Genomic DNA, 57,671 nt, shown 5'->3' on the forward strand with positions numbered 1-57,671 from the left:
CTATCGAATATACGAGTATTAAAACGCCGAGTAATGGCGTTGTTTTTTAGTAACACACTAAGGATATAGTTATGAGTCGCATTAAATTTACTATCGGTTTTATTTCGTTTTGTTGTTTATTTTTATTAGTCTCTGCTTTTAAAGTCAGTGCAGCAACGCATTTAGCTGTAGTTAGCAGTGTGGCTACACAACCTAATTTACAACAATCTATTACTCATGAATTGCGCACTAACCCAAATTTAAAGTTAGAAAAACTAAACGTACACGTTAATGACGGTGACGTTGAACTTAAAGGTGAAGCCAATAACGGTTTTGAACGCGCTCTCGCACAAAAGTTTTTAGAAAATATGGATGGGGTTAAAATCATTCATAACAAAATTAGTGTCATTTAATACAACTTTTTCTTAACTTATACACTTAACTTATCCCTCAGCGCTGCTTGTTTCTCCAACACAAGCGGCGCTTTTTTATGGTTTGCACAATATAATTCACTGCAGAGCATATTCCCAAGCCAGTTTAAATACTTAATTAAAAGCCTTTTAGTTTACGCACCAATCGCGACGCTCATTGCAGCTGCTTATACTTTTGAAACCTTTGTTTATAGACACTTATTATAAAGAGCTTACACCAAGCTTGGGCTCTAGTTCGGTTGATTAAATAATCTATTTTGAGATGAGAAACCTTATCGATATAGTTTTATAATTGAGATGCTTTTAAGGCAGTTAGCGCAAGGCTTTAATTACTTCAGATTATCAATTGGGTCTGTTGTTCTTTCAAGGTTGAATTTGCAGTAGTCTGTTTGGTATTTAGCCAAGGGTTCTGCCCAGGGACATTTACTCTTTGTTGGCTACATGGATGGTGGTAAGGAGCGCGAGCTGGACACGGAAGCTTTGCTCGGTTTTTACTTATTATTACATGGATGTAAGCCAGTAGAATAACGCAGGAGCAGTTATCGAGCCCACTAGGCAACAAACCTCGCGTCGCGATTAAATAGCTCTTAGTTTGAACTAATTTTAATCCGCAAAGGTCAACAGACCCTTATATTATTTATTATAAAAAGCGCGTTTTACTTTGTAAAAACGCGCTGATAGTCAGTAACTATTTCCCAATGCTTTTACCTTCGGGGTTTTAAATTATTTACTCACCTTGGCTTGCATCAGTATTATTGTCACCCTCTTTATTTGCTGACTGCTGACTTATTTTATCGCTTATCATGGCATCGAGTTTTTCACCGCCTTTAATACCAAAATCCAACGTACGAATAGGAAACGGAATACTAATATCAGCGGCATCAAGTGCTTGCTTTACAGCCACAACTCCTTTGTGACGCACCGTCATAAAATCAGGCTCACCAGGGTATTTGATCCAAAACCACACCAACAAGTTTATACTGCTATCACCAAAGCCTTCGGCATAAACAGCGGTTTCATTTTTGCGGATCACAAAGTCAAATTGGTTAATTTTGTCGACGATGACCTCACTGGCTTTTTCTATGTCGTCAGCGTAAGAAATACCCACCGGCACTTCTATTCGTCTTACCCCTAAGGTGCTGTAATTACGCAGTACATTTCTAAATAGTATTTTATTAGGTACCAGTATCAATTGCCCGTAAAAGCTCTCTATTAGTGTGTTGCGCAAGTTTATTGAATGTACCGAACCAAACACATTATCGGTTTCTATGACATCACCCGCTTTAAACGGTTTACGAATTCCCATGGCTATACCCGCTATCAGGTTTTCGGTCATATCTTGAAAAGCAAAACCAATGGCAAGACCAACAATACCTGCACCAGCAAGCAGAGAAGTGACGGTACTTTTTAAGCCCATAAAATCAAGGGCAATAAATACCCCCACACTCAGTACAATAACTTTAAATATTGAGGCCATTAAATCGGCAATTTGCGTAGAGTCGAGCGAGCGACGTAAAACATTTTTCATTCCTTTGCCTGCTAAACGGGCAATAAATGAAAATAGAATGGCAATAATTACTGCAACGATAAAGTTTGGGATATGACTTATAACTACATCAAACCAACCGCCGAGCTTTTCTTCTATCAACTTTTCGGCTTCTGTAATTGAGGGAATTGAGAGCATTTATTTTATACCTTAGTTAGGGTTAGTAATCTAAGGTTTGCAAAAATAACGCCAGTATAAAAAAGCCATGCAATGCATGGCTTATTAAATACTTTAAACGATGTGTTAGTTTTGCTCTTCGCGTAAAAATACCGGTTCAAGTTCTTTGGTGGTTGCCTCTGGGCTAAAGTAATAGCCGGCCACAGTAAACTCTTTGAGTTGGCTTAATTGAGTCACTTGATTTTCAATGATGTAGCGTGCCATCATGCCGCGCGCTTTTTTAGCGTAAAAGCTAATCACTTTATATTGGCCGTTTTTACAGTCTTTAAAGTGTGGTGTAATAATGTGTGCGTTAAGCGTTTTTTTATCTACTGCTTTAAAGTATTCGTTAGAGGCTAGATTTACTAAGTATTGTGCATCTTGTGCCGCTAATACGTCGTTAAGTTTATTAGCAATAACACTGCCCCAAAACTCATATAAGTTTTTACCTCGGCTATTTTCAAGTTTTGTACCCATTTCTAAGCGATAAGCCTGCATTAAATCAAGCGGCTTTAATACTCCGTATAATCCCGAAAGTATACGTAAATGGTCTTGAGCGTAATCAAGCTGCTTAGTAGTGAGGGTATTAGCATCTAACCCCCCGTATACATCGCCGTTAAAGGCAAGCACGGCCTGTTTAGCATTATCGGTAGTGAATGGTTGTGCCCACTCACTAAAACGCGCTGCGTTGAGGCCTGCGAGTTTATCGCTAATTTTCATTAAACTGCCAATTTGCGCAGGAGTTAGTTCACGGCATACTTTCATGAGCGCTTCGCTGTGCTCAAGTAATTCAGGTTGAGTGAACTTATCTGTTGCGGGTGGCGTGTCGTAATCAAGATTCTTTGCTGGTGAAATAACAGTGATCATAGTTAGCTATTGACTTGTAAATTATTTAATGTCAATTTCAACATTAAATGAAACGAAAAGCACGTTTTGTTTAAAATTATCCTACCTAAAACTCAACCGTTACCGTTTTTTTATTGATAAGGACATAAGACCTATCAAGCATTGTCACACTGTTGCAGTATAGCTATATTAAGGTAGTTTAGATTTTCTTTTAACTTGCTTGGAATGAGGAAAAGCAAATGACTAGCGCTCTACAAAGGCTTAAACAACATTCTTCTATCGTGGCCGACACGGGCGATATAGAAGCCATAAAAAAACATCAACCTGAAGATGCGACTACCAATCCATCGCTACTTTTAAAAGCGAGCGAGATTGAAGCTTACAAACCTTATCTAGATAAAGCATGGCAGTATGCAAAAGAAACAGAGCAGCAGCCTGCAAAACAGCTAGAGCTGGCTTGTGATTATTTTGCAGTATTACTTGGTAAAGAAATTAGTGAAATTGTACCGGGTTATATTTCTACCGAAGTTGATGCACGTTTATCATTTGATACCCAAGCAACAATTAATAAAGCACACACGCTATTGAGCCTTTACGAAAAAGAAGGCGTAAGCAAAGACAAAATTTTAATTAAAATAGCGTCAACGTGGGAAGGTATTAAAGCGGCTGAGCAATTAGAAAAAGAAGGCACTAAGTGTAACCTTACTTTATTATTCAGCGATGCCCAAGCGCGCGCTTGTGCTGATGCAAACGTATTTTTAATCTCTCCATTTGTTGGCCGTATTTTAGATTGGCACGTGGCAAACGGTATGGAAAAACCAACCGATCCGCTTCAAGATCCAGGTGTGCAATCTGTACGTAGCATTTTTGAGTTTTACAAACGTCACGACTACAAAACCGTAGTTATGGGCGCAAGCTTTCGTAATACCGGTGAAATTATTGCACTTACAGGATGCGATAAGCTAACAATTAGCCCTAATCTTTTAGAAGATTTGGGTAATTTAGAAGGTGCTGAAGAATACTTGCTAGCAAGTGATATTACTAAAGAGCCAAAACCTGAGCCTCTTAGCGAAACACAGTTCCGTTGGTTACATAACCAAGATGCCATGGCGACTGAAAAACTCGCTGAAGGTATTCGCTCATTTGCAGATGCACAGGAACAATTAGAAGCACGCTTTAAAGCGATGTAACTAACCGCTGTTTTAAGAGTTTAAAAACGTCGCTTATTGCGGCGTTTTTTATACCTGCAATTTTATTTTAAATACTCGCCTTGTCCCCATTTAAGTGCTGTTCTCATTGATCTTCATCAAAATACCACCCGTTAGTAACAGTTTCGTCACATTTATATTCTATTTTATTAATAGCTATGGTATAGATACTGCCGAGGTTCAAAAAGTGGTCAATAGGAGATAATCAATGGATAGCCTAAACGAAATAATAGAGATATTAGAAGGTTCTGATACATCGAAAAAAACCTCTCAAAAAAATAAAAAAAGAAAATGGCGCGAAATAGAAGCAATAAAAGATAAGCAACGTTTGCGTAAAGAACTACAGGAGCTTGACTATTTTGCAGATAGTGTTGCTATTGATGAGTTAGAGTTTTAACCAACATAAGCAACTAAAAAGGCTTTCATAAATGAAAGCCTTTTTTAATTACCCTATACCTGCCAATTAATGGGCTGCGCCCCTTGCGCTATTAACAGTTCATTGGTTTTGGAAAAGTGCTGGCAACCAAAAAAGCCGCGATGCGCTGAAAGCGGCGAAGGATGAGGCCCTGCCAATACATGATGGCGCTGGCGATCAATACTTTTACCTTTTTTTTGTGCATGTGCGCCCCATAAAATAAACACCACACCTTGGCAGTGTTCATTTATATGAGCAATCACATTATCGGTAAATTGCTCCCAACCTAAGTGTTTATGGGAATGGGCTTGCCCTTGCTCTACGGTTAATACAGTATTGAGTAAAAATACACCTTGCTCTGCCCAGCCTTGTAAATAGCCGTGTTCTGGCGTGGTAAAGCCATTAATATCAGTTACTAACTCTTTATAAATGTTTTTAAGCGAAGGCGGGAGCTTTTTAACCTCAGGCAATACTGAAAAACACAAACCATGCGCTTGCCCTTCTCCATGGTAAGGGTCTTGACCTAATATAACCACTTTAATGTCGCTAAGTGGAGTTGCATCAAATGCGCTAAACACCTGTGATTTTGGCGGATATACAGCAGTGCCTTCAGCTCGTTTACTCGCAATATATTCAAGGGTTTGCTGCATATATGTTTGGCTAAGTTCATGGTTTAAAAAAGATGACCAGTTGCTCATAATTGACTCTTAATAAATTCTCTAGATATATCTACTTTGTCACACATCTGCGCTAATCCATCCAACATTCTGGGGGTAAACCGATGTAATAAATCAGCATTGACGCTAATAAACTGCTCATACTTTACCGCAGGAATTTCAGGCCACTGCTGCCAATTAACTGTGGGTATTACCCTTTTTGATTTTTCATCAGGAATAATAATAACTTGTGGCTTAGTAACTATCACGTTTTCGATGCTAATTTGTGGGTAATCTGTGTCGCTGTTTGCAAATACATTGGTTACTTGGCAAGTTTCGATTAACTGATTGATCCATGTCTTTTTTGATACAGTCATCATAGGCTCAGGCCACAACTGATAAAACCCAGTAAGCGTGGTTTTATCTTTCTGTGTAACTTTAATTGCGTTGAGTTTGGCCGTAAATGTCTCGGCTACTTTTTTACTTTGCTCAATATGACCCGTTATTTGACCTAGTTTTAGTATTTCCGAGGCAACCCCTTCAATAGAACTTGGATCACTTAAATATAATTCAATTCCTAAACGCTTTATTTGTGCTAAATCTTCAGCCTGATTACCACTTTTCCACGCAATCACCATGTCAGGTTTTAGCATGAGTAACTTTTCAATAGAAATGCCATTGTAGCCACCAATACGCTCAATTTTAGTCGCCTCTTGCGGGTAATCTGCGTAATCCAGCGTGCCCACTATTAAATCACCCGCCCCAATAGCATATAAATTTTCAACTATGTGTGGTGCTAAAGCCACTATACGAAGCGGCTTGTCAGCTAGGGCTTGAGGTACATTAACAGCAAACAATAACAGCCCAAAAACAATACGCTTTAACATTAGTAATCAAAGCCTTTCAATGCTTTTACGCCCGACTCAAACGCATGTTTTACATTACGTACTTCACTTACCGTATCGGCAAGCTCTATTAAGGTGCGATGCGCAGCACGACCAGTAATAATTACTGATTGCATAGGCGGTCTATTATTTACAGCAACAACCACTTCCTCTAGGTCGATATAACCATAGGTCACCATATAGGTGAGTTCATCGAGTAATACCACATCGATACTGCTGTCGCTTAGCATCCGTTTTGACTCTTGCCATGTTGCTTGCGCTGCCGCGGTATCGGCCTCTTTATTTTGCGTATCCCACGTAAAACCGGTGTTCATAACAGCAAATTCAACCCCAGCACCTTGCAGTAAATTACGCTCACCACACTCCCATGTGCCTTTAATAAACTGACATACCGCAGCTTTTTTACCGTGCCCAACACAGCGTGCAACCACACCAAAACCAGAAGTCGATTTGCCTTTACCGTTACCAGTAATAACCTGAAAAATGCCTTTTTCTCGTTGCGCTGCGGCTACTCGCGCGTCAACCTGTTCTTTTACTTTTTGTTGACGCTGTTGGTGCTTGTCGTTAGTTGATTCAGTCATTGTTATGTCCTTGATAAATTTTAATAATTTGTTCAATATTTAAATGCGCTTTACACATATCAGCTAAGCGTTCTAACTGGCGTTCACGATGCTCATTTATACTAATCGCACTAATTGCACTTTCTGGTTTCACCCACTTTAACAGCTGTTCTGTGGCTGCAGGGCTATCAAACAAGCCATGTAAATAGGTACCAGCAATGGCATTATCGTCACTCACAAAACCATCGGTTTTAAAGTCATTGGGGTGTTTATTAAAGCGAATGAGTGGCTTGTAGAGCGCCTTTCCTTGACTAATACCTGCATGTATTTCGTAGCCATCACATGCAACCTGTTGCTTATTTAAATTAAGCACTGCGCTCACTCGGCTTAACACTTTTTGCTCACCCAATAGCGTATCAAAATCGCTAAGCGCTAAGCCCGTCACTTGCCCCAACGATGACTCCACCCCATTCGGATCACTGATAGTGTTACCCAGCATTTGCATACCACCGCAAATACCCAATACTTTGCCACCATAACGAAGATGGCACTTAATTTGCTGATCCCAGCCTTCATTTTTTAAAAACGCGAGATCGCTGAGTACATTTTTACTGCCAGGTACAATAATTAAATCAACAGCAGGAATTGCTTGTGTATGGCGCACGTAGGTTATATTTATATTCGGGTGTAATCGCAGAGCATCAAAATCGGTATGGTTACTAATATGTGGCAATAACAGTACAGCAATATTTATACTGGCATCGGTCACATTATTATCTATGGCCACAGCATCTTCTGCATCAAGTGCTAAATCGTGCAAGTAAGGTAATACCCCTAATACAGGTTTACCGGTGTACTCCTCAAGCCAATCTAGCCCACCTTGTAATAAACTAATATCACCACGAAAACGGTTAATCACAAAGCCTTTTACTCGTGCTTGCTCAGACTCGCTTAATAACGCCAAAGTCCCGACTAAGTGCGCAAATACTCCTCCTTTATCAATATCGGCAATAATAATAACAGGGCAATCCACTTGCTCGGCGTAACCCATATTTGCAATATCGTTTGCGCGTAAATTAATTTCGGCTGGGCTGCCAGCCCCTTCTACCAGTAATAAATCAAAGCGTTTAGCTAAACGCTTATGCGAGGTTAATACTGCATCCATAGCCACTTTTTTGTAGTCATGGTAAGCATCGGCTTCCATATTGCTGATAGCTCTACCATGAATAATAACTTGTGCGCCGGTATCACTATTGGGTTTGAGTAATATAGGGTTAAAGTCGATTTCAGGTTCAACTTTTGCGGCTATGGCTTGTAATGCTTGGGCTCTGCCAATTTCGCCACCATCGTGCGTTACGGCACTATTGAGCGCCATATTTTGTGGTTTAAACGGTGCAACATTAACCCCTTGGTTAGCAAACACTCTGCAAAGTGCTGCAACTAAGGTGCTTTTACCCGCATCGGAGGTGGTACCTTGTACCATTAATGTTTTCATTATTTACCCACCAGCTGGCGCTTACGAAAATACAAGATACTTAAAAAGAATAGACTACCAATGGCCGCCGTGATCACCCCTATTGGCAGCTCTTGGTTAGCGAGTAATGAACGTGCCAGTACATCGACCCACACCATAAATATGCCCCCGACTAATCCGGTCATTAACAATCCAACACTACTGCCTTGAGAGATAAAAAAGCGCACTATGTGCGGCACCATTAAGCCAACAAAGCCAATTCCACCACACATAGCAACCAACACGGCTGTGATCAATGAGCTTAAAATAAGCATTAAAATTCGAAAGCGATGCACCCGAACACCAAGCGTTGTTGCGCTTTCATCACCTAACAACATGGCATTAAGTTGGCGTCTAAAACCTAACATAATGACTGTACATGTAATGATGACCAAGGCAGGTAATAACAGTGACGGCCATTGCGCCCTAGCAAAACTTCCCAAAGTCCAAAATAAAATAGCCGCGACGGCCTGCGGATCGCTCCAATAAAGTAACAAACTGGTAAAGGCGCTAAATAAAAATGATAAGGCCACCCCAGCCAATAACATCGACTCAACTTGGGCGTTGCGTTGACTGCCAGCAATTAAAATTAATAACCCCATTGCTACTAAACTGCCAATTAAGGCTGCTGCTGATAGCGCAATACCTGCGCCTATTCCAACAAAAGCCATTAATACTACGACTCCTAATGATGCTCCCGACGAAATACCAAACAAATAAGGGTCAGCCAATGGATTACGAGTAACTGTTTGTAATATCAATCCAGCAATCGCTAAACCGCTGCCGGCCAAAAAAGCCAGTAACGTACGTGGCATTCTTAATTCAATAATAATGCGGCTGGTAAATGAGGCCTCGCTTGAAAAAGTTAAGCTATGGTATACATCTGCGAGCGAGGTAGGGGCAGCACCAAAGCTCAATGCCACAAATAAACTAAATACAGCGCATAACAGTGCAATAATTAACGCCACACCATGGTTAGACATAATCGCCATGTTATTGGTATCCATAATAATAGGTAATATGGGGAATAGACTCGCCATTGGACGCCGTTTGAGGGTGAGTATTAACTTGCGCGCAAACACCAAAAACCTCATCAAGCATTTGCTCGGTGATCACCTTATTAGGCTTTCCCGCGCTAGCGATTTCTCCGTTTTTAATAACCACTAACTCATCGCACATGGCTGCCGCTAAATTTAAATCATGAAATGAAGCAAACACAGTAATGCCCAAAGATTTAGCCAGCTCCATTAATTGAATTTGATATTTAACATCAAGGTGGCTTGTGGGTTCATCCATAATGAGTAGCTGTGGTTGCTGCACAATCGCTCTGGCAATAAGCGCTCGTTGCTTTTCACCGCCAGATAGTGAGTCAAATGACTGATTGCTATGAGATTCAAGCCCAACACGACTAATAGCCTGCGCTATTTTTTGTTTATCTGCTTGGGTGGTCGAGCTAAATAGCGTTTTATGCGGGGTAAGCCCTAGAGCTACAACATCGAATAACGAGAGATTAAATTGCGACGGTGTTTCTTGTAGCACTACCGCAACTTGCTTGGCATAGTCTTCGCTTTTTAGCTGCCAAATATCGGTATCGTTAAATTTAATGTCGCCTGCTGATGGCTGATTAAATCGATATAAGCACCGCAGTAAACTCGACTTTCCTGCCCCATTAGGGCCAATTAAACCAATAAATTTACCACGCTCAATGCTCACATTAATGTGCTTAAGAATTAATGTATTGTCCACTCGCCAAGAAACGTTGTTAACGGTTAAAAGCGGTAAGTTTAAAGAGGTGTGAGTGTGCAAAAAATTATCCTAGGCAGGGAAACACCCACACTCAGTACTAATACGTACCAAAAAGAAAATGAGTTAACCCGCTCGTTATATGAAGTTTTAAGGCATTTGTATCTGACTTACAGTAAAACTGATCACAGTTACGGGAATAGTTGAGGAGTTCCACCTCATTCCAAATGCTTGGCTATTATGCGCAGATAAGTAAATAATTTAAAGCAAAAAAAAACCGCACTCAACTGAGTGCGGTTAAAAGGGAGTGTTTTAACTAAGGTTTAGTTAAAACTTATATTCCATACCTAAACCTAGGTAATCTTGGTCAACATTGTTGTCCATATCAAAGCTTGAGTAAAAGCCAAATACTTTAAGGTTTTTGTTTAGCTTATGGTCAACACCTACCGATACCGCGCTTTTATCATCGCTGTCATCAAAATCCATTGTTTGGTATTGCACTTTGAAAGTGTTGCTACCCATAAGGTAAGCTGCATTCACTAAGTAACCGTCAGCCTCAGCGCTGCCATCTACTTTTTCTTGTGTTTGGTACATTGCGCCAAGTCTAAAATCTTCAATTTTACCTTGAACTGTTGCACGCACTACATCGTAACCATTTACTTCGCTATCAGCAGCAATGGCAGCATATACTGCGCTCTTTTTAAGGCCTGCATCACCGTAAGTTAACGCCACTGAGTAGCCATTTTTGGCATCTACGTCGTCTTCTGCAATAAATGACGCTAATACTTTAAAACCTTCATATGAGTTTGAAGCATAAGATACTGAGTTACCTAAACGATTTTCACCTTTAAAGGTATTTTTTATATCACCTTCAAGATCGTTGAAAAGATCTAGTTTCCCCTGCGCTTGCTTAAGCGCGGTGTCGTTGCGGCCTATTACAACCTGACCAAATCCGCCTTTAAAGCCCACATATTGATTACGCGCTGAAATATTGTCGTCATCACCTTTAGAATCGGCATCAGACACATCAACCTGAAATTCAAACTTATAAACCGCTTCTAAACCGTCTGAAATTTTTTCAGACCCTTTAAGTCCGAAACGAGATGCATTACTTTTAATTTCAGTAAACGATCCTTCACCATCGTCAGATGATTGAACGGTTACATTTGCTTTACCGTAAATATCTGCCTCTGCAAGTGCATTAAAAGATAAACCGCTAAGTAGGGCTAAGCATAAGCTCGATTTTGCAAATTTCATGTTATTTCCTCGATAATCACAATAGACTAATTTTTAAAACAGCAGCAGTGTGTCACCACTAAATGACAAAAATATTACAAAGGACACATTTTTGTCTTTTTAAGTTAATAAAACTGCATTAAATCTGAAATCAAAATAACATGTAAAATAAACTGCCTACCGACTACTTACTTTGTTTCAATAAACTCGGTGTCATTTGCGACAACAAATTAACCAAGGTTTCTATCAACTCTTTCTGTTCGTTATCTCTATGATAGGCAACAAATACATCTCTTGAGGTATTTTCTACCCCTTTTACATGAAAAAGTTCGCCTTTTTCTAAATGATCTTTAACTAATACCTGTGGAATAAACGCACTACCGCCACATTGCAGTATTAAATCAAGCGCTATACGCCCTGTACTGGTTCTAAAATAAGGCGGTGTTTTACCGGTAAACTGACGCGCATGCCAAAGAGAAAACGTGGTTCCCCAATCAACATACACATATTGATTATCAAAAAAGTTATCACTGGTTGCCGTATCGTAACCACTCACCGGAATAATAGGCAGTTCACAAATACGTTCAACCACAAGTTCATCAACTTTAGGAGGATCAAATAAAATAGCTAAATCAAGCGTACGCTCCAACAATAAGCGAGTGCTTTCTTGTTGCGCTTTCACTTCTGCCACCAGCGATACACCAGGCATCGCCGATACAATATTTGTAATACCAAACTGTAAAAATGCATCCCAAATATTAGGCGTACCTGCTAAGCTAATTTGCTTATGCATATTATCTGCAAGTGCAACATCCACTTTGGCTCTTTGCATCCCAGTAATAATCATTTGCGCATGCGGTAACAAACGCTCACCCGGTGCAGTGAGTTGAATATTATTACGCTGACGAATAAATAAATTTACGCCTAAGCCCTGCTCTAATTGGCGAATTCTAAAACTCACCGCAGACTGCGTTATATATAGGTTTTCTGCTGCTTTACCAAAATGGCGAGTTCGCACCACTTCAACAAATGTTTTTAATAAATCTATGTCCAATTTTTTATCCTCACGATAAAAATTTTTTGTTTAAAAAAATAGCGATTATGTCCCATACTCCAGCTAATAATTGGTATGAGGGTACAGCTATGAGCAATGATATTTCACTACTTCGTCAAGCATTCGTAAGTCAACGTCAATTTTATGATGACCAAAACTTTCCACGCGGATTTAGCCGCAGCGGACACTTTACCCTGTTAGAGGCAAGTATTTTAGAACAGCACGGTGTTGTTTTAAAAAGCCTGTATAACAAAACAGTTGAGCCACAAAACGAACATCAGCAACAGTTTGTAAATGCTGTCAGTGGCATAATAGAGCCAAGTAACCCAATTGAGCGAGCATGGGTTAAATATTTAAAGCTAACAACCTGCAAAACAAAATTCCATACATTATTTGGACGCTCAAAAATTTCAGGGCCAACACCAATAAGCCAAGATTATTATTCTGAGGCAGACAATATATAAGTCACTACAATAGTTGCTTTTTGGCGTTTTAGCAGTTACAACTTGTATAAGCAAACACTTTTGCAAAATTTAAACAAGGCTGTTACTTGACGCACAGAATACTTATTGTTGAAGACACTCCTACTATTGCGCGAGTGCAAAAGCATATCGCGCAAAAAGTCGGCTACGAGGTTGATATTGCTCAATCCTTGGCTGAGACTAAAGAGCTTATAAGTAAGCACTATTACTTTTGCGCAGTGGTCGACTTTATATTACCTGACGCGCCACAAGGTGAAGCGGTTCCATGCACCATTGCAGCAGATATTCCTACCATAGTGATGACAGGCAATATCGATAAGCATACCCGTGATACAGTTGAAAAATACCCCATAATTGATTACATCATCAAAAGCAATAAACAAGCCTACGAGTATTTAGAGAAGCAGCTTTACCGCCTACCTCGCAATAAGCATGTAAAAGTATTGGTTGTTGATGACTCTGCGTCAACACGCCAATACATATGTAGTTTATTAACACGTCACAAATATCAAATATTACAAGCAGCCGATGGCCTAGAGGCGCTTAAAGAGCTTGAAAGCACCCCCGATATTTCTGTGATTATTACCGACAAAGAAATGCCTAATATGGGCGGTATTGAGCTGTGTAACGAAATTAGACGCATTTATAGTAATAACGAAAAAGCCATTATTGGTATTTCAGGCGCTACTTCGTCTAATTTATCTGCCTTATTTTTAAAAAATGGAGCAAATGACTATTTATACAAACCATTTAACAGTGAAGAATTTTACTGCCGGCTAAGCCAAAACGTCGATATGCTAGAGCATATCGAAACTATAAAACGACAAGCCAATACAGATTACTTAACTAAACTCCCTAATCGTCGTTACTTTTTTGAAGAGGCTAACAAGTCATTAAAGCAGTTTAAAAAAGCAAAAGCACCAGCCATGTTAGCTATGCTTGATATTGACCATTTTAAAGCTATTAATGATACCTATGGCCATGATGCCGGAGATGAAGTGCTTAAAGGGCTGGCTGTATGCTTTAATAAATATTTTGAAAACCAATTGGTTGCCCGTTTAGGCGGAGAAGAATTTGCGGTATTTTTTACTGAACTGACCGAACAAGAAGCGCTAAAACGACTAGAAAGCTTTCGATTATTTATTGAGCTTAATAGCCATGAGTTTAGCCAAGCACAAATCAAGTTTACGCTGTCGATAGGCTTCAGCCACAGTGAAACCTATCAAATTGACGAACTATTAAAACAAGCCGACTTAAAGCTCTACAAAGCTAAAGAGTCGGGTCGTAATAAAGTGGTTTAGTTTAACTAAACCACACCTGAGGCGACAATGGCTGCTTTTCTGCGTTTACGCGACTGATGGTATGAATCCCAACTAAAAATAGCCAGTGCACTCCAAATACACGCAAAGGTAATTACACGCTCAGCATCAAACACTTCACCATAAAACACCACGGCTAAAATAAACATTAAGCTAGGCCCTATGTACTGAAAAAACCCAAGCGTAGTGTATTGCAATCGCTTAGCCGCGCCGGTAAAACACAGCAATGGCAGTGTAGTCACTATACCTGCACTTACTAATAGCGCATTAGTTAGCCAATCATTCGCTGGTAAATTAGACGTTTCAGTCGGCACCATTAGCCACCAATAGGTAAGCGCCACGGGTAACAATATTAATGCCTCAATTAAAATCCCAGGCAAGGCATCAACCTGTAGTTTTTTACGTAATAGGCCATATAACGCAAAAGAAGTCGCTAACGAAAATGCCACAACCGGAAATGAACCAAAACTAATTAACTGTAATAAAACACCTGTAAAAGCCAAGGCAACAGCAGCTCCTTGCAACTTACGTAACCGCTCGTTTAAAAACACCATACCAAGTAATACATTTAACAAAGGATTGATATAGTAGCCTAAGCTGGCATCTAGCATGTGATTGTTATTAATAGCCCATATAAACAACCCCCAGTTAAACCCCAATAAGGTCGAGGTAACAACTAGCATCAGAATTAATTTAGGTTGGATTAAAATGCGTTTAATTTTATCCCAGTAGTTGAGCACACTCACCACCAAAATAAGAAACATCACTGACCAAATAACACGATGCATTAAAATTTCAAATGCTGATACATGTTGGATCATCTTAAAATAAATGGGTGCTAGGCCCCACATAAAAAAGGCGAGGCAGGCAAAAATGGCGCCCTTTCGCTGCTCGGTATCAATCGACATAGTAACCACTTGATGATTTAAAAGGCCGTAAGTTTAACCCCCTCTCACTTTTTAGCCAACTAAATACGTGCCCGTTCCAAACGCTATTTGTACCGACTGCTCGTTATGTAACTCCATCCGGCACACGCACACTTTATTTCCTGAGCGAATAAGTGTGGCGCTGGCAATAAATACCTCCCCTTTACCTGGGCGTAAATAATCAGTACGTAAATCTATGGTGCCCAGTGTTGCTAACTTTTTATGCACACTGGGTAAGTCGGCATCGTCTAGTTTTCCTATTACACTTGCTGCAGCAAGCATTCCGCCTACATTGTCGAGCACCGCAGAAATCACTCCACCGTGAAGAATCTTTTGCGCCGGATTACCAATTAATACGTCTTGCCAAGGAAATGATATTTTAGCTTGTTCAGTACTAAGTGACTCTACTGCTATTTTTAAAAACTGGTTAAAGGGCATGTTATTAACAAACAGCGCCCCTACTTGATCGATCAACATTTCTTTATTCATTGTTATTCTCTATGTTTACAGTGGTACGATGAGTAAAGCACAGCTTGAGGCTATTGTAACCCCCTGCAGATTTTAGTTTATCACTACAGATGTGTGTACCAAGTAATGAAAGCTAAAGACATCCTGATAAAAAACCACTAAAATAGCGCCGATGAATACACTAACTCCTTCTCCTAATACGCTTGTGCGTAAACCCGAAACTGTACTCAAACAAGTGTTTGGTTACAGTGAATTTCGCGACGGTCAAAGTGCAGTAATTGATGCCGCTATTAATGGCCAAGATTCATTAGTATTACTGCCCACCGGTGGTGGTAAATCGGTGTGTTACCAAATACCCGCGTTGGTATTAGAGGGAGTCACCATTGTTATTTCTCCGCTGATCTCTTTAATGCAAGATCAAGTCACCCAGTTACAAGCACTGGGAGTTAAGGCCGCTTATGTCAATAACAGCCTAGCTCGCGAAGAACAACAATTAGTGTATCAGCAATTGCATCAAGGGCTGATAAAGCTACTTTATGTAGCTCCTGAAAAAGTGCTACAACGCGACTTTTTAGAGCGGCTCTCTCATTTGAATGTGAGCTTGTTTGCTATTGATGAAGCACACTGTGTTTCTCATTGGGGTCACGATTTTAGACCGCATTATTTTCGTTTAAATGAGCTTAAACAACGCTTTGCACATGTGCCTATGATGGCACTCACTGCCACTGCCGATAAAGCGACTCGCTTTGATATTGTTGAGCAACTCAAGCTACAACAGCCCTACATTCATACCGGCAGTTTTGATCGCCCTAATATTCGTTACACCATAGAAGAAAAATTTAAACCTATGGTGCAATTACTACGTTATTTGAAAGAGCAAAAAAATCAAAGCGGTATTATTTATTGCACCAGCCGCAAGCGAGTTGATGACATTGCTGAAAAGCTTGCCGATGCAGGTCTTAATGCGGCGGCTTATCATGCGGGAATGAGCAACGAACAGCGTCAATTTGTGCAAACTGGATTTGCCCGCGACGATATTCAAATTGTGGTTGCCACCGTTGCCTTTGGTATGGGAATTAACAAGCCTAACGTACGTTTTGTATTACATTACGACATTCCAAAAAGTATTGAAGCGTATTATCAGGAAACCGGTCGCGCTGGACGTGATGGACTCGCTGCAGAAGCCATTATGTATTTTGACCCCGCTGATATAGGTCGGGTTAGACGCTTTTTTGAAGATATTGACGATGAACAACGCCGCCGCGTAGAAGAGCAGCGCTTTAATGCCATGGCCAGCTTTGCCGAAGCACAAACGTGTCGTCGTCAAATATTATTGAACTACTTTAGTGAGTACCAACGCGAGCCCTGTGGGAACTGTGACATTTGCTTAAATCCACCTAAAAGTTTTGATGGCACATTAGTCGCACAGCAAGCGCTTTCATGTGTGTATCGCGCGCAACAACGATTTGGATTGGGTTACATTGTAGAGTTATTACGCGGCGCGAATACTAGCCGCATTCGTGATAACAATCACCATGAACTTAGTACCTATGGCATAGGTAAAGATAAAAGCAGTGAATTTTGGCTTAGTATTTTACGCCAACTTATTCATCAAGGGCTATTAAGCCAAGATATAACCCAAGGCGCTTCATTGCGTTTAACTGAAGCTGCACGCGCTATTTTAAAAGGTGAATATGCGCTGCAATTGGCCGAGCCTCGCTTACAAGCTAAACACGTTTATCAGGATAAATTAGCGCAGTTTAATTACGATAAAAAACTATTCGCTCGCCTGCGTGCATTGCGTAAAGAGTTAGCCGATGCCGATGATGTGCCGCCTTATGTAGTATTTAACGATAAAACGCTAGCCGAAATGGCGCAGCTTATGCCCACTAACGACAGTGAATTTTTAAAAGTGTCGGGGGTTGGTTTTACTAAATTAAACAAGTATGGCGGTGAGTTTTTAACCGCAATCCGACATTACCTAGCAACGCAATAAGCCCCTTATGACCGAACTTGAATACGATCACACACATCAATGTATTATTATTAAACCGACAGAGCTGCCGCACGATGAAGACTTTGAATTGTGGGGAACGTTATTTTTGCACAGCGATGAAATTAGCATTAATGAGTATGCCGCTGGGGCAGATCGTCATCAACTGCGTTTTAACTATGCTAACCACACATTTAATTTAAATTTTGAGCATTACAGCCAAAGTGTGTGGATTAATGGTGAAGGACAAGATGCCGACAACCTATTGGCAGCGTTAACATTTTATTTAACTTAAATGCATAGCTAATACCTTATAATCGCTATAAAAATAAAACTAAATCTGTCTTTTACTTACATATCAATAACAATGATGTAAGCTAAGGGTAAGTGTTTTATTTTGCAAAATAGCGCTAAAGAGGATCAATGTTAAATAGAAAATGGATTGCACGTAGTTGTTTTAGCCTTTCTATTTCGAGTATGTTTATGCTCAGCGTTTGCGCGCAAGAAGCGCCACTAGCCCAAAGCTGCCCTAGTGACGACTCATCACAAACTCATGAAAATAATTTGCGTCGTCAAATTACATCTCAAACTCCAACACTCACAGCACAAAGTAACACTAAAATTGCCTCCATCACTTTGCAACAGCTTAATGTATTTAATACTGAACTAGAGGCTGAGAACAATGCATTATTTCGTTTTGCCAATCGAGCACACATACAAACCGAGCCTGAGGTAATTAAGAGTATTTTACTGTTTAAGTCAGGCGATACCTTTAATCCAAAAGCGCTGGCCGAATCTGAGCGGTTACTGAGAAAACAAAGTTATTTATATGATGCACAAATTATTGCTGACGAAAATTGTGATGGAAATATTGATGTAACAGTAATTACTCGAGACTTATGGACTTTACTGCCCGAACTTAGTTTTAGCCGTAGTGGTGGTGAAAATAAATCAAGTATTGGTTTTCGCGAATCTAACTTATTTGGTTGGGGCAAACGGTTATCGTTTGCACGTAAAACAGACAGTGACCGAAATGGTTATTTATTTGTTTACGATGATCCTAATATCTTATCAACTCGCTACCGAGGGCGTTTAGAGTATGCCGACAATAGTGACGGTAAAAGTCATTTAGTTGAACTAACCTACCCGTTTTATGCCATCGATACGCCCTATAGTTATGGCGCCCTGAGTTACTCAACCCAACGAGAAGAAGCCTTATACATCAGAGGTGAAAAGTTTAGTGAGTTTGAACAAAAAACCGACCTAAACCAGGTGTTTTTTGGCCATTCTAAAGCCCTTAGTCATAACTGGACCCAGCGCTTGAGCCTTGGTTATATTGATGAGCAACACACTTTCAAAGCGATTGATTCTACCACTACAGCAGTGGCTGAAAACAGAAGCTTAAGTTACCCCTACATCAGCGGCCATTGGTTTGAAGATAACTTTATAAAAGTACGTAACTTTGACAGTATTTATCGTACTGAGGATTTAAATTTAGGCTGGAATATCAAAGCCACCCTGGGCTACTCCGATGAATCAATGAGTAACGACGATAGCCGCGCTGTGTACTCGTTTAATTTTAACAAAGCCCATTTTAGCACTAACCATACCCTTTGGCGTTTTCATGCAGATATTCAAGGCTATTGGAATAACGAGAAAAAACAGCTCGAAAACTTGCTCACTACTAGCCAAATTCAATATTATTTAAATACCAGTATTGATCAATCTTGGTATGTAAAAGCAAGGCTGCAATACGCAAAAAACCTCACTAATGATAAACAGCTCACCCTAGGGGGCGAAACTGGACTTCGTGGCTATCCTATGGAATTTCAACATGGGGATCGGAGTTTTTTAGTCACTTTAGAAAAGCGCTATTACTGGGAATATGACTTACTACAGCTGTTTAAAGTGGGAGGGGCGGCCTTTTTAGATATTGGTCGAGCTTGGTATAACAACGACTCGAACACTCAGTATCAAGTTGAGAACACCCCAGTGCTAAAAAATGTGGGCTTAGGTTTGCGCCTTGCGCCAAGTCGCGCCAATGCGGGTACCATGATCCACCTTGATATAGCCGCGCCACTAAATAAATATGATGATGTTGACTCGGTACAATGGCTGCTCAGCGTCAAAAATTCTTTTTAAAATCACTACTGCGCGCCTACGTTAAACGTTACACTTTGCGCCTATCATTATTGTGAGAATACATTTTGGAATTAATCACCCTTTTAGAGCTTTTGGGCACACAATATAAACTTATCGTGACCGTGATTGCCCTTTTGAGCTTTCCGCTACTATTAAAAGTAACTAAAAAATTACTCGAAAAAGCTATCAGAGGTAAAATCGATTTACACCGAAAGTACCGTGCAGAGCTACTACTAAAAATAATACTCGCCTTTGTGATGCTGTGTTTAGTATTAGTTTTTTGGGGAATAGAACTGCGTGGTTTACTGGTATTAGGCTCTTCTTTATTTGCCATGCTAGGCGTTGCACTCTTTGCGGCGTGGTCATTGCTGAGTAACTTAACCGCGTTTTTACTGATGTTTATTCAAAATGACTGCCGTGTAGGTTATTGGGTGAGAATTGTGGATGGAGCTAACGCCATTGAAGGGCGTATTATCGAAATGGGGCTGATGAATGTCTTACTCGAACACGTTGATGGCCACAGAGTGATTTACCCTAATAACTTATTTGTTACCCGCCCGGTGTTAGTGCTTAATACGGAGCCTAAACCAACAAAAGCACCTAAAATTAAACGCATTATTGGCCCTAAACCGCGTAGCTAAACAACACCTATTAAAAAACCGCGTTAGCTTAAAACTAAGGCGGTTTTTTATATCTACAGATAGAGTCATACCAATTCACTTAATTGAGCAAATTGGTATTAATTATTTAGTTCAGCCGTTTTCAGCTCATCATCTAAATCATTTATCTCATCAATAAACGTTTCTAACTGCTGCTCTACCAAACTATTTGCATGCGCAAAATAAGCAATATGGAATACGGCATCGCCTTCATTTACCAGTGGCATAGTTTGCTGGCCAATAATAATACCACTTCGAGGAGCAAGGAGTTCAAGTTCTGAATCGCCAAGCGGACTGCTAATATAAGCAAGCACTTGCCCTTTCATTACTCGCTCACCTAACGATACTTGCGCTCTTACTATGCCGTCTACTTCAGCACGCACCCAACTAGTGGAGCTTGCAATCACAGGATCAGGCAGTTTTTTAGGGCGTTTACCGCGTATCATTTTTAAATGCCGCATCACATAATCAACCCCTTGCACGCCTGCAGCAATCGCAATAGGGTCAAAGCGCAGTGCTTCACCCGCCTCATAAGTAATAACAGGTATACCTAAATTCGCGGCTTCACTACGCAGCGAGCCATTACGTAATGACGCATCTATAACCGCAGGCGTACCAAAGGCTTTAGCCATTTGCGCTGTTGCTTCATCGGCTAAATTAGCACGAATTTGCGGTAAGTTAGTACGGTGAATCGCCCCCGTATGCAAATCAATAATATGCGTACAATGCACAGCTACTTGGTTAAAAAACATATACGCCATGCGACCTGCTAATGAACCACGCTCAGACCCCGGAAAACTCCGGTTCATATCGCGGCGATCGGGCAGATAACGCGATTTATGAATAAAACCAAATACATTCACAATCGGAACCGCAATTAATGTACCACGCAGCTGATTAGGGTCGATTTTAGCCAGTAACTGGCGCACAACCTCAACCCCATTTAGTTCGTCGCCGTGTATAGCCGCACACACCATCAATACAGGGCCTTCCATTACACCGTTAACCACTTCAATAGGAATATTAAGCGGTGAATGAGTGTAAAGCTTTGCAGCTTCTAGCGCGAGTGTTTTACGTTCACCTACACCAATACTTTCACCTAATAGGGTGAAAGGTCGGTTAATTTTAACCTTTGCCACGAGTTGCCGTTCCTTTACTTGCAGCATTTTTCTCGATGAAATCAATCACCATGCCCGCAATATCTTTACCTGTTGCCACTTCAATCCCTTCAAGGCCTGGCGATGAATTTACTTCCATAACCAAAGGACCACGAGATGAGCGAAGTAAGTCAACGCCAGCAACGTTTAAGCCCATTGCTTTTGCCGCTGCAACCGCTGTTTTACGCTCTTCTGGCGTAATACGCACCAGTGTAGCGCTACCACCACGGTGAAGGTTTGAGCGGAACTCGCCTTCCTGTGCTTGGCGTTTCATTGCAGCAATCACTTTATCTCCGAGTACAAAACAACGAATATCCGCACCACCCGCTTCTTTAATATATTCTTGTACCATGATATTGGCTTTTAAACCCATAAACGCTTCAATAACACTTTCAGCCGCTTTACGTGTTTCAGCAAGTACCACACCAATACCTTGAGTGCCCTCAAGTAGCTTAATAACGACCGGTGCGCCACCTACCATTTCGAGTAAGTCTTTTACGTCATCTGGCTTGCTAGCAAAGCCTGTTACTGGCATGCCTACGCCTTTGCGTGATAATAATTGTAGAGAACGTAATTTATCGCGCGAACGAGAAATAGCCACAGATTCATTAACCGGATAAACACCCATCATTTCAAACTGGCGTAATACAGAACAGCCATAAAAAGTAACTGATGCGCCAATACGCGGAACAATGGCATCAAAATCTTTTAGGTTTTCGCCGCGGTAATGGATTTCAGGTTGATCTGAGTTTATATTCATATAACAACGTAGCGCGTTAATCACTTTTACTTCATGACCACGTTGCTCAGCCGCTTCAATTAAACGACGCGTTGAATATAAATTTTTGTTGCGAGATAAAATACCAATTTTCATAGTTAAAACCTTAACTAAATTATGTTGAGCAAGCACATATAAGTATGTTTGCTACTCAAGTAATTCTTATAATAAATGTGATAAAGCCGGATCAACGACTATACGATTTTCCATAGCTGTGCGTCCTAATAACATTCTAAACTTCATTGACGCACGACTTGTTAATGTAATTTCTATTGGCCAACTAAATTCGCCAGCATGTAATGTAGTTTCAATAAAGTAACGCAATTCTTTTTGGCCACTAGAGCTGGTAACGTACTTCATTTTTTTAACTTTGGCATTGCAGGTAATTTGCGTTTGCTCGTCTTCTTGCAATGGTTGGGCTATAAATTTAACCCATTTTTCGCCTTCCACTTCATATTCTTCAATATTAATTGCATGAATACAGGAAGTACGCGCACCGGTATCTATTTTTGCTTTAATTTGCTCGATGCCCAGCTCGGGTAAACTCAACCACTCACGCCAACCAACTGTTATTTTTGTCGTCATAAATGTGCCCTTAGTAAAAAAAGTGTTTTATACGCTACAGCAAATAAAACACCAACAAAATAAATTAATCTACTCGATAAGCCGATTTGATTGACCTTTTAAGTTAACTCGTTTAACAATGCAGCTCTTACGTATGCATTTAACCATAAGCTAAAACATAAGTTTTTGTTGCTAAACTCAGTTTAACATATACAAAGTAAAGCTAAATTTTATTTATTTAACTAGGGTCTGTTGACCTTTACGAATTAATATTTGTTCAAACTAGGGGCAATTTAATCGCGGCGCGAGGTTTGTAACCTAGTGGGCTAAGTAAAAATCGAGCAACAAAGAGTTAACTGCCCCTAGGCAGAACCCTTCGGGCAGCGCCTATTTGGCATTGATGCTGTGTTATCGTCTATGTATGGGGAATAACCACACTCTGCCTTGCCTAAATACCAAATAGACTGCTGAAAATTTAACCTTGAAAGATAAACAGATCCTAAATACATTACAGTTAACTGTATTAAAAATATACTATCGATGAGAAATTATTATGATTAATGGCTTACTTCATGCGCTTATTCTTGATGAAAAAGGCGGTGCACGCCCCATAGAAAACAGCAAGCAATTACACCAATGGCAACCTACTGATGGAAAACTGTGGGTGCATATGGACTACAGCCAAACAGATGCGGTGGATTGGTTAAAAAACTGCGGGCTGTTAAACGACTATGAACTGGAATCACTCACTGCTGATGAAACGCGTCCACGAATAACGCCAACAACTAATGGCCATATGTTATTTTTACGCGGGATCAACTTAAACCCAGCACAAAGCCCTGAAGACATGGTATCTATTCGGTTATTTATAAATAACGATGTGGTGATCACCACGCGTAAGCGCCGATTATTATCAGTGCAAGATATTCTAGCCTCGTTGAATAATAATGAGGGACCATGCAGTATTTCTGAATTGGTGTGTACATTAGCGCACAAGCTCACTTCACGTATGCAAACAGTAATTGATGAGCTAGATGAAAGCTTAGATGATTTTGAAGAGGAAATTGATGAGCCCAGTAAAAAGTTTGATAACCAAGGCTTGTCGCAACTTCGCCGTCAAACCATCGCGCTAAAACGTTACTTAAAACCACAAAAAGAAGCACTCAGTAGCATGGTTAATAATCATTACCCATGGCTTTTTGACGATGATAAAGCCAAGCTAAATGAAACCACCAATTTACTTATTCGCTATTTAGAAGAGCTCGATAGTTCAATAGAGCGCGCACTTGTTATCCAACAAACCATTACAAATCAGGTCTCTGAGCAATTAAATCAGCGGATGTATGTAATGTCGGTGGTAGCTGCTTTATTTTTACCGCTGGGCTTTTTAACGGGATTATTGGGGGTCAATGTCGGCGGTATACCTGGAACAGAAAGCCCCTATGCATTCACTGCATTTGTGGTGTTTTTAATTGTTTTAACTGGTGGGATTGGTATTTACTTTAAAAATAAAAAGTGGCTGTAATTATAATACAGATCCAATAAGACACAAAAAGGCGAACATATTGTTCGCCTTTTGCATTGGTAATCCTTACTCTTGAAAGTAAGTGCCCCAACCGTCGTATTCAACATCGCATTCAACAGCAAGTTGCGCGAGTTTGTCAACGTCTTCCATTATCACGTCGACATCTAATTCGGCTTCAACAACAATGTCAAAACTCCAAATTTTTTCACCGTCTTCAAGCTCAAGTTCTGCTGGCTCTTCTACATCGTAACCTAGTTTAAACGCAGCCAATGCCGCTTGTTCTAACTTAGTAAAGTCTTCACATACAAAGTGGTGTTCTACTTCATAAAGAATTTCTGGATCGGAACCATCTTCAAGTAGTGAAGTTACGATGTCTTCACTTATTTCACGCCAGTTTTCCATTATTTCTCTCTCACTTGAGCATCTAATTCTGTTATTTTAGCAGCCATAATACTGTGCACACTTTTAGCATGTTCACGGGCACTGATACTGTTATCAAGTGCTATGGGGGCTAACATTTCAATGTAAATTGTACCATTATCCCAGCGATTTAGTTTAATGGTTTTATCGGTTGTGTTCATACATACTGGCACAACAGGCACCTCTGCACTCATTGCGGTATGAAATGCACCGGTTTTAAAGGGGAGTAAACCACGACCATAACTACGCGTCCCCTCAGGGAACATCCACACCGATAAGCCTTTTTGTTTTATTTTAGCCGCTGCTTTTGAGATTGTGCCAGCAGCTTTTGAACGATTTGAACGGTCGATTAAAATATTACCCGACAACCAATAAAGCTGCCCAAAAAATGGGATCCATTTAAGACTTTTTTTGCCAACGCTCACACAATTTTTTGGTACCATGGCTGGAATAGTAAATAAATCGTAGCTATTTTGATGATTCGCTACATACACAGCAGGCCCCACCTTAAGCGCATCGGGATGATATTTTAGTTCTAATTTAACCCCAAGCATTTTAGCCATTGAGCCAAACCAACTTGCAATAACATGCACATTATTAGGATGAAATGGTCTAAATATTGATAACAACAAACCAAAAAAACAACTTAATAATATAAACAACAGCATTATTAAAATACGTATAACAGCTAGCAAGTGCGCCTCTCCAATATAACCACAATCATGTATTGCTTTATTATAACGTTATTTTGTTGCGCAGACGAGAAAATAGCGCACAAGCGTTCGCTGAAATAAAACAGTCATAAAAAAACGGCTTACCTAAGTAAGCCGTTATCTAGTTTAGTCTAATTTTTCGAGTGTTTTAACTTTGCTCAGTATCTGAATTTGGCTCATCAACTTGCTGAGGTGTTAACTCTACCACGGCTTCATCAACGCGCTGTAAACCACGAGGTAACTTGTTCCCTCTGCGGCCTCGCTCGCCATGGTAATGCTCAAGGTCGCTTGGTTTAAGCGTCAATTTACGCTTACCTGCATGCAGCGTAACACTGCTGCCTTGCGGCACAACAGCTAATACTTTTACAAACTCTTCGCGCGCTTGTACTTTAGCGCCCGGAATAGAAATAATCTTATTGCCCTTCCCTTTACCTAGCTTAGGTAAATCACGCAGTGGGAATAACAACATTCGCCCCTCGTTAGAAATTGCCATACAGTAATCACTGGCAACGTCATTAACGCGAATTGGCGAAAGTAACACACCACCTTTTGGCACACTCACTAAGGCTTTACCGTTTTTGTTTTTACTGACTAAATCTTTAAAGTCAGTAATAAAGCCATAACCGGCATCAGAAGCCATTAGCAATACTTGAGCGTCTTCACCCATAACTACGTGCTCAAAGCTTGCGCCTGAGGTTAAGTTAAAGCGCCCTGTCATAGGCTCGCCTTGGCTTCTTGCAGAAGGTAGGCTGTGGGCATCGGTCGCAAATGCACGCCCTGCTGAATCTAAAAATACCGCAGGTTGATTACTTTTACCTCGCGCTGATGCTCTATAGCCATCACCGGCACGGTAATTTAATCCTTCTACATCTAAGTCATGACCCTTACCAACACGTGCCCAGCCTTTATCAGATAGAACAACAGTCACAGACTCTGAAGGGATTAAATCTTTTTCGCTCAGTGCTTTGGCTTCCACACGCTCAATAACAGGTGAGCGACGATCGTCACCATACATTTCTGCGGCTTCTTGAATTTCTTTTTTAAGCAACGTCGACATGCGACGGTCTGAGCCTAATGTTTGCTCTAATTTGTCACGCTCTTTGGCTAATTCGTCTTGCTCACCACGAATTTTAAACTCTTCTAGTTTTGCTAAATGGCGAAGTTTTAATTCTAAAATGGCTTCCGCTTGAATATCGGTTAACTCAAAGCGTTCCATTAATAATGGTTTAGGCTTATCTTCAGAGCGGATAATTTCTATAACTTCGTCAATATTTAAAAAGGCAGCAAGCAAGCCCTCTAAAATATGTAATCTTGCGAGTACTTTATCGAGTCGATATTGCAAACGACGACGCACTGTTTCACGTCTAAAAGTCAGCCATTCAGTTAAAATACTACGTAAGTCTTTAACTTGTGGACGGCCATCTAAGCCCAGCATATTTAAGTTTACGCGGTAATTTTTTTCAAGATCGGTTGTTGCAAATAAGTGCGCCATTAATGGCTCAGCTTTAATTCGGTTTGAACGCGGCACAATCACAATACGGGTTGGATTTTCGTGATCAGACTCATCACGTAAGTCAGCCACCATTGGTAACTTTTTAGCGTTCATTTGCGCTGCAATTTGCTCAAGTACTTTTGCACCCGAACATTGGTGCGGCAAAGCGGTAATGACGATATCGCCCTGCTCTTCACAATACACTGCACGCATTTTAATTGAGCCACGGCCGGTTTTATAAATTTTGTGAATATCAGCTTTAGGCGTAATTATTTCAGCATCGGTTGGGTAATCTGGCGCATGCACTAAATCCAGTAACTCTTCGAGCTCTGTTTTTGGCTTATCAAGTAATAAACAACAGGCACTGGCCACTTCACGCACATTATGCGGTGGTATATCGGTTGCCATACCCACAGCAATACCAGTTACCCCATTAAGTAATATATGCGGTAAGCGCGATGGCAACACTAAAGGCTCATCCATGGTGCCATCGAAGTTTGGCGTCCAATCAACGGTCCCTTGGCCTAATTCTTTGAGTAATACCTCAGAGAATTTAGATAAACGCGCTTCGGTATAACGCATTGCCGCAAATGACTTAGGATCATCAGCTGCACCCCAGTTACCTTGACCATCCACCAAGGGGTAGCGATAAGAGAACGGCTGCGCCATCAGTACCATGGCTTCATAACAGGCACTATCACCATGAGGATGGTATTTACCTAATACGTCACCCACGGTACGGGCTGATTTTTTGTATTTTGCATTTGCCGATAATCCCAACTCACTCATCGCATAGATAATACGACGTTGCACTGGTTTTAGGCCGTCACCAACGTGCGGTAAGGCACGATCCATGATCACGTACATTGAATAATTTAAATAGGCGTCTTCGGTAAAACGCCCCATTGTTTGTTGTTCAATTCCTTGCATTAGCAAGGTATCTGTATCACTCATTAAAGCTTACCTAGTTTTTCTTATAGCTTACGCGGTAAATTACGTTTGCGTAATCATCGCTTACCAATAGACTGCCATCATTTAATTGTGCAAATGCAACAGGGCGTCCAAATGTCGTTTCGTCTTGCATAAAGCCGGTGATCAGTGGCGTATACTTTGTTACCTTGGCATTTTCTATAGTTGCCACTGCCACTTTATAACCGACCTTTTTAGAGCGGTTCCATGAACCGTGCTCTGCTACAAATAACTGTTGTTTATAGCTATCAGGGAACTGCTTGCCGGTATAAAAATGAATACCTAATGGCGCAACATGCGCACCTAATGCCAATGCAGGTTGAGTGTAGTCAGCAATGTTTTTGCCTTCACCAAACTCCGGATCAACAATAACGCCGCCATGCACGTATGGAAAACCAAAATGTTCTTCTTCTTTAGTGATGCGGTTTAGCTCATCGGGTGGAATATCATCCCCCATCATGTCTCGGCCATTATCGCTAAACCATAGCATTTGCGTGCTAGGGTGAAAGTCAAAGCCTACAGTATTGCGCACACCTTTGGCTAAAGTGGTTATTTCTTTGGTGTCCGTGTTTAACGAAAAAATACGACCAAACCGAGGTTCTTCTTCGCAAATATTACAGGGAACACCCACCGGAATAATCAGCTCGCCGTTTGGCGCAAAGCGTAAAAACTTCCAGCCATGGTGGCGCTCTGACGGTAAATCGCTATAAAACACTTCATACTCAGGGTTTTTGAGGTGCTTATCGATATTTTTAAAACGAATAATACGGTGCACTTCACCGACATATAAGTCACCGTCTTTAATCGCTAAACCCGAGGGCATATTCAGTCCCTCTGCAATCACTATTTTTTTATCTGCAACGCCGTCGCTGTTATGATCAATCAATGCATACACATTACCCGCATTACGCGAACCTGCATACACTATACCTCGGCTTGATACTGCAATTTGCCGAGCATTTTCAACATCATCAGCAAATAAGCTTATTTCAAACCCTGGGGCAGCCGTCAGCTTGTCGAGAATATTTTTCGCCATCACTGGCGATGACATAAAGCCGACTAACAACAGTGTGCTAAATAGTCTTTTCATTTGCCTCTCCTGTAGCCCAAAGGCTTATTAAACTTGTGCTTTGTTACCGTGATCTTCAAGCCATTGGCGGCGATCTGATGAACGCTTTTTAGCAAGTAACATATCCATCATTTCCATTGTTTGCTGCTCTTCATCAAGAGTAAGCTGCACTAAACGACGGGTATTTGGATCCATGGTTGTTTCACGCAATTGTAGCGGGTTCATTTCACCCAAGCCTTTAAAGCGTTGCACGTTTACCTTACCGCGTTTTTTCTCTGCTTCTATACGCGCTAAAATGCCCGTTTTTTCATCTTCATCAAGCGCGTAATAAACATCTTTACCAATATCAATTCTAAACAGCGGTGGCATAGCAACATACACATGCCCAGTTTTTACCAATTGTGGGAAGTGGCGCACAAATAAGGCACACAATAAAGTGGCAATGTGCAGTCCATCCGAGTCAGCATCCGCTAATATACATATTTTATTGTAACGCAGCCCTGATAAATCACTTGAATCGGGGTCAATACCCAATGCCACTGAAATATCATGCACTTCTTGAGAGGCCAAAATTTGCCCTGATTCTACTTCCCAAGTATTTAAAATTTTACCTCTTAGTGGCATGATTGCTTGGAACTCACGATCTCGCGCTTGTTTAGCTGAGCCACCCGCTGAATCACCCTCTACTAAAAACAATTCCGTGCGGTCATTATCAGCAGCACTACAATCGGTCAGTTTGCCTGGTAATGCAGGGCCTGAAGTAACACGTTTACGAACTACTTTTTTAGCCGCGCGTAAGCGACGCTGTGCATTTGAAATACACAATTCAGAAAGTAACTCTGCAGTGTCAGTGTGCTCATTTAGCCATAAGCTAAAGGCATCTTTTACGACACCCGATACAAACGCAGCACATGAACGTGATGAGAGTTTTTCTTTGGTTTGCCCTGCAAATTGTGGGTCTTGCATTTTTACCGACAATACATAACTACAACGTTCCCAAATATCATCTGGGGTGAGCTTTACACCACGTGGTAATAAGTTTCTAAATTCACAAAATTCACGCATCGCCTCTAAAAGCCCTTGGCGCAGGCCATTTACGTGGGTGCCACCTTGTGCGGTAGGAATTAAGTTTACATAACTTTCGGCTGTTGACTCACCGCCTTCAGGCATCCATACAACGGCCCAATCAGCGCCTTCAATAGAACTTGAAAACTCACCTACAAATGGGTCTTTAGGCAGTATCTCATAGCCTTTAACTGCTTCTACTAAGTAATCTTTTAAGCCGGTTTCATAAAACCACTCTTGGGTTTCTTTCGTTTGTTTATTTACAAACTTAATACGCAAACCTGGGCATAGTACCGCTTTGGCTTTTAATAAATGGTTAAGCTTAGTCAGTGAAAAGTTAGCAGAATCAAAATAGCTGGTATCTGGCCAAAAGCGCACGGTAGTACCGGTATTGCGTTTACCCACTGAGCCAATAACATTTAAATCTTCAACTTTATCGCCATGCTCAAAAGCCATTCTAAATTGCTGTGCGTCACGGCGAACCGTTACTTCCACACGGGTAGATAGCGCATTAACGACCGAGATACCTACCCCATGCAAACCACCAGAGAACTGGTAATTTTTATTTGAAAACTTACCACCTGCGTGTAATTTGGTGAATATTAGTTCAACCCCAGGAATACCTTCTTCAGGGTGAATATCTATCGGCATCCCCCGACCATCATCGCTCACTTCAAGTGAGTTATCTTCATGCAAAATGACATCAATACGCGTCGCATGCCCGGCCATTGCTTCATCAACACTGTTATCAATAACCTCTTGGCCTAAATGATTGGGGCGCGATGTGTCTGTATACATGCCTGGGCGGCGTTTTACCGGCTCTAATCCATTAAGTACTTCAATGGCTTCGGCGTTATAATTTTGTTGAGTCATAGTTTTTATCTTTATATACGCTAATATCTGATTTTAAGAAAATCGACAATGCTTGAAAAAGCTCGCTCAAAGCCATTAAAGCTATGATCGCCGCCAAATTCAATTAACTGTTTACATTGTGAGTAATACTTTATTGCGTGCTGAAAATTTAACACTTCATCCCCTGTTTGCTGTAATAAATACAACAGTTCAGGGTGTTTTAACTCTGTCACCGTTAATGCTTTTAACGCATCTATATGACGAGATTGTAATTGGTAATTATAATCTTGATACGGATTATAATTAGGCCCAAGTATAGGCTCTAATAATGTATATGGGGCAACGGCAGGATTAATTACCACCGCAGGAATTTGATAACGCTGCGATAAATACGTGGCAAAAAAACCACCTAACGAGCTGCCCAATAATACGGTATTCGGTGTTAATAGTTGTTCAAGCGCTATAATCGCCTCTATAGGTTCATGATTTAAGCGTGGCACACAATAATCAACATCATAGTGTGCCATAAGCTCACCAAAGCGCACAGCTTTATATGATTTTTCAGAGCTATTAAAACCGTGAATATAGATTACTCGTTTAACCATACCACGTCCGTGCGTATATGCACCTTTTGTTGCTCAGCATTTAAGTGCAGCATACGATAAGCCGCCCCTTTATCTTCTTGCTGCCAAGTAGCACTGTGCTTTGTAAACTGCACGGAACTGGCCGGTGTCGCGTAAATATCAAGCTCTCTAAATTGCTGTTGGTAGTCATTGTGAACATGCCCATGAAACAGCGCATCAACGCGGCCATTATTAACTAATAAATTTAATAGCTGCGGCCCATTTTCTAGCATGTGTTTGTCTAGGTAGCCATTAATAGGTAATGGGTTGTGATGACAAAATGCAATATGACGATTATCTGAATCGACTAAACACGCCATAATTTCCTCTAAATGCGAGGGCGTCACCCACCCAGCAGGGGTATTTCCTTTAGAATTAATTAATATCAGTTCAAACCCTTGCGCCACAATATGTTTAGCGCGTTGTATTTGCCCGCCACTAATTAAATTGAGCTGATCAATTTCATCATGATTGCCGGGAACCCAAAATACGGGGCAATCAAGGTCACTATTATGAATCAGTTCAGCAAATAATAAATAGGAATTAAAGCTGTGATCTTGGGTTAAATCGCCACCAAATATCAAGGCATCAGGCTGCTGTTTTGCTATATCTGTAAGTGCCCTAGTAAAATGTTCTGCGGTGTTAACCCCAAAATACTCGCCCTGCTTATCGCTAAAAAGGTGACAATCCGTTATATGGGCTATACGAAGCTGGGCTTGCTCAAAATAATACGTATCATCAAACCAAGCCATTATTTACATCCCAATTAAGTGTTGATTGACCTCGCTCTACACAGGCAACCAACCAATCATATAAAAAAGCATTCAACTGATACTTTTCATCTTTTTGATGCATCTTAGGATTAGGGTAGCCATAGGAAGGTTTGATTCGTTGGTGGTAATCATGATGGACAATTTCGGCTACCTTAGCATCATTATATAAGCGCACTGTTAAATACAAAGGCGAAATACCACTTACCATTCCTGATAACTGTTTAATAGATACATCAAGGGTGTACTTGGCAATGTCATCTATGTTGATGGCAAATTCACTGTGGCCCAGTTTGATTTCTCTAACACTGCCAATCGCTCGTTCACGAGGTAGTAATTTTAAAAGGCGTACGTAATTATGCTCACAAAGTGTTAAATACTTTGGAAGGCTTTGAATGTATCGAGTAGTCGTTAAAAGTGCTGTCAAAATACCGCCATTACTATTAAAAAATTAAAAACTATGCCCACTTCTTACGTATTCTGTCGCGATTTAGTGCTAACCATTGCAAGCAAATTACCGTAGCCGCATTATCTATCTCGCCACGATTGAGTCGCTCAAATGCTTCATCTAAATCCATAATATGCGTTTTAATATCTTCACCTTCGGTGTCTAAGCCGTATATACCGGTATTCATTTGGCTTAAGTCGGCGTGAGCTAAATATAAATATAAACGCTCTGTAGTACCGCCGGGGCTTGAAAGGTAAGACAACATAAACTCAAGTTCTGTTAAATTAAGTCCCGCTTCTTCAAACGCTTCTTTTTTAACAACCGACTCGTAATCTTCACTGCCATCGGTCATGCCCGCTATACATTCTAACAGCCAAGGCGTGTGTTTGCTTTTAATTGCGCCAATTCGAATTTGTTCAATTAGCAGCACTTGCTCAGTCACTGGATCATAAGGTAATACTGCGACCGCATCGCCACGCTCTAAAATTTCTCGACGAATAACCTCAGACTCTCCACCCGCAAATAAGGCATGCTTAAATTGATAAAGGTTTATTTTAAAAAAACCATCATACAAATTTTCAATTGGTTTTAATCTCACATCGTCATGGGTAAATTTAATACGACTTTTATTCGCCATCTATTCTTTCCTTTTTGAGGGTGCAAATACATCAACGTCATTTAGGTATATATTCTGTTACACTTGAGAACGCTGTTTTACTAATTTTTTTTTTAGTTATTAGTTAAAACAGGTTAACATGCTACTAGTACAAAAATTGTCTAAGGACCGAACATCACATGAAAAAGAACATCCTTGCTGCACTGGTTAGTTTATCATGCGCATTGGGCTCAACCGTAGCCAATGCAGAAGATTTACTTCAAGTTTTTGAAATCGCAACAGCCAACGATCCTACCGTTTTAAAAGCAAAAGCCCAAGCTGATGCACAATCATACCAAAGCGATCGCGCTATGAGCGCACTATTACCGCAAATTGGTTTAAGCATGAGTTATGAAAAAAGTGACTCGACCTCTTTTCAAAGCGTAGGCGATTTATCAAACCAAGTTAAAGTCGAAAGTGAAACGGACCAATTCAGACGTGGTATTAGCTTAAGCCAAACGCTATTTGATTTGGGCGCGTGGAATTCACTCGGCATTGCTGACAAACAAGCACTGCAAGCTAGTGGCCAGTACGATTTTGCTAAACAAGATTTAATAGTACGTGTGGCTGAAGGCTATTTTAACGTATTAAGCGCTATTGATAACCTTGAATTTGTACAAGCTGAAAAACGTGCCATTGAGCGCCAACTTGAACAAACTAAACAACGTTACGCTGTAGGTTTAACGGCTATTACCGATGTACATGAAGCACAAGCACAATTTGATAACTCAGTAGCGCAAGAAATCATTGCTAATAATGCAGTAGAAACAGCCCGTGAGCAACTACGTGAGATCACCGGTAAATACCATGCAAAGCTAGATATGTTAAACACCGAAACGTTTTCTACTGTTAAGCCAAGTACGCCTGCAACTGATTTAGTTAAAATAGCGAAAGACAAAAACTTAAATCTGCAAGTATCAAAAATAACGGTTGATATCGCTAAAGAGCAAATTGAACTTGCTAAAGCAGGGCATTATCCAAAACTAACTTTAAATGCTAGTTACGGCGACTCATTAACAGATAGCGAGTTAAATGGCGCTAGTTTTGACGACCAGCCTCGTTCAGATTCAACATCTGTTGGACTTAACTTTAGCGTACCACTTTACTCTGGTGGCGCAACGGTTGCTGCAACAGATCAAGCTCGTGCATTTTACGTTGCTGCGAGCCAAGATTTTGAAACGGATTATCGCGCAGTAACTCGCTCTGTTATTACTTCTTATAACCAAGTGGTATCTGATATTGCGACCTATAAAGCGCTTGAACAAGCGGTTATTTCAGCACAAAGCGCATTAAAAGCCACTGAAGCGGGTTTTGAAGTGGGTACACGTACCATTGTTGATGTGCTCGTCAGTACGCAAAACTTATACAACGCAAAGCGTAATCTTGCTGATGTGCGTTATCGCTATGTTGTGTCAACGCTTCGTCTAAAACAAGCAACAGGCACATTAAGCCGCGAAGACTTAGTGGGTATAAACCAAGGTTTAAACACGGTTAACTAAACACTATATTTCATTATATAACCACTAAAGCCAGCTTTTTGCTGGCTTTTTGTATTTTTGAGCGCATAGCGTTAAACTAGCCTTTTATTTTTTAGAGAAATTTTTGTGGTCAACTCATCCCCTTTTAAAGCCTCTTTTTTAGGTCCTCGTTATTGGCTAACTTGGATTGGTGTCTTATTTTTATATCTCATTTCATGGTTACCGCAAAAAATACAATTAGCTATGGGTAAGCAGCTAGGACGCTTGGTTCATAAATATATGAAGCGCAGAAGGCATATTGCTGAAGTTAATATTAAACACTGTTTCCCCACGATGAGCGAAGTCGAGCAACAACAGCTGGTACTTAAAAATATGGAAAATACCGGTATTGCTATGGTTGAAACCGGTATGGCTTGGTGGTGGCCACAATGGCGGGTCAAAAAAGTATTGGGATCAATAAAAGGGCTTGAGCACTTTGAGCGCGTACAACAATCAGGAAAAGGCGTTTTATTACTTGTTCCACATATACTTCATCTTGAAATGACAAGTCGTGTAATGGGTTTGAAGTGCCAAGGTATTGGCTTTTACCGCCCACATAATAATCCGCTTATGGAATACTTTACTACCAATGGGCGTCTTCGCTCTAATGAATACATGGTTGGAAAAAAAGACGTAAAAGGATTATTAAAATCATTAAAAAATAAAAAACTGTGTTATTACTTACCCGATCAGGATTATGGCCGTAACCGCTGTGAGTTTGTGCCTTTTTATGCAGTGCCTGATACAGCAACAACCACCGGAACACTAATGTTTGCAGGTAGTAAAAACTGCGAAACAATGAGCTTAATTGCTTATAGGGATAACAACGGAAAGTATCACTTAGAAATCGTGCCTGAGCTTGAAAACTTCCCAAGCGGCGATAATAAAGCCGATGTAACACGTGTTAATCAGCGCATGGAACAATCAATAAATGCCGCCCCTGAACAATATATGTGGTTGCATAGACGCTTTAAAACACGACCCGATAAAGACGCCCCCTCTTTTTATTAAAGATGGGTTATTAAAATAACAAAGATGAGTGACAGCCATGTGGTTTTGGATTAGATATATACTTTTAGCTTTATTGTTAATTGGTGCAGCCATTTACTTTTTACTAAATGGTACGTCGTCACTTAATTATCAACAAACCACCAACGCTGCTGCTGAAGGGTTATCGCGGTTTTATGCATCAATTCGAGATAGAATTACTGTCAATAAAGACAATGACAAATTTGTCATTGAACTCGAAAAACCCGATCTTAGCCTCGACAGAGCGCTAAACCAACGCTCTTTTGTAGTAGAGCCTATGCCTTTAAATTGGAGTGGAGAAGTAGGCCCGCGTCGCTTTCAACGTGACTCAACCTTGCGTACTGTACTGACCCAATATGCTAATAACGAAGGTATTACTTTAATGTGGTACTTAAGCAAAGATTACGTAATAAAAGATCACTTTCGTATAGATAGCAGTTTTAACTCCGCTTTATACCGCGTTAGCCGCTCTATTAATGATGACTTTTCAAATGAAGTGTATGCGTTTTTCTGCCCTAAACAACGTGCAGCGGTGATTACCGAGCTACCGTCTGAATTTGTACGCTCAAACTGTTTAAAGCTAAGCAATTAACTACATTCGGTTTAATTTTGTTGATATGCGCTCAAATATTGCTGAGCGCATAACATTAAATTGCTCAATCTAGCCCAAATATTGCCTTCCAAACCGTGCTAACATTATTGATATTTTCACTAAACTCTTCGCGTTTAACGCAGCGACCTTGCTGGTCTAAGCTCAACACATGATAGCGTGAGCGATAGTCTATATACGCTTGAATAAGCTGCTTTTTTTGAATATCGCTGATACAGCCAATTTTAGCCGCATCAGTTAAAATTCTCACATTGTCAGAATTATCGCATAAGTGGGTAAACTCATGGGCATGTTTTAATACCAAGTATTGCGTTATAAACTCAATATCGGTCATGGCACCTACATCTTGTTTTAAGTCAAATTGCTGCGCATTGCCTTTAGCCAAATGGCCACGCATTTTTTCGCGCATTTTAATCACGTCTGCTTTTAAAGTATCTTCATCACGTTGTTGGCACAATATCTCGGCGCGAATTTGTGCAAATCGTGTTACTAATTCAGCTTGGCCTAAAATCAGCCTCGCTCTAACCAGCGCTTGGTGCTCCCATGTCCATGCTTGCGTTTGCTGATAATGATTAAAGCTTTCTAGATTAATAGCTAATAGCCCTGATGCACCTTCTGGACGCAGACGAGTATCTAACTCATATAAAATACCTGAGGCGGTACGGGTATTAAATAAATGCATTAATCGTTGTGCGAGTTTTAAATAAAACTGCCTTGAGTCAATCGCTTTATCACCATTGGTGTAGCTTGTACCATCATGGTTATGCACAAAGACTAAATCGAGATCCGAGTCATAACCCACCTCAAAACCGCCAGTTTTACCATACGCAATAACCGCAAACCCCTTGTTTTCATCATCGGTGTTAGGTGGCATACCAAAGCGTTTTACGCAGTGGTACCACGCAATATTTACAGCCTGATCGACTATCGCTTCAGCCAATGCTGTTAAGTGATCGCTTACTTTCATTACATCAATAACGCCCGTCGCATCAGCTGCGGCAATGCGTAATTGATGGGTTTGCTTAAACTGGCGCAGCGCTTCCATTTGCTGCTCTAAATCGTCATGTTCAATGCGTAAAAAATACTGTCTTATTTCATCTTTATACGCAGTTAATGGGGTTGGCTTGTAAAGCACAGCTGGGTCGATAAGTTCATCGAGCAAAATGGGGTATAATGAAATATGCTCGCCAATCCATTTACTGTGGCAACAAAGTAAAACCAATTGTTTTAGCGTTCCTGGATTTTCATACAGCAACTCTAGATAAGCGGTGCGCGAAATAATTTTATTTAATATTTGGCATACCGTTGCAAAGGCGCTAGCACTGGCATTAAAGTCGTTTAACTGTTTAAGTAATGCCGGCATTAATTTATCAAGAATATCGCGCCCACGATTGCCGACTTTAGCTTTAGAAAGTCGTTGTTTAAAGTCGTATAATGGTGTTTGCCACTCATCTCTGGGCTCATTTAAAAAGCTAACATCGCCGTGATCCCAAGCACTAATAAACGCCCCTTCACAGGTATCAAGTGGTTCAGTTTCTTCGCCTATAACCTGTGTAAATTCGTTATGTATTTGGCTCATCACATGTTCTATTTTCACAAGCGTTGCCGCAAAATCTGCCTGAGCGAGCAACACATTGAGTCGCTGTTGATTTAGCTCATCATCGGGCAGTGTTTGTGTTTGTTGATCATCAAATATTTGTAGGTATTGCTCTACTTTGCGTAAGTATAAGTAATTGCTTTTTAAATCTTTAGCTTCAAGCTCATCAATAACTTGGCTTAGTGTTAACTCTTTTAATGCAATTAATAAAGATTGCGTTTGTAAGTTTGCCTCTCTGCCACCTCGCACCATTTGCAAAGCCTGAACGATAAACTCCACTTCGCGAATGCCACCACCACCTAACTTAATATTATTGGTTAAGCGCTTACGACGCACCTCTTGGGCAATCATAAGCTTCATTTTTCTTAGCGACTCAATAACCGAAAAATCAATATAACGGCGATACACAAAAGGCTTTAATAACGTATTAAACTCCTGCCAATAAATGTTAGGCGTGCCAATTAAGCGCCCTTTTAACATCGCGTAGCGCTCCCAATCACGCCCTTGCTCTTGGTAGTAATCTTCAATGGCATTAAAGCTCATTACCAACGGACCACTTTCCCCAAATGGTCGCAAACGCATATCTACGCGAAAAACTTGGCCATCGACCGTACATTGATTAAGTGCTGTAATTAGCTTTTGGGCAACTTTAGTATAAAAGACAGATGCTTCAAGCGAGCGACGCCCACCTTGGGTTTTAACATTGCGAGGATATGCAAAAATAAGATCGATATCAGATGAATAATTGAGTTCTTGTCCACCTAGTTTACCCATTCCTAATACCATTAACGGTAACGGGTTGTTGTGCTCATCCAATGGCTCACCATTGGTTTTAGCGACATTTTTATAGGCCCATTGATTAGCACTGTCGATCAGTTTATTAGCAAGTTCACTAATATATTTAATACTATTTTCAATCGGGTTTTTGCAGCATAAATCTAAAAAAGCCACCTTTAACCAGTATTTTTCTCGGTATTGGCGCAGTAACTTATGGCACTCACTCTCTTCTATTTTAGTTATATCTAGCTGTGTAAAAGGGTCTAAAATTTCTCTATTTTTAATTTCGTGTTCACACAGTAACCAAGACAGTAGCGCAGGTTGAGAGCTTAAGCTGCGCCAAGCAAAATCACTTAACGCCAATAGCCGTATTATCTGCTGCTGGTTTTGTTGCTCTGGGTACAGCGCGGCAAAGCGTGTTTCACCGAGTTTTTGTAATTCAATAGGAAGCTGCGTGTCGTTACTCATCAATACCCTCTTTTATCTCACCAATAACCATACTAGAATGGTTAAAAACCTATCAAGGTAAATCTATTTAGGAACACCATGTCATATTTGTCATTATCTAACACTAGTTTAGTTGCGATTGCTATTAGTTTTGTGGTTATTTGTGTCATCATCATCAGTTTAAGAATTGTTACTCAAATAAAAGCAAAACAAGCACTTAAAGAAGAATTGGCGCAACATGATAACTTTGCAATGGGGATTAGTTTTGCCTCTGAAATATCTGTTGTTATAGCCACCATGGCGTTTTTATTTGATGAAATTAGTATTAGCACCGCACAATCAAACCCATTAAAAGTGATTTTGTTAATTGTGCTGCTCTTTTCATTTATTAAAATGGGGCATTTAATCCATCGTAAATGGATATTACGCCGCTTTAATGAAGAAGCCGCAATACTAAAGCAAAACGTCTGTGCTGCGCTGGTTGACTCGGGGATGCTTATTGCCAATTGTATTTTAGCGCTGGGTTTATATACATGGACACATACTCAGGGGTTTAGTAATTTATTAATTGCCTCAGTAAGCTTTTTTGTGTTGCAAGGAATGTTTGCTTTGGACAGTAAAATACGTGAATACCGCTTTGCTAAAGCAAATCAAGGCGCCTCATTGCAAAGTAATTTTGGCTTAGAAAATACCTCTATTGGTATTCGCTATGCGGGTAAGTCAATTGGATTAGCACTTGCGGCGTATGCTGGTTTATCTAGTGCGGCCTTTCAAAATGGTAAAATGGTAGAAAACTTATTTACCTTGGTAATGCATTGCGGTGTGATGTGGCTGTTACTATACTGTTTAACGTATATTATAAAAATTATTTCAATGCCTAATATCGACACCGCACTTGAAGTCGATCATCAAGATAATATTGGTATTGCGTGTATTGAATTTGCTGTATTTTGTGCTATTGGTTACTTACTTATAAGTATGTTTTCAATTTAGTACCAAACTGGTTAAATTAAGCCGTTACTAAACGTCCCTATTTAATAGTCTGGTAAATTAACAGGGACTTTAGGCATATGGAAATAAAAACAGCGAGTTATCTCTTAATTGATATAGACAACGAGTTTAGCCATTCATTTATTAAACACTATATAAACTCAAATGATCCAGCTAAAAAAGACATCGTTATTGCCGGAGCTAATACCCAAAAGCTGGTTAAAATGATGTTTGATGAACTCGTTAAAGATTATTGCTATTGCGATATTGAAAACGAAATAAGCATTTCTGAGCTGGCCAGCTACCTACACGAACACCACAATATTCAGGGGGTACTGTTTAACCAAACAGATTACTTGCTCGCCGATGATACACAGCGCTTTATTTATAATTCACTGCATGAAAAACGCTATATGGTTATTCAAACAGATCAAGGGTATGAAATTAAGCCCATAAAAGATGAATGCCATTCAAACCATTTATCGTGTGATACCGACATAGCTCAAACTGCACAAGAGTTAACAGAGCTTTTAACCCCCGAATATGAAAAATAAATAATTGCACCCAAGCCTTTGCTTACTTACCATAGAGAGATATAACTTCTATGTAAAAAAGTGATTTGCCATGCGAGTGCCCCATATTTATCAATCATCACCGATTGCTCTCAACACCCCTTTAAATCTTGACGATGACGCTGCAGGCCATGTAGGTCGTGTGCTACGAATGAAAGTGGGCGAGCAGGTTTCTATGTTTAATGGTGAAGGGGGTGAATTTCTCAGTGAAATTATTGAAGTGAGCAAAAAAACCGTTGTTGTTATGCCCCTTGAATTTAATCCTCATGACGTTGAATCGCCATTAAAGATTCATTTAGGCCAGTGTGTATCCCGTGGTGATAAAATGGATTTTACCATTCAAAAGTCGGTTGAATTAGGGATCACTGAAATAACACCTATTTTTAGCCAGCGATGCGGCGTAAAACTCAGTGGCGACCGCCTAGAAAAAAAACACCAGCAATGGCAAAAAATAGCCATTGCTGCTGCAGAGCAGTCTGGGCGTAACTTTGTACCAATCATTAATCCTCCCGTAGATTTAAAACACTGGCTTGAACAGCAAACCGATGCAATTAAATTAACCTTACACCCGCGCGCCGAGCACAGCATTAAAACCATTACTGTTCCTGATGGTGGCGTGCGATTTTTAGTGGGCCCTGAAGGGGGATTTACCGATGATGAAATGGCGCAAACTAAACAACAAGAATTTGTAGATATTCGCTTAGGTCCGCGAGTACTTCGCACAGAAACAGCAGCGTTAACCGTTTTAAGTGCACTGCAATTACAATTTGGCGATTTAGCTAATTGAAATAACTAAAAGCACCCACATATCAAGATTACAGTTGTAAAAAACACATAAATTAAGGCACAGCGCATGGCAATTAAGTTAGGTATTATTTCAGATCCTATTAGTGGATTTAATATTAAAAAAGACACCGGTTTTGCAATGATGATGCAAGCACAAACCCGTGGCTACGAAATTTACTACATGGAAATGGATGATTTATCGCTGCGTCAAGGCAATGCCTACGCCACTGCAGCCAAAGCTCAAGTTTTTGATAACGCTCAAAAGTGGTACCAACTTGAAGAAAAAGAAACCATAGCGCTGGCTGATTTAGACGTTATTTTAATGCGTAAAGATCCGCCTTTTGATACTGAATATATTTACGCAACGTATATTTTAGAGCGTGCAGAACAAGCAGGCACATTAGTGATTAATAAACCACAAAGCTTGCGCGACGCCAATGAAAAACTCTTTACAGCTTGGTTTAGTGAACACACGCCAGATACATTAGTAACACGCAGCCAAAAACAAATCCGTGAGTTTTTAGCCCAGCATAAAGATATTATTTTAAAACCGCTTGATGGCATGGGTGGCGCCTCTATTTTTAGAGTAAAAGCCGATGATGCTAATATAGGCGTAATATGCGAAACCTTAACCGAGCATGGTAGCCGCTTTGCCATGGCGCAAAATTATATCCCAGAGATCACTCAAGGCGATAAGCGCGTATTGGTTGTTGATGGTGAAGTGATTCCTTATTGCTTAGCGCGTATTCCACAAAATGGCGAAACACGCGGTAATTTAGCCGCAGGCGGTCGTGGTGAAGCCCGCCCAATTAGCGAATCAGATCTTAAAATTGCAAAGGCGGTCGCCCCTACTTTGAAAGAAAAAGGCTTAATATTTGTAGGTTTAGATATTATTGGTGATAAGTTAACTGAGATTAACGTAACAGCGCCAACCTGCGTAAAAGAAATTGAAGCCGCTTACGATATTTCAATTACCGGCATTTTATTTGACGCCATAGAGAAAAAGCTTAATAAATAAATTATCACTGAATCAGTTCAAAGATATAAAGCGATGACGCTTATCGTGTCATCGCTGAAAACTCGAATAAATTTTTAGTGTTAAAACATGGGACTATGCCATACTCAAGATTCAATAACTAAAAGGGTAAAACTTATGCAGTCATTAGAAAATCACTTTTTAATCGCAATGCCATCAATGCAAGACCCTTTTTTTAAACGTGCCGTCACTTATATTTGTGAACACAACGAAGAAGGCGCTATGGGATTGGTGATCAATCAGCCGATTGATGTCACCGTAGGTGAGTTACTCGACAAAATTGATATTGATAACGATAAATCTCAACATGCCGCGCAAGTGACTGTGTTTGCTGGCGGGCCGGTAAAAACAGACCGTGGCTTTGTGCTACATTCACCTAAACCTGGGTACTCGGCAAGCCAAAAGTTGAGCAGTGATATTATGATCACAACCTCAAAAGATGTGTTAGCCACGTTAACCACAGCCCAAGCACCCGAGCAATTTATTATTACTTTAGGCTACTCCGGTTGGGAACAAGGCCAATTAGAGCAAGAGCTATTAGACAATAGCTGGCTGATCATTAAAGCCGATCCTAAAATAATTTTTGATACTCCAGTAGAAAAACGCTGGGAAATGGCAGTCTCTATGCTTGGTTTTGATATTGGCCAATTAAGCCCCGAAGCCGGACATGCTTAATAACATAAAAGATATACATGACTAAAAAAACAGTAAAGCCGCAGGGTGAGCGCACCGTTATGGGATTTGACTTTGGTACCAAGAGTATTGGTATTGCTATTGGTCAAGAGCTCACTGGCAGTGCGACCAGCTTAAAGGCGGTGAAAGCCCAAGATGGCATCCCTAATTGGGATGACATTGCTGTGCAAGTAAAAGAATGGCAACCCGATTTAATGGTTGTCGGGTTACCGCTAAACATGGATGGCACCTCACAAGAGGTTACCTTTAAAGCTAAAAAATTTGCTAATCGTTTGCACAACCATTACGGCATTGCAGTTCATACTCAAGATGAACGCTTAACTACCGCTGATGCTAAAGCACGGTTATTTGAACGTGGTGGCTATAAAAATTTAGGTAAAGGTAACGTAGATAATATGTCTGCGGTGATCATTCTAGAGAGCTTTTTTGAAGCCAGTTATGGTGAATAAAGAACTTAACCCACATAAAAAAAGCGCCTAAGGCGCTTTTTTTATGTGGGTTAAGACTAAGTCATATTGCCTTTGTCATCAAGGCCATCAATGGTCACACCTTGTAAGAAGCCTGCGCCTTGTTGCTCGTTATTACGTAGTTTAATCATCAAGCGTAAGTCATTTGGCGAATCCGCATGATGCAGCGCATCGGCATAATTAATACGTTGCTGTCTGTAAAGCTCAAACAGCGCTTGGTCAAAGGTTTGCATGCCCATCTCTGTTGATTTAGCCATGGTTTCTTTAATGCCACCAATATTACCGTTTTTAATTAGCTCACTGACCATTGGCGTATTAAGTAATACCTCAATGGCAGCAACACGCCCTTCCCCATCAGAGGTAGGAATAAGTTGCTGAGCAATGATAGCGCGTAAATTTAATGCTAAGTCATATTTAAGCTTATCGTGCTTTTCTTTTGGTACTAAGTGCATAATGCGGTCAATAGCTTGATTAGCATTGTTAGCATGCAAGGTGGCAACACATAAATGACCCGTTTCTGCAAAGCTCAACGCATATTCCATGGTTTCTTGCGAACGAATTTCACCAATTAAAATAACATCAGGCGCTTGGCGCAAAGAGCTTTTAAGTGCCGATTCAAAGCTTTCAGTATCTAAACCCACTTCACGTTGGGTAATAATACTTTTTTGATGTTCATGCACAAATTCAATCGGATCTTCTATGGTTAAAATATGCCCACGTTGATTGCGATTTCTATAACCAATAAGTGCCGCCAAAGACGTTGATTTACCGGTTCCCGTACCACCTACAAATAACACGAGTCCGCGCTTTGACATAATCACATCGGTCAATGCAGAGGGTAATCCAAGCTCTTTAACATCGGGTATTTTAGTGACAATTCGACGAATAACCATGCCCGCTCTGTCGCGTTGCCAAAAAGCCGAAATACGAAAGCGCCCTTCGCTAGTTGCAATCGCAAAGTTACATTCTTTAGTGTTATGAAACTCTGCTTTTTGTTTTTCACTCATCGCTGATTCGACTAACTCTAGCGCTTGCTCATCTGTTAATTTATCGTCATTAAGAGGAGTTAGCTCGCCGTTAATTTTAGCGCTAATAGGAAGTTGGCTCGATACAAATAAATCAGAGCCTTTTTTGTCGATCATTATTTGTAAAAAGTGATTTAAAGATAAAGTCATAATAATTCCTTAAGCGCTAAACTGCGTCTTATCTTGCGCTTTTGTATACGCCGCTGAGTGAGTGATAATGCCACGGTTAACTAAGCTTGTTAAACATTGATCCATGGTTTGCATGCCTTGCGACGCACCGGTTTGAATTGATGAGTACATTTGTGCAATTTTATCTTCACGGATTAAGTTACGAATAGCAGGCGTTGCCAACATGATTTCGTGTGCAGCCACTCGCCCTCCCCCTACTTTTTTTATCAGTGTTTGCGAAATAACTGCACGTAATGACTCAGAGAGCATAGAGCGGATCATATCTTTTTCTTCGCCAGGGAATACATCAATAATACGGTCAATGGTTTTAGGTGCAGAGGTCGTATGCAAAGTACCAAACACCAAGTGACCGGTTTCCGCAGCGGTCATAGCAAGGCGAATAGTTTCTAAATCTCGTAACTCACCCACTAAAATAACATCAGGGTCTTCACGGAGTGCGCTGCGTAGTGCGTTAGAAAAGCTATGTGTATCACGATGAACTTCCCGCTGATTAATTAAGCTGAGTTTATTATCGTGAACAAATTCGATAGGATCTTCGATGGTCAGCACATGATGGTGCTTGGTCTGATTAATGTAATCGACCATCGCCGCAAGCGTGGTCGACTTACCTGAACCTGTAGGGCCCGTGACTAACACTAGGCCTCGAGGGTTATCTGAAATTTGTTTAAATATTTCAGGTGCGCCTAAATCTTCAAGAGTGAGTACGTCACTCGGGATAGTACGAAACACAGCAGCAGGGCCACGATTAGAGTTAAAGGCATTTACACGAAAACGTGCTAAATTAGGGACTTCAAAAGAAAAATCCACTTCGAGATTTTGTTCATAGTCCTTACGCTGGTTATCGTTCATAATGTCATAAACCAGACTGCTGACTTCTTTATCTCCAAGTGCTGGTATATTAATACGTCGCACATCGCCATCAACACGTATCATAGGTGATACCCCTGATGATAAGTGCAAATCTGATGCTTTATGTTGCACACTAAATGCCAATAATTCGGTGATATCCATTTATGACTCCACAACTAACTGATAAATATATGGTTACAATAGCAGAACGACTCACATCCGCCTACGCTAGAATTGCAGAGGCAGCGCACAAAGCACAACGTAATAGTAACGATATTACGTTACTTGCAGTATCTAAAACCAAACCCGCTACTGATATTATGGCAGCTTATGAGCAAGGGCAACGTCAATTTGGTGAATCTTATGTTCAAGAGGCTGTAGATAAAATAGCGCAACTAGACACATTTAGCGATATTGTTTGGCATTTCATTGGCCCTATTCAGTCAAATAAAAGTGCTTTAGTGGCTGCCAATTTTGCTTGGGTGCAAAGTGTAGACAGACTTAAAATAGCCAAGCGATTAAACAGTCAACGCCCTGAGACAATGCCGCCACTTAATGTACTTATTCAAGTGAATATTAGCGAAGAAGAAGCAAAGTCTGGTTGTCACCCAAATGAAATCGCTGAGCTGGCGCAATATATAGATCAATGTGCCCATTTAAAGCTGCGCGGACTGATGGCTATTCCCGCTAAAAGTGACGATGCAAACACGCAAATTCAATATTTTGAGCAATTACAAACTTGCTTTGATAAACTACAGACCCAATATCCTCATATAGATACGTTGTCGATGGGGATGAGTAACGATGTAGAAGCTGCCATAGCGGCAGGTTCAACCATGGTGAGGATCGGCACAGATATTTTTGGAACACGAACTTAAAAGGTGATAACAGACATATGTCAGATAAAAAAATCGCATTTATAGGCACAGGTAATATGAGCTACGCCATCATTGGTGGCATGGTAAAAAACGGCTTTAACGCAAATAATATTATTGCGACTAACCGCAACCAAGAAAAACTAGCTAAGGTAGCTGCCGATTTCAAAGTGCAAACCACCAGTGACAATAACGAAGCTATGCGCGATGCCGATGTCATTGTTTTGTCTGTTAAACCACAAATGATGGGCGATTTATGCCAATCATTTCAAGATTCAGGTGTCGACTTTAGCGATAAATTATTTATCTCAGTCGCGGCAGGCTTAACCGTTAAGCGCTTACGTGAAATGCTTGGTCAAGATGTAAAAATGGTACGTTGTATGCCAAATACGCCATCATTACTTGGTCGTGGTGTATCGGGCTTGTATGGCGCTGGCGAAACGCAAAGCGAACATGAGTTTGTACAGCAAGTATTTGAGTGTACCGGCATCGTTGTATGGGTTGAAAAAGAGTCGCAAATAAACGATGTGATTGCTGTTACCGGCTCTTCACCGGCTTACTTTTTCTTATTTATGGAAGCCATTGAAGAAAAAGCCAAAGCGCTTGGGTTTAGTGATGAAGACGCACGCCGCTTAGTGCAGCAAACCGCCCTTGGCGCAGCTGAAATGGCACTTAGCCAAACTGATATTAGCATTTCACAATTACGTTCAAATGTGACATCAAAAGGCGGTACCACGCATGCAGCCGTTGAGCATTTAAAAGCACAAGGTTTAACTAAAACCGTAGGCGATGCAATGGATGCGTGTATTGCGCGTGCAGTGCAAATGGAACAAGAACTTTAAAACCATTTTTTATTGAAGGTTATACTATGAATGCCATGCAATTTTTAATTAGCACCTTGTTTGATCTATTTTTAATGGTGGTACTACTGCGTTTTTGGCTACAGTGGGCAAAAGCCGACTTTTACAACCCAATGAGCCAATTTGTGGTCAAAGCCACTTCGTTTGCAGTTAACCCGCTGCGAAAAATCATTCCAGGGCTAGGCGGGCTTGATTTAGCCTCTTTGTTGCTGGCATTTATAGTGGCTGCGGCAAAAATAAGTACCCTAATGTGGCTGATTTATAGCTCTTGGGCTATTCAGCCTGTGCTTATACAGGCGCTAATAACTGTTTTAAAAGAAGGTTTAAACTTAGTTTTTTGGGTATTAATTATCCGCGCTATTTTAAGCTGGGTAAGCCAAGGCTATAACCCAATTGAAGCGGTATTCCATCAGCTTACTGAGCCAATGTTAAAGCCCATCCGTAAAATTTTACCGCCATTAGGGGGATTAGATTTATCGGTACTGGTACTAATCATCGGCATTCAGTTTTTACAAATGCTGCTAATGGACCTTTTAGCTTAAGCATAACGTAATATAAAAGAGGCCTAGTGCCTCTTTTTTACATACTCAGGAGTTAACCATGCAACGTTTAATAAAGTTTTGTTTTATTGCTTGTCTCGCTTTAGCATTTAATGCGCACAGCGCACAAGAAAAAGGCGCTCAATATAAAGAACTAGGCCCTTGGCAAGTTCATTACATAGCCTTTCCATCAACGTTTATTCAGCCACAAATAGCCAAAACATATGGCTTGGAACGCAGTGGCTACAAAGGTATTGTTAATATTTCCATCTTAAAAAATGATACTGATAAAACAGCGCAAAAAGCGACATTACAAGGCACCGCTAGAAATTTATTAGGCAATAAACAAAGCCTCAACTTTAAAGAAGTCGTTGAAGGCGATTCTGTTTATTACCTAGCACAAGTAGATTACACCAACGAAGAAATTTTACGTTTTGAAATTGAAATCCAACAAGGTAACCAGTTCCAAACATTAAAATTTCAGCAAAAATTTTACGTAGATTAAATATGACCAACACCTTAGTACTTGCAACCGGCAATCCCGGAAAAGTAAATGAGCTGGCTAACATGCTCAGCTCGCTTAACATTAATGTAGTACCACAAAGCGACTTTAATGTCAGTGACGTGGCCGAAACAGGCACCACGTTTGTAGAAAACGCGATAATTAAGGCACGTCATGCAGCTAAAATAACTGGATTACCGGCTATTGCTGATGATTCGGGATTAGAAGTTGATAGCTTAAATGGCGCACCCGGCGTTTACTCTGCCCGCTTTGCAGGTAAAGGCGCAAGTGATCAAGATAATATCGATAAATTACTGGCTGATTTAGGCGATAACCCTAACCGCCGTGCTCGTTTTTGGTGTGTATTGGTACTGATGCGTCACGCCGACGACCCTACCCCACTTATTTGCAGTGCTAGCTGGGAGGGCGAAATTACCCTTAGCCAACACGGTGAAGGTGGCTTTGGCTACGATCCTATCTTTTTTGTGCCATCAGAAAATTGCACCAGTGCAGAGCTGACAAAAGCGCAAAAAAATGCACTGAGTCATCGTGGGCAAGCACTTAAAATGTTACTGCAAGAGCTACAACACAAAGGCGGCCTGTGAACCTTCCTCCACTTAGTTTATATGTGCATGTGCCATGGTGCGTGCAAAAATGCCCGTACTGCGATTTTAATAGCCACGGGCAAAAAGGTGACATCCCTGAAGCTGAGTATGTACAGCATTTAATCGACGATTTAAAAGCTGATTTACACTTAGTACAAGAGCGTAAAATTCACAGTATTTTTATAGGTGGCGGCACACCAAGTCTATTAACCGGCGCGGCATACACCCGTTTACTCAAGGAAGTAGATAGCCTAATTGGCTTAAGCGATAACTGTGAAATAACCCTTGAAGCAAATCCCGGCACAGTCGAAACGGGCCGTTTTAAAGATTATGTAAAAGCAGGCATTAACCGTATCTCTATCGGCGTGCAAAGCATGCAGAACGATAAGTTAAAAGCCCTAGGTCGAATTCATGGTGCCGATGAAGCCAGTTATGCTGCACAGCAAGCCAGTGAAGCAGGGTTAAATAGCTTTAACCTTGACTTAATGCATGGCTTACCAGGGCAGTCTCTTGATGATGCACTGAGTGATTTAAAACAAATTATTGCGCTCAATCCACCGCATATTTCTTGGTATCAGCTCACCATTGAGCCAAATACGCAATTTGCTTCAAAACCGCCGACTTTGCCACAAGATGAAACCTTATGGGATATTCAAGAGCAAGGCCAAGCATTATTAGCACAAGCTGGCTATCAGCAATATGAAATATCAGGGTATGCAAAACCTGGCTATCAATGCCAACATAACTTGAATTATTGGCGGTTTGGCGATTATCTTGGCATTGGCTGCGGCGCTCATGGTAAGGTTACTGATGCGAAAACGGGGGTGATAACACGCACTGAAAAGGTAAAACACCCTCGGGGCTATATGGATATTATTAAACCCTACTTGTACAAAAGCTGGCAAGTAGAGCAAGACGACTTAGCGTTTGAATTTTTTATGAATCGCTTTCGTTTAATAGAGCCATGCCCTATAAATGATTTTAATGCGCTGACGCAGCAACCACTGCAAAGCCAACAGCATGCACTAGATAAAGCCATTAATGCCGGTTTACTAACAAAAACAGACAGCCACTGGCACGTTACACTCCAAGGGCAACGTTTTTTAAATGATCTACTTGCGTTATTTGTTTAGTGACAATAATAGGTTTCTAACAACAAAAGGGAAACGAATGCGTAAACTTACTCTAATTGCTGCCACCATTAGTGTGGCACTGCTTGCAGGTTGCCAACAAGCAACACAACAATCAACGCCTGCACCTGCGGTTCAAGCTCAACCTGTTCAAAGTGAAATTGACAAAGCGAATGCTTTTTTTGAAGACACTTTTAATCGTGATGTCATGAGCAGCCCGGTTTATCAAACCTACATGGGCATCAAAAAAGATTACGATAAATGGGATGACAACAGCGAAGAAAAAGCCCTTAAAGACTTGGCACAAGCTAAAGCCGATTTGGTCACACTCAACAGCATTAATCGTGCGCAATTAGATACAGCAACCCAAGTAAGTTATGATTTAAAAAAACAAGATTTAGAAGCCAGCATTGCTGATTTCAAATGGCGTTACCACAACTACCCTGTAAACCAAATGTTTGGTACGCACTCTATGGTGCCGGCTTTTTTAATCAACCAGCATCAAATTAGCAACGTAAAAGAAGCCAACGATTACATTGCTCGTTTAAATGGGGTACCGGGTGTATTTGATCAGCTTATTACTGGCTTAGAAATTCGCGCCGATAAAAACATCATCGCGCCTAAATTTGTATTCCCACACGTCATTGATTCAAGCAAAAACATCATTAAAGGTGCGCCGTTTGAACAAGGTGAAGATTCTACGCTTTTAGCTGACTTTAAACGCAAAGTTAATGCCTTAGAAATAGACCAAGCTGAAAAAGATGCACTTATTAGTAAAGCGACTGAAGCATTAAAAACAGCGGTTAAACCTGCTTACTCTAAGTTAATTAACTACATTGCACAGTTAGAAAAACGTGCTGATGACCGTGACGGTGCTTGGAAATTCCCTAATGGCGAAGCGTTTTACAATAACGCACTGAAACGCACCACCACGACAGACCTTACAGCAAAAGAGATTCATGCCATTGGCCTTGCTGAAGTATCACGTATTCATGATGAAATGCGTGCCATTAAAGATAAAGTCGGTTTTGAGGGCGACTTAAACGCCTTTATGCAGTTTATGAAAACCGACAAGCAATTTTATTTAGCTAACACTGAAGCAGGTAAAGCACAGTACCTAAGTGAAGCTAAAGGCTTAATTGATAACATGAAAACACGCTTAGATGAGCTGTTTATTGTAAAACCAAAAGCCGACATGATTGTAAAACGTGTTGAAGCATTCCGTGAAAAAGCGGCAGGTAAAGCGTTTTATCAACAACCTGCGCCAGATGGTTCTCGCCCAGGTATTTACTACGCCAACCTATACGACATGGAAGCAATGCCTACTTACCAAATGGAAGCCTTGGCTTATCATGAGGGGATTCCAGGTCACCATATGCAAATTGCCATTTCACAAGAACTTGAAGGTGTACCTAAGTTCCGTAAATTTGGTGGTTACACAGCCTACATTGAAGGCTGGGGGTTATACTCAGAATTACTACCAAAAGAAATGGGCCTTTACGAAGACCCGTATTCAGATTTTGGTCGCTTAGCCATGGAATTATGGCGTGCATGTCGTTTAGTGGTTGATACCGGTATTCACGCAATGAAGTGGACTCGTCAAGAAGGTATTGATTACTACGTTAACAACACCCCTAACGCCACTTCTGACGGTGTGAAAATGGTTGAGCGTCATATTGTAATGCCATCTCAAGCAACGGCTTACAAAGTAGGTATGCTGAAAATTTTAGAACTACGTGAAGATGCTAAAATGCAACTTGGCGATAAGTTTGATATCCGCCAGTTCCACGATGTAGTGCTTAAAAATGGCCCTGTACCATTAAACGTACTAGAAAACTTCGTTAATGAGTGGATTGCCAGCAAACAAGCTTAATTTTTAAGTATTTACTTAAAGGTATAAAAGGTCGCAATTGCGGCCTTTTGTTTTATAAAGCAAAAAATTAAGCTAGGATAAAGTTGGAATTCAAGGAGAACAGAATGGATCTAAGCATACAGCTACTCAATGCGCGTATTAAACAACAGCAGTTTGATGAGCTAGATAACGATTTTAAAAAGCTCACTGAGGCACAGCAAGTAATACAGCTTAATTACCTGTTTGAAAGTGCGCTACGCATGAGTATTAAATACGATTTTATGCAAAACATCGCCGTGCGTATTTTAACCACCAATACGCCACCAGCGCCGTTTATTGAAAAACTAACCAGTTTAGACGCGCTGAGTTTTTTTACGCCTGCACTTAAATTAAATAAGGGATTTATTAGTACAGACGACTCTGGCAATAACGCCCTGCATAATGTATTTAAGCAAGCAATGCCCACACAACTGCCTTTTAACTATGTTCGCTCGTTAATGTTATTTGAATCTAACGAAGAGTTACTACATGCATTAGCACATACAAATAAGCAAGGGCTCACTCCGGTTGCCAGTTACATCGCCTATGCACATAAGCCAAACATTCCGGTAAAACATGAATTTTCGGCCTTGCTCGCATTAATGGAAATAGAGCAAAAACAAAATCCTGCAGCAAAATTACAAATACTTGAGGCATTAAAAAATAATCCCCCAAGCGAGATAACCTTGCTACTGAGCGCCGCTTATTTACAGCGCTCTACTGAACAAGTGGCGGCTCTAATCTGATAAGTAATATTCTACGCTGGTAACAACACGTACGTTTTTAATTTGCGGCGTGTTTGAATCCCGATCGCTAATGCTAAACTGCCCTTGGCGAGCGGTTTTAATTTTACCTAAGCGTGAATTTGAATCTTTAGCAAACTTATCTGCCACTTCACGGGCTTTTTCTGTGGCTTCTTGCACCATGGCTGGTTTTATATCGTTAAGCCCAGTAAAAATATACTCAATACGGGTTTGATAGTTGTCTTGCACAATAGCTATATTTTGTTTAGCTAACTGACTCACTTTGCTCAGTGCGTTTTTAACTTTATCAGGAGCATTGGAGTAAACAATAATATTTGAGCTAATAACATACCTAAACTTTTGGTTATCATTCGCGTATTCACGGGCTTGCTTATCAATAATAGATTGAGTACCTGTCGATATTTCTTGATCATCAAAGCCGTGTAACTTTAAAAAAGCAATCACCGCATCATTTTTTTGCTCAACTCGCTCAACAAGCTTTTCAAGATTGTTGTCGGCATCGTTAAACTGCAAAGGCCAAATAACGGTATCTGCCACAACTTCACGTTCAGCTAACCCTTTTACCTGCACCGTGCGCTCCATCCCTTTAATATCAAGCGCAGCCCCTTTTATAATAAAACCCAATGCAATTAGGCCAATGCTTAAACACGCTGCTGCCATAAAAACGGTTACATTCGATATTTTATTCACCTTAGTCTCCTTGACCGATATCAATAATAAGCACGTTCACGCTCGAAAAAACACTATAAACAGGTTACATTGAGAAGGTATAGATAGCAAAACTTAATCAGCCAAGGAAACGCAATGAGTCTAAAACGTATTAGCCAGTTTTTTAATCCAAGCTCAGTCGCTGTTATTGGGGCATCAAACACCCCTACTCGGGCTGGTAATGTGGTAATGCGTAATTTATTACAAGGCGGGTTTAAAGGGCCCATCATGCCTGTTACACCCAATCATACTGCAGTGCATGGCGTATTGGCTTACTCAAGTATTGAAGCCCTTCCCAAAGTACCTGATTTAGCCGTTATCTGTACCAATAAAAACACCTTAATGAAAATTATTGAGCAGCTAGGTACGCTGGGGTGCCAAAGCGCTATTATTATTGCTGATGGCCTAACAGGTACCCAAAAACAAGAACTTAAAGATAACGCTGCAAAGCATAAAGTGACGCTGCTTGGCTCAAATTGCTTAGGGTTACTTATTCCGCATATAGGTTTAAACGCGAGTTTTTCGCACACTGTTGCCACGCCAGGTAAACTGGCTTTTGTGTCGCAATCAGCGGCTGTTTGTTCAACGATTCTTGATTGGGCTAAAAATAAAGAAATTGGCTTTTCATACTTTGTATCTATGGGAGATTGTTTAGATATTGAGTTTGACGAAATACTCGACTTTTTAGGCCGCGACGCTAAAACCAAAGCTATCCTACTTTACATAGATAACATTAATGATATTCGCAGCTTTATTTCTGCCGCGCGTGCGGCGGCATTTTCTAAGCCCGTGATCGCTATTAAAACAGGCAGAACCAGTGCAGGCGCTCTTGCCGCTGAAATACACACCGGCGGAAAACAAAGCTCAGATGCAGTATATGATGCCATGTTTCAACGTGCAGGGATGTTGAGAGTAAATGATTTGCGTGAACTCTTTGCCGCCACTCAAACCTTAGCAATGCACCCCAAATTACTGCAAGTAGAGCAGCTAACTATATTAACTAATGGCGGCGGCCCTGGAGTGATGGCCGTTGATGAACTTATTCAAAGCTCAGGTAAACTTGCTCAGCTTAGTGATGAAACGCGCGAAGCACTCAATAAAGTGATCCCACATTCAGACACAACATCAAACCCTGTCGATATATTTGGCGATTCTGCGCCAGTGCGTTACAAACACGCATTAGAAATACTGCTTAATGCTAAAGAAGTTAAAAACTTACTGATCATTCATACTCCATCGGCATTGGCCCCGAGTGAAAATTACGCTCAGGTTATTGTTGAGGCACTGAACAAATTACCAAAAATGGCACGCCCGTATGTGATCACTAATTTCATGGGAGAAGATGCCGCCTTCGCAGCCAGACGCATCTGCGCAAATAACGCCATTCCGACCTATCGTACCCCAGAAGGCGCAGTTGGTGCCTTTATGCACTTAGTAAGCTATCGTCGTAACCAAAAACATTTAACCCAAACGCCAGAATCAAACACCGATGATGCAACTATTAATAAAGTAGCAGCGAAAGCAGCTATTAAAGAGTTTTTAAATGATGAGCAACATTACTTATCAACCCATCAAGCGAGTCAAATTTTAAGTAGCTACGGTATAGACTGTATCCAAACTGAAGTAGCCTACACCCCTACTGAGGCAAAAGAGCAAGCAATAGAGCTAGGTTTTCCGGTCGCATTAAAGTTGATGAGCCCCAGCATTCCCTCTAAGTCTGAAGTCGGTGGCGTAGTACTCAACCTCAATGATGCGCAAGAGGTAGAACAAACGGCATTTGCCATGCTGTTAAGAATAAAAAACACCTACCCTGATGCTATTATTGATGGCTTTTCGTTACAAAAAATGGCGCCTAGAGCAGGTGCCAATGAGCTGCGCATAGCCATTAAAACAGAGCCTAATTTTGGGCCAGTTATTTTATTAGGTGAAGCTGGCACAGGGCTTGAGTACGCTCAAGCGGCGGTGGCCTTGCCACCACTGAATATGAATCTAGCTAAATATTTAATTGCCGCCGCCCATGATAAAGGAGTCCTTAAAGATCGCATTCTGCCAGAAAAAGTAGATAAATATCGTTTATGTGCGCTACTGACCCGAATTTCTCAACTCGTTGTCGATCAACCCGATATCACCTCATTAGAGCTAAATCCTATTTTAGCCAGTAATGGGCAGTTTTTAGTCCTTGATGCCACCATGAACCTAAATCAGTATCAGGTTCAGGCGCACCGAAAACGTTTATCAATCCGCCCTTATCCTATTGAGTTGGTTGAAACGGTGACCCTAAAAAATAAGACCTTAGCAACGCTCAGACCAATCAAACCAGAAGATGAGCAGGCACATCAAGAGTTTGACCGCTCCTTAAGCAAAGAAGATAGATACAAGCGCTTTTTTGGTGAATTGCCACAATTTAACCATGATCAACTCGCTAAAATGACGCAAATTGATTACGACCGCGAGATGGCATTTATTGTTACCCAAACACAAGACGAGCAACAGCACACATTAGGGGTTTCGCGAGTGATTATGGATCCCGATAACTTACAAGCAGAGTTTGCCATTGTGGTACGTTCTGATTGCCAAGGACTTGGGTTAGGGCGTATTTTAATGAACGCGGCTATTTCTCACTGCAGACGCCAAGGCGTGAAAACGGTTGAAGGTATCACCCTGCCAGAAAATACCGGCATGATTGAGTTGGCTCGTAAACTCGGGTTTAAAATAAGTCGTGATTTTGAAGAAGGCAGTATCAATATGCTGCTCACATTGTAATAGGTACTATGCGTAAACTAAGACAAACCATAAACCAAGTATTTGAAGCGTCAGGTAAGTATCAGCGAGCGGGACACATTTTAGATGTCATACTGATCAGCATAATTATGATTAATGTGGTGGCGATTGTGCTTGAGTCGGTGCACAGCATCGCAACCGAGTACTATAGCGAGTTTTTAATCTTGGAGCTGGTATCAGTGGCTATATTTAGTGCTGAATACCTAATACGTGCTTGGACTTGTGTCGATCGCGTAAAGTACGCCTCCATGAATTGCTCAAATACACAAAAACGGATTCGATATATTTTATCACCACTGGCAATTATCGATTTAATTGCCATTTTGCCTAGTTTATTAATGTTTTTCTTTGCTATCGATTTACGTTTTTTACGGGTACTGCGGTTGTTGCGGGTATTTAAGCTCACCCGTTATTCTCGAGCAATGCAATTGTTATTGCAGGCGTTTATTGATGAGTCGAGTTCATTACTGGCGGCATTTTTTATTATGTCTGTGGTACTTATTTTAGCCTCTTGCGGTATTTATTTATTAGAGCACGACATTCAACCAGACAAGTTCGGCTCTATTCCTGCAGCCATGTGGTGGGCAATGGCAACCCTAACTACGGTTGGTTATGGCGATGTTGTGCCTATAACGCCTATTGGTAAACTATTTGGTGGCGTAATCACTTTGGTGAGTATGGGGATGGTTGCCATACCAACCGGTTTATTAGCGTCGAGTTTCTCAGAGCAAATACGCAAACGTCGCCAGCTATTTGAAGATGCCACCCACGAGAAAATAACCGATGGTAAGCTCACTGATGAGCAGATGCATCACCTTGAGGAGTTACGCTACAAACTAGGGCTAAGTAAACTAGAGGCCAATAAAGCAATAAAAGCAGAGCTAAATAAACGCAGCTCACACTTATTTTGCCGTCACTGTGGTAAGCGTCCTTAATAAAATAATGTATTAAGCGGCGCCTTAAGCTTGTGAGAATACAGGGTGCCAATCGTGCTCAATAAGCTCAAGCACCTGCTCTTTAGGCACCGCTTTACTAAACAAGTAACCTTGAAAGTAGCTACAACCTTGCGCTTTTAAAAAAGCCAACTGATGTGCG

At 40.7% G+C, this 57,671-nt stretch carries 58 protein-coding genes and 1 riboswitch (1 of these 59 running past the window's edge); of the genes, 29 read left to right on the top strand and 29 right to left on the bottom strand.

All coding sequences use genetic code 11. The annotated features are described in order from the left end of the window. Positions 1-71 precede the first annotated feature (71 nt). Complete coding sequence (locus tag PTET_RS13035) at positions 72-392, top strand: BON domain-containing protein (RefSeq protein WP_008110653.1); 321 nt, start codon at positions 72-74, stop codon at positions 390-392. A 745-nt stretch (positions 393-1,137) separates the two neighbouring features. On the opposite strand, the gene PTET_RS13040 is transcribed toward PTET_RS13035, so the two are convergent. Next, the gene (locus PTET_RS13040) at positions 1,138-2,094 is read right to left on the bottom strand and encodes a mechanosensitive ion channel family protein (RefSeq protein WP_033102560.1); all 957 of its coding nucleotides are present in this window, start codon (positions 2,092-2,094) and stop codon (positions 1,138-1,140) included. A gap of 105 nt (positions 2,095-2,199) precedes the next feature. After that, positions 2,200-2,979 carry a peroxide stress protein YaaA gene (gene yaaA, locus PTET_RS13045; RefSeq protein ID WP_028835667.1) on the bottom strand — a complete coding sequence of 260 codons (780 nt, stop codon included), beginning with the start codon at positions 2,977-2,979 and terminating at the stop codon, positions 2,200-2,202. 218 nt (positions 2,980-3,197) lie between these two features. Here yaaA and tal point away from each other — a divergent pair, with 218 nt between their 5' ends. Continuing rightward, the gene (gene tal / locus PTET_RS13050; protein ID WP_076922089.1) at positions 3,198-4,148 is read left to right on the top strand and encodes a transaldolase; all 951 of its coding nucleotides are present in this window, start codon (positions 3,198-3,200) and stop codon (positions 4,146-4,148) included. A gap of 226 nt (positions 4,149-4,374) precedes the next feature. Then, complete coding sequence (locus tag PTET_RS13055; protein ID WP_008467780.1) at positions 4,375-4,563, top strand: DUF3545 family protein; 189 nt, start codon at positions 4,375-4,377, stop codon at positions 4,561-4,563. 53 nt (positions 4,564-4,616) lie between these two features. Here PTET_RS13055 and ung read toward each other — a convergent pair whose 3' ends face one another. From ung to PTET_RS13095, 8 genes are all read right to left on the bottom strand, one after another. Beyond that, on the bottom strand, positions 4,617-5,279 hold the full coding sequence (gene ung / locus PTET_RS13060) for a uracil-DNA glycosylase (protein ID WP_096038755.1): 663 nt from the start codon (positions 5,277-5,279) through the stop codon (positions 4,617-4,619). Next, the gene (locus PTET_RS13065) at positions 5,276-6,124 is read right to left on the bottom strand and encodes a cobalamin-binding protein (RefSeq protein WP_096038756.1); all 849 of its coding nucleotides are present in this window, start codon (positions 6,122-6,124) and stop codon (positions 5,276-5,278) included. The genes ung and PTET_RS13065 overlap by 4 nt, the downstream gene beginning before the upstream one ends. Further along, entirely contained in the window at positions 6,124-6,723 is a 600-nt protein-coding gene (gene cobO / locus PTET_RS13070; protein ID WP_028835663.1) for a cob(I)yrinic acid a,c-diamide adenosyltransferase, read from the bottom strand. Before cobO ends, PTET_RS13065 begins: the two co-directional genes overlap by 1 nt. After that, positions 6,716-8,197, bottom strand: coding sequence for a cobyric acid synthase (locus tag PTET_RS13075; protein WP_096038757.1), 1,482 nt, complete (start codon positions 8,195-8,197; stop codon positions 6,716-6,718). Before PTET_RS13075 ends, cobO begins: the two co-directional genes overlap by 8 nt. After that, complete coding sequence (locus PTET_RS13080) at positions 8,197-9,207, bottom strand: FecCD family ABC transporter permease (protein WP_028835661.1); 1,011 nt, start codon at positions 9,205-9,207, stop codon at positions 8,197-8,199. The genes PTET_RS13075 and PTET_RS13080 overlap by 1 nt, the downstream gene beginning before the upstream one ends. 1 nt (position 9,208) lies before the next feature. Then, a complete protein-coding gene (locus tag PTET_RS13085) occupies positions 9,209-10,021 on the bottom strand; it encodes an ABC transporter ATP-binding protein (RefSeq protein WP_036956633.1) in 813 nt (270 codons plus the stop codon). A 76-nt stretch (positions 10,022-10,097) separates the two neighbouring features. After that, a riboswitch (cobalamin riboswitch) is annotated at positions 10,098-10,235 on the bottom strand. 50 nt (positions 10,236-10,285) lie between these two features. Continuing rightward, a complete protein-coding gene (locus tag PTET_RS13090) occupies positions 10,286-11,215 on the bottom strand; it encodes a porin (protein ID WP_013465822.1) in 930 nt (309 codons plus the stop codon). Positions 11,216-11,378: 163 nt separating this feature from the next. Further along, entirely contained in the window at positions 11,379-12,248 is an 870-nt protein-coding gene (locus PTET_RS13095; RefSeq protein WP_013465823.1) for a LysR family transcriptional regulator, read from the bottom strand. Positions 12,249-12,337: 89 nt separating this feature from the next. Here PTET_RS13095 and PTET_RS13100 point away from each other — a divergent pair, with 89 nt between their 5' ends. Beyond that, positions 12,338-12,712: a DUF413 domain-containing protein gene (locus PTET_RS13100; RefSeq protein WP_013465824.1), complete on the top strand. Its 375-nt coding sequence runs from the start codon at positions 12,338-12,340 to the stop codon at positions 12,710-12,712. An 86-nt stretch (positions 12,713-12,798) separates the two neighbouring features. Then, a complete protein-coding gene (locus PTET_RS13105) occupies positions 12,799-14,031 on the top strand; it encodes a response regulator (protein WP_096038758.1) in 1,233 nt (410 codons plus the stop codon). A gap of 5 nt (positions 14,032-14,036) precedes the next feature. Here PTET_RS13105 and rarD read toward each other — a convergent pair whose 3' ends face one another. Both rarD and PTET_RS13115 read right to left on the bottom strand, forming a co-directional pair. Further along, entirely contained in the window at positions 14,037-14,957 is a 921-nt protein-coding gene (gene rarD / locus PTET_RS13110; protein WP_058155227.1) for an EamA family transporter RarD, read from the bottom strand. 51 nt (positions 14,958-15,008) lie between these two features. Then, a complete protein-coding gene (locus tag PTET_RS13115) occupies positions 15,009-15,464 on the bottom strand; it encodes a thioesterase family protein (protein WP_028835656.1) in 456 nt (151 codons plus the stop codon). Positions 15,465-15,615: 151 nt separating this feature from the next. Here PTET_RS13115 and recQ point away from each other — a divergent pair, with 151 nt between their 5' ends. The 4 genes from recQ (at position 15,616) to PTET_RS13135 (ending at position 20,219) form a co-directional block, all read left to right on the top strand. Beyond that, entirely contained in the window at positions 15,616-17,439 is a 1,824-nt protein-coding gene (gene recQ / locus PTET_RS13120) for a DNA helicase RecQ (protein WP_028835655.1), read from the top strand. A 7-nt stretch (positions 17,440-17,446) separates the two neighbouring features. Next, entirely contained in the window at positions 17,447-17,731 is a 285-nt protein-coding gene (locus tag PTET_RS13125) for a DUF3630 family protein (RefSeq protein WP_008110618.1), read from the top strand. Between the two features lie 128 nt (positions 17,732-17,859). Further along, entirely contained in the window at positions 17,860-19,578 is a 1,719-nt protein-coding gene (locus PTET_RS13130) for a BamA/TamA family outer membrane protein (protein ID WP_096038759.1), read from the top strand. 65 nt (positions 19,579-19,643) lie between these two features. Continuing rightward, a complete protein-coding gene (locus PTET_RS13135) occupies positions 19,644-20,219 on the top strand; it encodes a mechanosensitive ion channel domain-containing protein (RefSeq protein ID WP_013465831.1) in 576 nt (191 codons plus the stop codon). A gap of 98 nt (positions 20,220-20,317) precedes the next feature. Here PTET_RS13135 and PTET_RS13140 read toward each other — a convergent pair whose 3' ends face one another. The 3 genes from PTET_RS13140 to PTET_RS13150 all read right to left on the bottom strand — a co-directional run bounded on the left by PTET_RS13140 (position 20,318) and on the right by PTET_RS13150 (position 22,757). Further along, positions 20,318-21,376, bottom strand: a complete 1,059-nt coding sequence (locus PTET_RS13140; protein ID WP_008110612.1) for a succinylglutamate desuccinylase/aspartoacylase family protein — start codon at positions 21,374-21,376, stop codon at positions 20,318-20,320. Next, complete coding sequence (rimK, locus tag PTET_RS13145; protein ID WP_008110610.1) at positions 21,363-22,268, bottom strand: 30S ribosomal protein S6--L-glutamate ligase; 906 nt, start codon at positions 22,266-22,268, stop codon at positions 21,363-21,365. Before rimK ends, PTET_RS13140 begins: the two co-directional genes overlap by 14 nt. 66 nt (positions 22,269-22,334) lie before the next feature. Beyond that, complete coding sequence (locus PTET_RS13150) at positions 22,335-22,757, bottom strand: ATP-dependent zinc protease family protein (protein WP_008110607.1); 423 nt, start codon at positions 22,755-22,757, stop codon at positions 22,335-22,337. A 532-nt stretch (positions 22,758-23,289) separates the two neighbouring features. Here PTET_RS13150 and zntB point away from each other — a divergent pair. Further along, positions 23,290-24,261 carry a zinc transporter ZntB gene (gene zntB / locus PTET_RS13155; RefSeq protein ID WP_013465832.1) on the top strand — a complete coding sequence of 324 codons (972 nt, stop codon included), beginning with the start codon at positions 23,290-23,292 and terminating at the stop codon, positions 24,259-24,261. A gap of 66 nt (positions 24,262-24,327) precedes the next feature. On the opposite strand, the gene rraB is transcribed toward zntB, so the two are convergent. The 9 genes from rraB to PTET_RS13200 all read right to left on the bottom strand — a co-directional run bounded on the left by rraB (position 24,328) and on the right by PTET_RS13200 (position 33,319). After that, positions 24,328-24,663, bottom strand: coding sequence for a ribonuclease E inhibitor RraB (gene rraB / locus PTET_RS13160; protein ID WP_008110603.1), 336 nt, complete (start codon positions 24,661-24,663; stop codon positions 24,328-24,330). Continuing rightward, the gene (locus tag PTET_RS13165) at positions 24,663-25,376 is read right to left on the bottom strand and encodes a 1-acylglycerol-3-phosphate O-acyltransferase (RefSeq protein ID WP_029610024.1); all 714 of its coding nucleotides are present in this window, start codon (positions 25,374-25,376) and stop codon (positions 24,663-24,665) included. Before PTET_RS13165 ends, rraB begins: the two co-directional genes overlap by 1 nt. A gap of 166 nt (positions 25,377-25,542) precedes the next feature. After that, positions 25,543-27,840 (bottom strand): DNA topoisomerase IV subunit A, encoded by a 2,298-nt coding sequence (parC, locus tag PTET_RS13170; protein WP_013465834.1) that lies wholly within the window; start codon positions 27,838-27,840, stop codon positions 25,543-25,545. A 10-nt stretch (positions 27,841-27,850) separates the two neighbouring features. Then, on the bottom strand, positions 27,851-28,945 hold the full coding sequence (locus PTET_RS13175) for a PQQ-dependent sugar dehydrogenase (protein ID WP_096038760.1): 1,095 nt from the start codon (positions 28,943-28,945) through the stop codon (positions 27,851-27,853). A 27-nt stretch (positions 28,946-28,972) separates the two neighbouring features. Next, positions 28,973-30,862 (bottom strand): DNA topoisomerase IV subunit B, encoded by a 1,890-nt coding sequence (parE, locus tag PTET_RS13180; protein ID WP_036980166.1) that lies wholly within the window; start codon positions 30,860-30,862, stop codon positions 28,973-28,975. Between the two features lie 20 nt (positions 30,863-30,882). Then, a complete protein-coding gene (locus tag PTET_RS13185) occupies positions 30,883-31,446 on the bottom strand; it encodes a YqiA/YcfP family alpha/beta fold hydrolase (protein WP_008110593.1) in 564 nt (187 codons plus the stop codon). Beyond that, on the bottom strand, positions 31,431-32,216 hold the full coding sequence (locus PTET_RS13190; protein WP_013465837.1) for a metallophosphoesterase: 786 nt from the start codon (positions 32,214-32,216) through the stop codon (positions 31,431-31,433). The genes PTET_RS13185 and PTET_RS13190 overlap by 16 nt, the downstream gene beginning before the upstream one ends. Beyond that, complete coding sequence (locus tag PTET_RS13195; protein ID WP_096038761.1) at positions 32,203-32,661, bottom strand: DUF1249 domain-containing protein; 459 nt, start codon at positions 32,659-32,661, stop codon at positions 32,203-32,205. The genes PTET_RS13190 and PTET_RS13195 overlap by 14 nt, the downstream gene beginning before the upstream one ends. A 31-nt stretch (positions 32,662-32,692) precedes the next feature. After that, complete coding sequence (locus tag PTET_RS13200) at positions 32,693-33,319, bottom strand: NUDIX domain-containing protein (RefSeq protein WP_096038762.1); 627 nt, start codon at positions 33,317-33,319, stop codon at positions 32,693-32,695. Between the two features lie 158 nt (positions 33,320-33,477). On the opposite strand from PTET_RS13200, the gene tolC reads away from it, so the two are divergent. The 3 genes from tolC to PTET_RS13215 all read left to right on the top strand — a co-directional run bounded on the left by tolC (position 33,478) and on the right by PTET_RS13215 (position 36,475). Further along, entirely contained in the window at positions 33,478-34,836 is a 1,359-nt protein-coding gene (gene tolC / locus PTET_RS13205; protein WP_013465840.1) for an outer membrane channel protein TolC, read from the top strand. Between the two features lie 105 nt (positions 34,837-34,941). Next, positions 34,942-35,865 carry an LpxL/LpxP family Kdo(2)-lipid IV(A) lauroyl/palmitoleoyl acyltransferase gene (gene lpxL / locus PTET_RS13210; protein WP_096038763.1) on the top strand — a complete coding sequence of 308 codons (924 nt, stop codon included), beginning with the start codon at positions 34,942-34,944 and terminating at the stop codon, positions 35,863-35,865. A gap of 37 nt (positions 35,866-35,902) precedes the next feature. After that, positions 35,903-36,475, top strand: a complete 573-nt coding sequence (locus PTET_RS13215) for a toxin co-regulated pilus biosynthesis Q family protein (RefSeq protein ID WP_096038764.1) — start codon at positions 35,903-35,905, stop codon at positions 36,473-36,475. 64 nt (positions 36,476-36,539) lie between these two features. On the opposite strand, the gene glnE is transcribed toward PTET_RS13215, so the two are convergent. Beyond that, positions 36,540-39,335 (bottom strand): bifunctional [glutamate--ammonia ligase]-adenylyl-L-tyrosine phosphorylase/[glutamate--ammonia-ligase] adenylyltransferase, encoded by a 2,796-nt coding sequence (glnE, locus tag PTET_RS13220; protein WP_016900584.1) that lies wholly within the window; start codon positions 39,333-39,335, stop codon positions 36,540-36,542. Between the two features lie 78 nt (positions 39,336-39,413). Here glnE and PTET_RS13225 point away from each other — a divergent pair, with 78 nt between their 5' ends. From PTET_RS13225 to ruvX, 6 genes are all read left to right on the top strand, one after another. Further along, positions 39,414-40,307, top strand: a complete 894-nt coding sequence (locus PTET_RS13225) for a DUF350 domain-containing protein (RefSeq protein ID WP_013465844.1) — start codon at positions 39,414-39,416, stop codon at positions 40,305-40,307. Between the two features lie 77 nt (positions 40,308-40,384). Further along, entirely contained in the window at positions 40,385-40,858 is a 474-nt protein-coding gene (locus tag PTET_RS13230; RefSeq protein WP_013465845.1) for a hypothetical protein, read from the top strand. Positions 40,859-40,928: 70 nt separating this feature from the next. Further along, the gene (rsmE, locus tag PTET_RS13235; RefSeq protein WP_013465846.1) at positions 40,929-41,663 is read left to right on the top strand and encodes a 16S rRNA (uracil(1498)-N(3))-methyltransferase; all 735 of its coding nucleotides are present in this window, start codon (positions 40,929-40,931) and stop codon (positions 41,661-41,663) included. A 66-nt stretch (positions 41,664-41,729) separates the two neighbouring features. Continuing rightward, the gene (gshB, locus tag PTET_RS13240; protein ID WP_013465847.1) at positions 41,730-42,680 is read left to right on the top strand and encodes a glutathione synthase; all 951 of its coding nucleotides are present in this window, start codon (positions 41,730-41,732) and stop codon (positions 42,678-42,680) included. Between the two features lie 135 nt (positions 42,681-42,815). Next, the gene (locus tag PTET_RS13245; protein ID WP_013465848.1) at positions 42,816-43,373 is read left to right on the top strand and encodes a YqgE/AlgH family protein; all 558 of its coding nucleotides are present in this window, start codon (positions 42,816-42,818) and stop codon (positions 43,371-43,373) included. Positions 43,374-43,390: 17 nt separating this feature from the next. Next, positions 43,391-43,840, top strand: coding sequence for a Holliday junction resolvase RuvX (gene ruvX, locus PTET_RS13250; protein WP_013465849.1), 450 nt, complete (start codon positions 43,391-43,393; stop codon positions 43,838-43,840). Positions 43,841-43,896: 56 nt separating this feature from the next. Here the strand turns inward: ruvX and PTET_RS13255 are convergent, their stop codons facing one another. Then, positions 43,897-45,033: a PilT/PilU family type 4a pilus ATPase gene (locus PTET_RS13255; protein ID WP_013465850.1), complete on the bottom strand. Its 1,137-nt coding sequence runs from the start codon at positions 45,031-45,033 to the stop codon at positions 43,897-43,899. Between the two features lie 9 nt (positions 45,034-45,042). Beyond that, positions 45,043-46,083, bottom strand: a complete 1,041-nt coding sequence (locus PTET_RS13260) for a type IV pilus twitching motility protein PilT (protein ID WP_013465851.1) — start codon at positions 46,081-46,083, stop codon at positions 45,043-45,045. A 2-nt stretch (positions 46,084-46,085) separates the two neighbouring features. Between PTET_RS13260 and PTET_RS13265 the strand changes: the two genes are divergently transcribed. The 8 genes from PTET_RS13265 to PTET_RS13300 all read left to right on the top strand — a co-directional run bounded on the left by PTET_RS13265 (position 46,086) and on the right by PTET_RS13300 (position 53,069). Then, positions 46,086-46,799 (top strand): YggS family pyridoxal phosphate-dependent enzyme, encoded by a 714-nt coding sequence (locus PTET_RS13265; protein ID WP_096038765.1) that lies wholly within the window; start codon positions 46,086-46,088, stop codon positions 46,797-46,799. Positions 46,800-46,816: 17 nt separating this feature from the next. Continuing rightward, the gene (gene proC, locus PTET_RS13270) at positions 46,817-47,638 is read left to right on the top strand and encodes a pyrroline-5-carboxylate reductase (protein WP_024600822.1); all 822 of its coding nucleotides are present in this window, start codon (positions 46,817-46,819) and stop codon (positions 47,636-47,638) included. Between the two features lie 26 nt (positions 47,639-47,664). Next, complete coding sequence (locus PTET_RS13275; RefSeq protein WP_008113334.1) at positions 47,665-48,198, top strand: YggT family protein; 534 nt, start codon at positions 47,665-47,667, stop codon at positions 48,196-48,198. A gap of 58 nt (positions 48,199-48,256) precedes the next feature. Continuing rightward, positions 48,257-48,700 carry a DUF4426 domain-containing protein gene (locus tag PTET_RS13280; protein ID WP_096038766.1) on the top strand — a complete coding sequence of 148 codons (444 nt, stop codon included), beginning with the start codon at positions 48,257-48,259 and terminating at the stop codon, positions 48,698-48,700. Positions 48,701-48,702: 2 nt separating this feature from the next. Continuing rightward, positions 48,703-49,302, top strand: coding sequence for an XTP/dITP diphosphatase (locus tag PTET_RS13285; protein WP_069439858.1), 600 nt, complete (start codon positions 48,703-48,705; stop codon positions 49,300-49,302). Continuing rightward, positions 49,299-50,435, top strand: a complete 1,137-nt coding sequence (gene hemW, locus PTET_RS13290; protein WP_024600826.1) for a radical SAM family heme chaperone HemW — start codon at positions 49,299-49,301, stop codon at positions 50,433-50,435. The genes PTET_RS13285 and hemW overlap by 4 nt, the downstream gene beginning before the upstream one ends. Before the next feature lie 37 nt (positions 50,436-50,472). Next, complete coding sequence (locus PTET_RS13295) at positions 50,473-52,305, top strand: DUF885 domain-containing protein (protein ID WP_024600827.1); 1,833 nt, start codon at positions 50,473-50,475, stop codon at positions 52,303-52,305. 104 nt (positions 52,306-52,409) lie between these two features. Beyond that, positions 52,410-53,069 (top strand): hypothetical protein, encoded by a 660-nt coding sequence (locus PTET_RS13300; RefSeq protein ID WP_013465858.1) that lies wholly within the window; start codon positions 52,410-52,412, stop codon positions 53,067-53,069. Here PTET_RS13300 and PTET_RS13305 read toward each other — a convergent pair. Further along, positions 53,061-53,777 carry an SIMPL domain-containing protein gene (locus tag PTET_RS13305; protein WP_024600828.1) on the bottom strand — a complete coding sequence of 239 codons (717 nt, stop codon included), beginning with the start codon at positions 53,775-53,777 and terminating at the stop codon, positions 53,061-53,063. The genes PTET_RS13300 and PTET_RS13305 overlap by 9 nt on opposite strands. A gap of 114 nt (positions 53,778-53,891) precedes the next feature. Between PTET_RS13305 and PTET_RS13310 the strand changes: the two genes are divergently transcribed. Both PTET_RS13310 and PTET_RS13315 read left to right on the top strand, forming a co-directional pair. Continuing rightward, positions 53,892-56,558: a bifunctional acetate--CoA ligase family protein/GNAT family N-acetyltransferase gene (locus PTET_RS13310; RefSeq protein WP_024600829.1), complete on the top strand. Its 2,667-nt coding sequence runs from the start codon at positions 53,892-53,894 to the stop codon at positions 56,556-56,558. A gap of 8 nt (positions 56,559-56,566) precedes the next feature. Further along, positions 56,567-57,511 (top strand): ion transporter, encoded by a 945-nt coding sequence (locus tag PTET_RS13315; protein ID WP_024600830.1) that lies wholly within the window; start codon positions 56,567-56,569, stop codon positions 57,509-57,511. A gap of 24 nt (positions 57,512-57,535) precedes the next feature. On the opposite strand, the gene PTET_RS13320 is transcribed toward PTET_RS13315, so the two are convergent. Continuing rightward, on the bottom strand, positions 57,536-57,671 hold the 3' portion of the coding sequence (locus PTET_RS13320) for an EAL domain-containing protein (protein ID WP_096038767.1). 4,370 nt of this gene lie beyond the right edge of the window; 136 of the gene's 4,506 nt are visible here — the last part of the coding sequence; its start codon lies beyond the right edge, outside the window; its stop codon occupies positions 57,536-57,538.

Source organism: Pseudoalteromonas tetraodonis (assembly GCF_002310835.1).
GTDB classification, from domain to species: Bacteria; Pseudomonadota; Gammaproteobacteria; order Enterobacterales; family Alteromonadaceae; genus Pseudoalteromonas; species Pseudoalteromonas tetraodonis.

What these genes read in the sequence shown, in the direction of transcription:
- PTET_RS13035 (WP_008110653.1), top strand. Translation starts at nt 72, where the DNA reads ATGAGTCGCATTAAATTTACTATCGGTTTTATTTCGTTTTGTTGTTTA.
- PTET_RS13040 (WP_033102560.1), bottom strand. Translation starts at nt 2,094, where the DNA reads ATGCTCTCAATTCCCTCAATTACAGAAGCCGAAAAGTTGATAGAAGAA.
- yaaA (WP_028835667.1), bottom strand. Translation starts at nt 2,979, where the DNA reads ATGATCACTGTTATTTCACCAGCAAAGAATCTTGATTACGACACGCCA.
- tal (WP_076922089.1), top strand. Translation starts at nt 3,198, where the DNA reads ATGACTAGCGCTCTACAAAGGCTTAAACAACATTCTTCTATCGTGGCC.
- PTET_RS13055 (WP_008467780.1), top strand. Translation starts at nt 4,375, where the DNA reads ATGGATAGCCTAAACGAAATAATAGAGATATTAGAAGGTTCTGATACA.
- ung (WP_096038755.1), bottom strand. Translation starts at nt 5,279, where the DNA reads ATGAGCAACTGGTCATCTTTTTTAAACCATGAACTTAGCCAAACATAT.
- PTET_RS13065 (WP_096038756.1), bottom strand. Translation starts at nt 6,124, where the DNA reads ATGTTAAAGCGTATTGTTTTTGGGCTGTTATTGTTTGCTGTTAATGTA.
- cobO (WP_028835663.1), bottom strand. Translation starts at nt 6,723, where the DNA reads ATGACTGAATCAACTAACGACAAGCACCAACAGCGTCAACAAAAAGTA.
- PTET_RS13075 (WP_096038757.1), bottom strand. Translation starts at nt 8,197, where the DNA reads ATGAAAACATTAATGGTACAAGGTACCACCTCCGATGCGGGTAAAAGC.
- PTET_RS13080 (WP_028835661.1), bottom strand. Translation starts at nt 9,207, where the DNA reads ATGGCGATTATGTCTAACCATGGTGTGGCGTTAATTATTGCACTGTTA.
- PTET_RS13090 (WP_013465822.1), bottom strand. Translation starts at nt 11,215, where the DNA reads ATGAAATTTGCAAAATCGAGCTTATGCTTAGCCCTACTTAGCGGTTTA.
- PTET_RS13100 (WP_013465824.1), top strand. Translation starts at nt 12,338, where the DNA reads ATGAGCAATGATATTTCACTACTTCGTCAAGCATTCGTAAGTCAACGT.
- rarD (WP_058155227.1), bottom strand. Translation starts at nt 14,957, where the DNA reads ATGTCGATTGATACCGAGCAGCGAAAGGGCGCCATTTTTGCCTGCCTC.
- PTET_RS13115 (WP_028835656.1), bottom strand. Translation starts at nt 15,464, where the DNA reads ATGAATAAAGAAATGTTGATCGATCAAGTAGGGGCGCTGTTTGTTAAT.
- recQ (WP_028835655.1), top strand. Translation starts at nt 15,616, where the DNA reads ATGAATACACTAACTCCTTCTCCTAATACGCTTGTGCGTAAACCCGAA.
- PTET_RS13125 (WP_008110618.1), top strand. Translation starts at nt 17,447, where the DNA reads ATGACCGAACTTGAATACGATCACACACATCAATGTATTATTATTAAA.
- PTET_RS13130 (WP_096038759.1), top strand. Translation starts at nt 17,860, where the DNA reads ATGTTAAATAGAAAATGGATTGCACGTAGTTGTTTTAGCCTTTCTATT.
- rimK (WP_008110610.1), bottom strand. Translation starts at nt 22,268, where the DNA reads ATGAAAATTGGTATTTTATCTCGCAACAAAAATTTATATTCAACGCGT.
- PTET_RS13150 (WP_008110607.1), bottom strand. Translation starts at nt 22,757, where the DNA reads ATGACGACAAAAATAACAGTTGGTTGGCGTGAGTGGTTGAGTTTACCC.
- zntB (WP_013465832.1), top strand. Translation starts at nt 23,290, where the DNA reads ATGATTAATGGCTTACTTCATGCGCTTATTCTTGATGAAAAAGGCGGT.
- rraB (WP_008110603.1), bottom strand. Translation starts at nt 24,663, where the DNA reads ATGGAAAACTGGCGTGAAATAAGTGAAGACATCGTAACTTCACTACTT.
- parC (WP_013465834.1), bottom strand. Translation starts at nt 27,840, where the DNA reads ATGAGTGATACAGATACCTTGCTAATGCAAGGAATTGAACAACAAACA.
- PTET_RS13175 (WP_096038760.1), bottom strand. Translation starts at nt 28,945, where the DNA reads ATGAAAAGACTATTTAGCACACTGTTGTTAGTCGGCTTTATGTCATCG.
- parE (WP_036980166.1), bottom strand. Translation starts at nt 30,862, where the DNA reads ATGACTCAACAAAATTATAACGCCGAAGCCATTGAAGTACTTAATGGA.
- PTET_RS13185 (WP_008110593.1), bottom strand. Translation starts at nt 31,446, where the DNA reads ATGGTTAAACGAGTAATCTATATTCACGGTTTTAATAGCTCTGAAAAA.
- PTET_RS13190 (WP_013465837.1), bottom strand. Translation starts at nt 32,216, where the DNA reads ATGGCTTGGTTTGATGATACGTATTATTTTGAGCAAGCCCAGCTTCGT.
- PTET_RS13200 (WP_096038762.1), bottom strand. Translation starts at nt 33,319, where the DNA reads ATGGCGAATAAAAGTCGTATTAAATTTACCCATGACGATGTGAGATTA.
- tolC (WP_013465840.1), top strand. Translation starts at nt 33,478, where the DNA reads ATGAAAAAGAACATCCTTGCTGCACTGGTTAGTTTATCATGCGCATTG.
- PTET_RS13215 (WP_096038764.1), top strand. Translation starts at nt 35,903, where the DNA reads ATGTGGTTTTGGATTAGATATATACTTTTAGCTTTATTGTTAATTGGT.
- glnE (WP_016900584.1), bottom strand. Translation starts at nt 39,335, where the DNA reads ATGAGTAACGACACGCAGCTTCCTATTGAATTACAAAAACTCGGTGAA.
- PTET_RS13225 (WP_013465844.1), top strand. Translation starts at nt 39,414, where the DNA reads ATGTCATATTTGTCATTATCTAACACTAGTTTAGTTGCGATTGCTATT.
- PTET_RS13230 (WP_013465845.1), top strand. Translation starts at nt 40,385, where the DNA reads ATGGAAATAAAAACAGCGAGTTATCTCTTAATTGATATAGACAACGAG.
- rsmE (WP_013465846.1), top strand. Translation starts at nt 40,929, where the DNA reads ATGCGAGTGCCCCATATTTATCAATCATCACCGATTGCTCTCAACACC.
- gshB (WP_013465847.1), top strand. Translation starts at nt 41,730, where the DNA reads ATGGCAATTAAGTTAGGTATTATTTCAGATCCTATTAGTGGATTTAAT.
- PTET_RS13245 (WP_013465848.1), top strand. Translation starts at nt 42,816, where the DNA reads ATGCAGTCATTAGAAAATCACTTTTTAATCGCAATGCCATCAATGCAA.
- ruvX (WP_013465849.1), top strand. Translation starts at nt 43,391, where the DNA reads ATGACTAAAAAAACAGTAAAGCCGCAGGGTGAGCGCACCGTTATGGGA.
- PTET_RS13255 (WP_013465850.1), bottom strand. Translation starts at nt 45,033, where the DNA reads ATGACTTTATCTTTAAATCACTTTTTACAAATAATGATCGACAAAAAA.
- PTET_RS13260 (WP_013465851.1), bottom strand. Translation starts at nt 46,083, where the DNA reads ATGGATATCACCGAATTATTGGCATTTAGTGTGCAACATAAAGCATCA.
- PTET_RS13265 (WP_096038765.1), top strand. Translation starts at nt 46,086, where the DNA reads ATGACTCCACAACTAACTGATAAATATATGGTTACAATAGCAGAACGA.
- proC (WP_024600822.1), top strand. Translation starts at nt 46,817, where the DNA reads ATGTCAGATAAAAAAATCGCATTTATAGGCACAGGTAATATGAGCTAC.
- PTET_RS13275 (WP_008113334.1), top strand. Translation starts at nt 47,665, where the DNA reads ATGAATGCCATGCAATTTTTAATTAGCACCTTGTTTGATCTATTTTTA.
- PTET_RS13280 (WP_096038766.1), top strand. Translation starts at nt 48,257, where the DNA reads ATGCAACGTTTAATAAAGTTTTGTTTTATTGCTTGTCTCGCTTTAGCA.
- PTET_RS13285 (WP_069439858.1), top strand. Translation starts at nt 48,703, where the DNA reads ATGACCAACACCTTAGTACTTGCAACCGGCAATCCCGGAAAAGTAAAT.
- PTET_RS13295 (WP_024600827.1), top strand. Translation starts at nt 50,473, where the DNA reads ATGCGTAAACTTACTCTAATTGCTGCCACCATTAGTGTGGCACTGCTT.
- PTET_RS13300 (WP_013465858.1), top strand. Translation starts at nt 52,410, where the DNA reads ATGGATCTAAGCATACAGCTACTCAATGCGCGTATTAAACAACAGCAG.
- PTET_RS13310 (WP_024600829.1), top strand. Translation starts at nt 53,892, where the DNA reads ATGAGTCTAAAACGTATTAGCCAGTTTTTTAATCCAAGCTCAGTCGCT.
- PTET_RS13315 (WP_024600830.1), top strand. Translation starts at nt 56,567, where the DNA reads ATGCGTAAACTAAGACAAACCATAAACCAAGTATTTGAAGCGTCAGGT.